Source organism: Sorangium sp. So ce1335 (assembly GCF_051521615.1).
GTDB lineage: Bacteria > Myxococcota_A > Polyangia > Polyangiales > Polyangiaceae > Sorangium.
In genome coordinates this window covers 5270315-5327372 of the sequence record NZ_CP150363.1, presented here as the reverse complement: position 1 = coordinate 5327372, position 57058 = coordinate 5270315, and the positions used below count along the sequence as shown (strand labels likewise).

The following is a 57058-nucleotide window of genomic DNA, read 5'->3' as shown; positions in this document are numbered from 1 at the left end:
TCGAGGACACGACGGGCCGCGTCGAGGTCAAGGTGCGTGAGAAGCAGATCGAGGCCTATGGCGAGCTCCTGAACCGGGGCGAGCCGGTCCTGATCTCGGGGAAGGTCAGCTTCCCCATGGTGGACGAGGGCGCCGAGGAGGCCGAGTCCGCGCCGCGCGAGCCGACCCTCCTGCTCGACGAGGTGCAGCCGCTGTCCGACGCCATCCTCGCGCAGACCCGGAGCGTGGCGATCACGCTGAAGTCGCGCAGCGCCCGGCGCGAGCACATCGATCGGCTCGGGGCGCTCTTGCGGGCGAGCCCGGGGGTGTGCCCGGTGCAGCTCGTGATCCAGCTCGACGACGGGGCGGAGGCGGTGCTGGCGCTCGGGCGCGACCTCCGCGTCGAGCCGAACGACGCCATGCTCGGACGGCTGGAGAAGCTGTTCGGCGAGAAGGTGGCCGAGCTCAGGTAGCCGGCTCGCCCGCGCCCGCCTGCTCGGCGGCCCGGACGAGCGCCCCGAGCCTCGCCTCCGCGTCACCGCGATCGCCCTGGTGCTTGAGCAGGACGCCGAGCGTGTCGCGGGCGACGTCCGCGGTGATCGCGCGCCTGCCGAGCAGGAGCAGCGCGCGGGCCCAGTCGATCGTCTCGCTGATGGCGGGGGATTTGCGCAGATCCATGGCCCGCAGGGCGCCGACGAACGCCACGATCTGCGCGGCGAGGCGGGGCTCGATGCCGGGGAGCGCGATCTTCAGGATCGCGACCTCGCGCGACGGCGGCGGGTAGTCGAGGAACGCGTGCAGGCAGCGGCGGCGCAGCGCCTCGGTCATCTCGCGGGTCGCGTTCGTCGTGAGCAGGACGAGCGGCGGGTGCGCGGCGCGCACGGTGCCGAGCTCGGGGATCGTCACCTGCATCTCGGAGAGCACCTCGAGCAGGAACGCCTCGAACTCCGGGTCGGCGCGGTCGACCTCGTCGACGAGGAGGACGACCGCCGCGGGGCTCCGCAGCGCGGCGAGGAGCGGGCGCGCGATGAGGAAGTGCTCGCTGAAGAACGACGCCTCGCTGCCCGCGATGGCGCGCGCGGCGTCGGCGAGGCTCGCCGCGCCGGCGATCTCCTTCGCGACGGCGTCGCGGAGGAGCTGCGTGTAGAGCATCTGCTTCGCGTAGTCCCACTCGTACAGCGCCTTCGCCTCGTCGAGCCCCTCGTAGCACTGGAGCCGGATGAGCCCGCGGCCGAGCGCCTCGGCCGCCGCGCGGGCGAGGTCGGTCTTGCCGACGCCCGCCGGCCCCTCCAGCAAGAGCGGCCGGCCCATCCGGAGGGCGAGCCAGAGCGCGAGCGACGTCGCCGGGTCGGAGATGTAGCGGGCCGCCGCGAGGCGCGCGTCGAGCTCGTCCGCGGTGGCCGGGGTGTCGTCGCGGGCGCCGCGATCGCCGCGCGCGCCGCCGTCGTGATCCGGAGGGGGCGTCACGGCGGGACGGTAGCACGCCGCGCGCGGGCGGCGCGGCGCGGCGCCGGCGGCGCGGCGCGGCGCGGGCGGCGCGGCGGCGGTCGCGCGGCGTGGCCGGCGTGCGGGCGCCGGGCTAGAAATCGCGACGATGACGGAAGAGCACCATTCTCTCGTGCGCATCGACGCGACCGGCACGGCGCACCCCGTCGACCTCGGCGCGAGCAAGCGCCTGCGCGCGCGGCAGGGGGTGTTTCAGCTCCTGCCGTCGCCCGACCACCTCGTCGTGATGCGCCACGTGGGCAACGAGGCGCCGCGCGACGTGGGGACCGGCGCGGCGCTTCGGCTCGCGGGGCAGATCACCGGGCCGGGCGCGCTGTGCGACGTCGTGTCGCTCATCGGGCAGGCGGGGTGGCGCGGCGAGCTCGTCGTGATCGGCGGCGGGGCGAGCCGGTCGCTGTTCTTCGAGCCCGGCAACGCCGTCGCCGCGCGCTCGAGCCTCGAGGGCGACCGCATCGGCGAGGTGCTCTACCGGTACGGCGCGCTCTCCCGCGAGCAGGTCGACGCGACGCTCGCCGCCGCCGCGCCGGACGCGCGCTTCGGCGAGGTGGCGGTGAAGCTCGGCTTCGTGTCGCGGGAGCGGCTCTACCAGCTGCTCAGCGCGCAGGCGGAGGAGATCGCCTACCGGGTGCTCCTCGAGGGCGAGGGGATGTTCTACTTCCTCGCGGATTTCGACGAGGAGCAGCTCGCGAGCCGCCAGAACCTCCCCGTCCACGCGCTCCTGATGGAGGCGGTGCGCCGCATGGACGAGATGCGCTACTTCCGCGAGCGGATCCCGTCGGACCAGCACGTGCCCGCGCGCGTACCGGACCGCGGCCCGCCGCCGGCGGAGCTCCGCGCCGTGTACGACGCGGTCGACGGCCAGCGCTCGGTCGCGGACGTGGCGCGCGCGCTCGGGCAGGGCGAGTTCGAGACGACGCGGGCGCTCTTCCAGCTCGCGCAGTCCGGCCGGATCGCGGTGCGCGCGCCTGGGCCGACGGGCGCCGCCGCGAGCCTCGCGCTCTTCAACGAGGCGATCGCGTCGATCCACGCCGCCGTCGACGCGGCCCAGCGGGGCGACGAGGTGCGCTGGCAGCTCGCCGCGTTCGTCTCGGGCGCGGGGATCTACGACGCGCTGTTCCGCGGGGCGGGGCCGGCCCCGGACGGGACGTTCGACGCCGCGAGGATCGTCGAGAACGCGGCGCTCATCGCCGATCCGGCGCAGGCCGAGGCGATTCTCTCGCAGTGGCTGTACGAGTACGTCTCGTTCGCCATGTTCGTCGCGGAGCCGTGCCTGCGCCTCTCGCCCGAGGGCGTCCCGCTCTCGAAGCGCAGCGACAACCAGCCGCCGCTGTCGAGGCGCGTCGCCGAGCTCGTGGGCCCGCTCGCGCCGAAGTAGCCAGGCGCGCGGAACGGCGAGGAGCTCCGCGGCCAGCAGATCAGGCGCGCGGCTCGGCGAGGATCTCCGCTGCCATCAGATCGAGGCGCGGCGCGACGCGGTCGGGGCGGGGGAGATCGGCCTCGCCCCGGAGCGGGCACAGCTCGCAGCGGCGCCGATCGAGGAGCAGGCCCGCGCGCATGCCCGCGGCGCGCGCGGCCGCCACGTCGCTTGGCGCGTCGCCGACCATCCAGCTCGCCGCGACGTCGAGATCGAGATCGCGCGCGATCGACGTGAGCAGGCCCGGCTTCGGCTTCCTGCAGTCGCAGGGGCCGATCAGCGCCGGGTCGCCGCCCGGGCCGCCCTCGGGGTGGTGCGGGCACGCCGCGAGCGCCGCGATCGCGACGCCCGCCTCGCGCAGCCGGTCGACGAGCGCGCGGTTCGTGCGCTCGATCGCGGCCCAGGGGACCTGCCCCTTCGCCGCGCCCGGCTGGTTCGTCGCGATCGCGAGCAGGAACCCCGCGTCCGCGAGGCGCCGCAGGCCCTCGACCGCGCCGGGGAGCAGGCGGATCTGGTCCGGGTGGAACGCCGTCACGACGACGCCGAGCTCGGGATCGCGCACCACGTCGATGAGGGTGCCGTCGCGGTCGAGCACGATCCCGCGCCTCGCCACGCGAAGCTCAGCTCTCGGCCACGAGCTGGAGGAGCCGCTCGCAGATCAGGTGGTGGTAGACCTCGTGGAACCCCTCCACGTGCGGCGTCGACGTGTAGCCGGCCCGCGTCCTCGGCACGATCACGCTGGCGTCGGCCATCTGGCGCAGGGCGCCGCCGTCGTAGCCGACGAGCGCGACCACTTTCGCGCCGCTCCGCTTCGCGAAATCCGCGGCGGCTACGAGGTTCTGCGACCAGGGGCCGGCCCGGTCGGCGCCGGAGCCGCCGTGCACGCTCAGGCACACGAGGACGTCGCCCGCCACGAGGCGGCCGTCGAGCTGCTCGAGGAAGATGCGGTTGAAGCCGACGTCGTTGGTGAGCGCGCTGAGGAGGGCGGCGTTGTCGCAGAGCGAGGTGCACTTGAAGCGCCGCTTGCCCTCGACCCACGTGAACTTGGCGATGTCGCAGGCGAGGTGGCTCGCGTTGGCGGCCGAGCCGCCGTTGCCGCACGTGTAGATGGTGCGATCGTCCCGGTACGCCTCGAAGAGGATCTCGATGACCCGCGCCATGTCGTCGGCGTTCGTCGCGAGGGCGATCTCGGCCGTCTCGCGAAGGTACTTTTCCACGAAGTCGCGCGTGCGCTGCGGCATGCTCGATCTATAGCCAGATTCCCGCGCAGATGCCCAGCTGGAGGCGAGCCGCCGCGCCCGCTCACGACCGGTGCAGGTTCGCCACGATGCGCGCGCCGTCGAGATCGAAGCGGAATCGCAGCACGCGCAGGCCCCGCGCGGCGAGCGCGTCGAGCACCCGGCGCTTCTCCGCCGGGCGGACGTAGAACATGAAGAAGCCGCCGCCGCCGGCGCCCATCAGCTTGCCGCCGAGCGCGCCGGCGCCCCGCGCGAGCTCGTAGATCTCGTCGAGCACGTCGTCGGTCATCTTGGAGGCGAGCTTACGCTTCTGCGTCCAGTGGGCGTGGAGGAGCTCTCCGTAGTCGTCGAGCCGGCTGGTGACGAGGATGCGGTGCACGTCGCGGCCGATCTCCTTGATGCGGTGCATCCGCGCGACGACGTCGGGCTCGAGGTCCTGGAGCCGCCGCCCCTGCTCCGAGAGCACGACCCTGGCCGGCCGCTCGACGCCGCTCCACACGATGAGCAGGTTGCTCTCGAGCTCGTCGAGCACCTCGTCGCGGACCGGCACGGGCTCGACGTGGACCGAGCCGTCCGGCGAGAACGTGAACGCCGTGAGGTTGCCGTACGCGGCGATGTACTGGTCCTGCTTGCCGATCGGCTCGCCGAGGCGCTCGATCTCGATGGTGCACGCCTCGCGGGCGAGCTGCTCGGAGGAGACGAAGTCGCGCCGGTACGTGTGCAGGGCGTTGAGGAGCGCGACCGTGAACGAGCTCGACGAGCCCAGGCCCGAGTTCGCGGGCAGGTCCGCGACGCTCGTGAGCTCGATCGAGTGCTCGATTCCCGTCATCCGGAGCGCCTCCCGGAAGATGGGGTGCTCGATCCGGTCGACCGAGGGGACGATCTCCGTCTTGGAGTAGGCGAGGCGGATGTCGCGGTGGAAGCGCTTGTTGGCGGTGACGTAGATGTACTTGTCGATGGCGGCCGACACGAGGTAGCCGCCGAAGCGGTCGGAGTAGGCCGGCAGATCGGTCCCGCCGCCTCCGAGCGAGAAGCGGACCGGGGCGCGAGAGACGATCATCCCCGCTCCTCCCTCGAGCCCCCGAGGGCGGCCTCGAGGTCGCGGAGGCCCTGCTCGGAGCCGATCTCGTAGAAGCGCTCCGCGACCGCGAGCGCCCGCAGGCGGCCGCGCGACGCGAGGTCGCGCTGCACCGCATCGAAGCCGAGCGGCGCGCCCGCCGGCAGCGCCTCGACGACCTCGCGGCGGAGCGCTGTCGCGCCGTAATCGATGTGGTCGAGCGCAGGGGCGGGCGGTGCGCCCGGCGGGCGCTTCTCGTAACGCGCCACGAGGTCGCCCGAGACCGCTGTGTTCGAGGCGTCGAGCCGGCCCTCGTTCCGGTACACGGCCATCGTGCCGAGCGCGTCGGGGTGCGCGCACAGGTCCCTGAGCGGGGCCAGATAGTCGAAGGGGAGATACGAATCGCCGTAGGTCATGAGGAACACAGGGGCTAGATGAGGCAATGCGCGGCGCAGCGCGCCCGCCGTGCCCAGGAGAACGGGGCCGTCGTCGGCATAACGGAGCGGCAGCCCCGCGAACCTGTCGCCCATCGCCGCCCGGATGGCGTCGCCGAGGTGTCCCACACAGAGGACCACCTCGCCGAAGCCCAGCGCGGCGAGCCGATCGAGGAGCCACGCCCCGAACGGCCTGCCGGCCACGGGGAGGAGGAACTTCGGCGTGCGCTCCGTCCGCGGGTACATCCGGGTGCCGAGCCCGCCGGCGAGGATCACGGCTTGAGGAGGTGAGGCGTCGGCGCGCACGAGCGGGACGTACCACAGACGACGTCCGCATTTGGCGCGCCGCGCGCGCCGCGGGCGCCGCGGGCGCCGCGCCGGGCGGTCCGAAGAAATCGTCGCCACAAACTGTACGACCGTTCAGCTACTGAACTAAGGTCGGTGCCATGACGAACAAGGACCTCGCTCCGCATCTTCTCCGGACGCTGGCAGCCCTCCAGAGCGAGGGCAAGACGGTGACCCTCGACACGCTGACCTCGGCCCTCCAGGTGCGGCGGACCGACGTCCGCCGGGCGATCACCGCCCTGCACCGCGAGGGCTACCTCGACGCCCTCCGGATGCGGCTGACCCTCCGCGGGCTCGCCCTCGGCGCGGCGTTCGCGGCGGCGCCGCTCCGCCCGCTGCGCCGCGCGCCGCTCCGCGCCGTCAAGGCGGCTTGAGCACACAGGACCACCCCGGGACGGACGCGCCGGCGGCAAGTCAACCTCTGCCAGGCGCGCGGCTCGCCGACGCCGGGCGCGGCGCGTCCCGAAATGATTGTCGATGAGTTTCAGATCTTGCCAGCATTTCATTTGGTAGAGCGGCAAATTCACACCGGACGCCGTGGCCCCGGCGAGGCGTCGAGCGCGGGGGCGCGGGCGTCGACCGTCGCGTGAAATGTCCGGGATTCTCCGGGCAATGCGCGCCTTCGCGCGTCGAAGACGTTGACATTCCGGGGGATTCATGAGACGGCGGCTGCGTGATATCCGATGTCGAGATCGAGAATGAGATTCGCGCTTTGGTGGCCGAGTTCCTGGAGGGCATGAGGGCGCTGGCCCGCAAGGCCGTCATCCAGGACGCTGCGCGGTACCTGGAAGTCGACATCAAGGCCGCAGGGAGTTCGGCTGGGCCCGCCGCGACTCCCACCAAACCGGGCCGCAAGGCCGTGCGCGCGCCAGCGCCAGCGCCGACCCGCCCGGCCGCGCCGGCCCGCAGCGCGCCGTCGCGCAAGGCCCCGGCGCGCGCCGCAGCCTCGCGCAAGAAGGCGGCCCCGCCGCGGAAGGCCGGGAGCGCCGCCCGTCCGGCGGTCGCGCCGGCGAAGGGGCGTCGCGGCGCGGGCTCCGGCGCCGCGGGCTCCGGCGGCGCCGCGAGCGCCCAGGCGCCCGCCGTCACGGCCGGCGAGAAGGGGGCCGAGCAAGCCGCTGGCACGGTGACCCCGGTCAACCCGGAGAACGCGCCGGCGGGGATCCCCGGGGACGAGATCGCCGAGGCGCTGCTCGCCCACGTGGAGATCGAGCCGGGGCAGGGGATCGAGGATCTTGCGCTGGCGATGGGGACCCCCGCAGCGGACCTCCAGGAGCCGATCAAGAAGCTCCTCGAGGAAAACAAGATCACCGAGGAGCTGCGCCAGGGTCAGGCGTCGTACTACCCGACCTGAGCGACGCCGACGCTCCTGCCGCCATCCGGGCATGAGCGTTGCCTGATGTTGCGCTCGGCCGCCCGCTGCAGTGGACGGCGTGCGGCCAGCGCTGGAGCGTCGCACCGGGGGCGTGTAGCGTCCGGGGCGACGCGCCGGGCGGTGGCGTCCGGGCGACGCGCCGGGCGGTGGCGTCCGGGGCGACGCGCCGGGCGGTGGCGTCCGGGGCGACGCGCCGGGCGGACAGGGAGAGAGCGGCGCGCAGGCCGCCGCAACGCGGTGACAAGGAATCCATCCGCGATCCTGGCGAGACGCGCCTGGCCTGGAGCGCAGGACGGAGCGTCCCGAGGTCATGGCGCACAGGTGGCGTCCTGCGGACTCGACCCGGTACGAGGGCGCGGGTGGCGGGCGAGCCGCGCGACCTACATCCGAGCGGGCACAGGCATGTCCAGCGCGCAGGCCTTGCGGGCCGCGGACGCGGTCGTCGCGTACTCGACGCGGGGGCGGGGCCCCGGTAACCTGCCCTTCCAGGCTCTCCCCGGATGACTCCCGCGCACGAACAGATTCTCAACGTCCTGCTCGGCTATCTCTCGGCGATGAATGCAGAGGGAGTCCTGCTCCGGGCCATGCGGGAGGCGGAGATCCAGCCGGAGCAGTTCTCGCTCGACGATCTCCCCGACATCATCCCGAGCATCGAGCGCCGGGCCCGCCTCTATGTCGATCCGGGGCGGCTCGGGCGGCTGAGGTCGGAGATCTCGGCCATCGGCGGCGATCGGCCGTCGCGTCGCTCGAAGATCATGGCCATCCACAAGGAGGCCGACATCAGCGAGGCGCGCCTGAACGCGAAGGCCGTTTGCGACGCCGCCGGCGCGAAGAGCTTCACCTCCCACAAGGTCGCCACCATCGTGAGCGAACTCGCCCGGAACATCGTCCACTATACCCCCGGCGGGACGATCGAGATCGCCGTGCAGCGCGACAGCCCGGTCCGCTTCGTCATCGTCGCCGTGGACGAGGGCAGCGGCATCCAGAACCTGCAGGAGATCCTCGCCGGACGCTACAAGAGCAAGACCGGCATGGGCCGCGGCCTCATCGGCGTCAAGCGGCTGGCGGATCGCTTCCAGATCGACTCGGGACCGAAGGGCACGCGGGTGGAAATCGAGGTCTATCTGTGAAGATCGCCGTGGAGTACGCGATCTTGCCGAAGGATGGAGAGCGTGTCAGCGGCGACGCCGCCTTCGTGCGCGCCGCGGAGGGCGGGTGTCTCTTCGCTGTGATCGACGCGCTGGGCCACGGCGAGCACGCGGCGGCCGCGTCGAGCGTCGCGCTGGAGGCGCTCGCCGAGTCGCCGCCGGGCGAGGAGGTCCGCGCCGTCGTCGACCGCGTCCACGCCCGGATGCGCGGGACCCGCGGGGCCGCCGGGATGATCTGCCGCTTCCGCGACGGGCGGCTCCAGGGCTGCGGCATCGGCAACGTCGAGCTGATGTCCCACGGCACGCGCGTGCAGTGGCTCCAGAGCCCGGGCATCCTCGGCGCGTCGCTCGGAAAGGTCCGGATCTTCGACGCGCAGCTCGCGCCGGGCGACCGGCTCGCGGTCTTCTCCGATGGCATCTCGCCCCGCTTCGATCTCTCGCTCTTTCGTGGATTGAAGGCCGCGGAGACCTGCCGCGCCCTCATGAGCCGACACCGGCGCTCGCACGACGACTCAACCGTCTTGATCGCCGACATCGAACCTTAGGATGACCATGGAGCTCAAGCGCCTTCCCATCATCAACCTGTGGGACCGGATCCTGGTGCCCATCCAGGGGGACGTGACAGACGATCTCGCGGAGCAGCTCAACTCCGAGGTGCTGCGGGCCATCCACGAGAGCGGGGCGAAGGGGCTGGTCATCGATCTCACGGCCGTGTGGATCATGGATAGCCACCTGTGCGCCGTTCTCTCGAACCTCGCCTCCGCCGCGCGGCTCATGGGCACGCCGACCATCCTGTCCGGGCTGAGCCCCGAGATCGCGATGACGCTCCAGGCCATGGGCGTCGAGCTCGAGGCCGTGAGGACGGCGCTGACGCTGGAGCAGGCGCTCACGATGCTCGGGCTCGAGGTGCGCCGGGCCGAGGCGCGCGACGAGGACGACGAGGACGACGACGACGATCTGTTCGACGACGAGGACGACGAGGACGACGACGAGGACGGCTGGGAGGCGGACGACCGCGGCGACGCGCGTCGCGCGCTGCCGGCCGCGCGGCCCTCGCGAGCCGCCGCGAGCGCCGATCACCGGCAGGGCTCGAAGAGCCGCCTCCGGCGCCGCTGACCGCGCGGCGGGGGCGGCCGGCCCACCCCGCCGGGGCGCGCCGGGACACGGCGACCCCGACGAGCACACGAGCGCACGCGTCGGACGCGCTCGCGATCCGGCGACGGCCGGGTGACGGCGATGGTCCCGGTGGGCAAAGCCGTGGGTCCCTGGTATGCCTCTCGCCCGCTCTCCGGGCGCATCACCATGGACAAGCTGGATTGCCTCTCCGCTCCGCCGCCCAAGCAGCGGGGGATCTTCTGTAACCGGACGCTCAATCTCCGCTCGATCAAGGCGATCGGGTACGACATGGATTATACGCTGATCCACTACCGGGTGGAGGCGTGGGAGCGCCGGGCCTATGAGCACCTCCGGCATCTCCTGGAGAGCGAGGGCTGGCCGGTCGGGGATCTGACGTTCGAGCCGGACCTCGTGATACGAGGGCTCATCCTGGACACCGAGCTCGGCAACCTGCTCAAGGTGAACCGGTTCGGCTACGTGAAGCGGGCCTATCACGGCACGAAGCCGATCGACTTCGAGGCCCAGCGCGCGACCTACGCGCGGACGATCGTCGATCTCGCGGACGGGCGCTACGTGTTCCTGAACACGCTGTTCTCGCTCTCGGAAGGGTGCATGTACGCGAAGCTCGTCGACCTGCTCGACCAGCGCCGCCTGCCCGAGGTGCTCGGCTACAGTGATCTCTACCGCCGCGTGAAGGACCGCCTCGACGCGACGCACATGGAGGGGCAGCTCAAGGCCGAGATCATCGCGGATCCGGAGCGGTTCGTGCTGCTCGATCCGGAGACGCCGCTCACGCTGCTCGACCAGCGGGAGGCGGGCAAGAAGCTCGTCCTGATCACGAACTCGGAGTGGGTCTACACGCGCGCGATGATGAGCTACGCGTTCGACCGCTTCCTGCCGGACGGCAAGACGTGGCGCGACCTGTTCGACGTGGTGATCGTGTCCGCGCGCAAGCCCGAGTTCTTCTCGAGCCGGAGCCCGCTCTTCGAGGTGGTCACGGAGGACGGCCTCCTGCGTCCGGCCGGCAGGCTGCGCGAGGGCGGACACTACCTCGGCGGCAACGCGGGGCTCGTCGAGCACCACCTGCGGATCTCCGGGGACGAGATCCTCTATATCGGCGATCACATCTATGGAGACGTGCACGTGTCAAAGAGCGTGCTGCGGTGGCGCACGGCGCTGATCATCCGGGAGCTCGAGGACGAGATCCTCGCGATCGAGGAGGCGCGCGGGGCCGAGGCGCGCCTCGATCTCTGGATGCGCGAGAAGGAGGACATGGAGCGCGCCTACGCGCGGCTGCGCCTCGAGCTCCAGCGGATGCGCGCCGGCTACGGGCCGGTCGTCGGGGCGACGGAGCTCGAGATCCAGGCGAAGATGAACGAGCTCAAGCTGAGCCTCGCGGCGCTCGACGCGCGGATCGCCCCGCTCGCCAAGGCGTCGGCCGAGACGCTGAACCCGCGGTGGGGGCTGCTCCTGCGCACGGGGAACGACAAGAGCCACCTGGCCCGGCAGATCGAGCGGTCGGCGGACATCTACACGTCGCGCGTATCGAACTTCCTCCTGGCGACGCCCCACGTGCTGCTGCGCTCGCACCGCGGGAGCCTGCCGCACGACCCCATGGGCGCGCCGCCCGGCGCCGAGCGGCAGAACGGCGAGCCCGCCCCGGTCGACGACGCGACGCCCGTGGGGATGTAGGCAGCCGTCAGGCGGCGAGCTCCTGGGCGGCGCCGTCCAGGATGCAGGCAGCGGTCAGGCGGCGAGCTTCTGGGCGGCGCTGTCGAGGATGCAGGCAGCGGTCAGGCGGCGAGCTTCTGGGCGGCGCTGTCCAGGATGTCGAGGCACCCCGACAGGCTGTCGCAGAAGAGCAGCTCGCGCCGGAGGGCGGACGCGCCGGGGAGGCCGCGCAGGTAGCCGGTCAGGTGACGGCGGGTCACCCGCACGCCGTGCGGCTCGCCGCGCGCCTCGGTGTTCGCGATGAGGTGCGCGCGGCAGAGGGCGAGGCGCTCCTCGGCCGTCGGCCCCGGGAGCTGGGCGCCGTCGTCGAGCAGGGCGCGCGCCTCGCGGAAGATCCACGGGTGGTCGATCGCGGCGCGGCCGACCATCACGCCGGCGCAGCCCGTCTCGCCGAGCGCGCGGGCGGCGTCGTCGGCGGTCTTGATGTCGCCGTTCACGACGACGGGGATGGACACGACCTCGCGCGCGCGCGCCGCCCACGTCCAGTCCGCCGCGCCGCTGTGCCCCATCTGGGCGGTGCGGCAGTGGATCGTGAGCGCGGCGACGCCGGCGTCCTCGAGGCGGCGCGCGAGGTCGACGATCGGCATGTGGGACTCGGGCCCCCAGCCGATGCGCGTCTTCACCGTGACCGGGAGCGCGACCGTGCGCACCACGAGGCGGGCCATCGCCACCATCGCCTCCGGATCGCGCAACCAGCCCGCGCCCGCGCCGCGGCCGGCGATCTTCGGCACCCAGCAGCCGCAGTTGATGTCGAGGAACGCCGGCCCCGCCTGCTCGGCGACGCGCGCGGCCTCGGCGAGGCGCTCCGGGTTGGCGCCGTAGATCTGGATCGCCGTCGGCTGGTCGCCCTCGGCCAGGGCGAGCTTGCGCCGCGCGTTCTTGCACCCTCGCAGCAGGCCCTCGACGTTGACGAACTCCGTCACGCACAGCTCGGCGCCCAGATCCCGGCAGACGCGGCGGAAGACGGCGTCGGTCACGTCCTCCATCGGCGCGAGGATGACGGGGCGGCTTGCGAACAGCCGGCGGAAGCTTTCGGGAGACAGCGGCACGGTGGCGAGCTTTCAAGCATGGATCCGGCCGGTTGACCAGGGTGCCCGCCGCCGCCCGGCCCACGCCGCGAAAGCGGACGCAGGCGCCCGCCGAGCTCGATCCCGCGGCGCCGGCCCGCGGCGCCGGGAGCGCGCGCCGCGGCGGCGGGCCGGGAGCCGGACGCGTCGCAAGAGCCCGGGTCCTCCCGGTGTCCTGCGTCGCGCCGCCGCGCCGCGGCGTGGACTCGTGATCTCGCGAGGTGCTCGCGCGCGGCGCACGGACACGGCAGGTGGGGCGGCGAGTGGCCCTGTCGGTGGAGCAGCCGGGGTGGTGGGAGACGGCCGCCGGCGCGGCCCGGCACCGTGACCGAGGAAACCGGCCGGCGCAGAAGGCCGAAACCCTCGCTTGACGTGCGTCGTGGCTCTGGCGACCCTCGAGAGTGCCATGAAGCGTGCGCTGCTCAGAGACGCCCTCCGCGCTGAGCGCTCGGCGTCGTCGCGCATGCTCAGGGAGCGAGAGAAAAGCCCGGGTTTCGGGGGGCGCGGCGCGCTGACGGCCCACGACACCGAGAGCGTCCGCCGCGCGGTCCGCCGCGCCTTCCGCGTCGCGCTCTGGATCTGGCCCGCGTTCACGCTCGTCGACCTCTTCATGGCGACCGTGCTCTACCCCGCTGCGCCCGTATGGCGCTGCATCGTCCTGCGCGTGGTCGAGCAGGCAATCGCCATCGCTGTGTACCGGCTCTCGGGGCGGCCGACGGTGTCCGGGCGCGTCGTGCTCCTCGGGTACGACGCCGCGTTCCTCACCGCCGCGATCTTCATCTCGCTGATGGCGCTTGATTTCGGCGGCCTGACGAGCGCGTACATGCACGGGCTCTCCATCGTCGTGCTGCTCCGCACGGCGCTCGTGCCGGCGCCGTTCGGCAAGGCGCTCGTCGCCTCGGCGCCGATGTTCCTCGCGTTCCCCGCGACGATGGGCATCGCCGCCTTCTTCTCGCCGTCGATGCACGCGTCGTGGCTCGACCCGACGACGCTGCTCACGGCCGCGAGCCACTACATCTTCGTGCCGGCCTCGGGGGTGATCGGGGCCCTGTCGAGCCACGTGGTGTGGGCCGCGCAGCAGCAGGTCTATCAGGCGCGAAAGCTGGGCAGGTACCGGCTCGAGGCGCCGATCGGCAAAGGGGGGATGAGCGAGGTCTGGCTCGCCTGGGACGAGACGCTCCAGCGCGACGTCGCCCTCAAGCTCCTCAGGACGCGCGACGCGCCCGACCCGGCCGTGCTGAAGCGCTTCGAGCAGGAGGCCCACGCTGCCAGCAAGCTGAGCGATCCGCACACGATCCGGATCTTCGACTTCGGCGCGAGCGACGACGGCATCTACTACATCGCGATGGAGCGCCTGCGCGGGGCCGATCTCGCCGCGATCGTGCGCAGCTACGGCCCCATGCCCGTCGCGCGCGCCCTGCGCTTCGCCCTGCAGGCGTGCCGCTCGCTCATCGAGGCGCACGAGGCCGGGATCATCCACCGCGACATCAAGCCGCAGAACCTGTTCGTCACGCGCGTGGGCGACGATCACGACTTCCTCAAGCTGCTCGACTTCGGCGTCGCGCGGATGGTCGAGGGCGGCCGCGACACCGAGCTGACGAACAGCGGCATGCTCTGCGGGACGCCCGCGTACATGGCGCCCGAGGTGTGCCGCGGCGACCGCGCGGACGCGCGCAGCGACATCTATTCGCTCGGGGGCACGCTCTACTTCCTGCTCACCGGGGAGCTGCCGTTCGAGGGCTCGTCGTCGGGGCAGCTCTTCGCCGCGCACATGACGAAGGCGCCCGTCGCGCCGTCGGTGCGCCGCGGCCCTGTCGTCCCGCGCGCGGTCGACCGCCTCGTGCTGCGCTGCCTCGCGAAGGACCCGCGCCACCGCTTCCAGAGCGCGCGCACGCTGTTCGACGCGCTCATCCCGCTCCTCGACGAGTCCGCCTGGAGCCCGGCGGACGCGGAGCGCTTCTGGGCGGCGAGCCGCGCGGAGAAGCTCGGCCTCCCCGAGGCGCCCCCCGAGCGCATCTCCCCGACGCGGGGCGGCTCGACGCGCTCGGCCACGGCGCGATAACCCACGACACGAGAGCGCCGCGCGCGCATCGCCCCGTCGGCGAGCGTTGGTGAGTTCGTCTTCAACGCTGCGGCGTACAGGAAAAGTGCGTCGAAACGGATCGGAAACACAAGAGAAACTCCGCTGTTGGCTCCTCGCCTGTACTACCCGGAGGCCAGTGCAGAGCGTGCATTGATCGGACATGGCCGGTCCGGATCATCGTGATTCGCCGCGGCGGTGCCCGATCTGACGAGGAGGACAGATGTCGACGTTGATCACCGAGTGGAACCCCGACGATGACGTGTTCTGGGAGAAGACAGGGAAACGGATCGCCCGTCGGAATCTCATCTGGTCGATCATCGCCGAGAACATCGGCTTCTCCGTCTGGCTCCTCTGGAGCGTGGTGGCCACCCGGCTCCCCAAGGTCGGCTTCAACTACACGACGGACCAGCTCTTCCTGCTGGTCGCGATCCCGGGCCTCGTCGGCGCGCTGATCCGGTTCCCGTACACGTTCGCCGTCCCGAGGTTCGGCGGGCGCAACTGGACGATCGTCAGCGCGCTCCTGCTGCTCATCCCGACGATCTCGCTCTCGGTGCTCGTGACGAGGCCCGACACGCCGTTCTGGCTGATGGCGGTCGCGGCCGGGTCCGCGGGGCTCGGCGGCGGCAACTTCGCCTCCAGCATGGCGAACATCTCCTTCTTCTATCCGGACAAGAAGAAGGGCCTGGCGCTCGGGCTCAACGCCGCCGGCGGCAACATCGGCGTCAGCAACGTGCAGCTCCTCGTGCCCATCCTCATCGGGCCCGGCGCGGTCGCGGCGGCGATCGGAGGGTATCACACCGAGTCGGGCATCTACCTGCAGAACGCCGGGCTGATGTGGATCCCCTTCATCCTCATCTCTGCGGCCGGCGCTTACTTCTTCATGAACAACCTGGCGTCCGCGAAGTCGAACTTCAAGGACCAGATGGCCGCCACCAGGAACAAGCACACCTGGATCATCGCGTGGCTGTACATCGGGACGTTCGGCTCGTTCATCGGCTACTCGGCGGCCCTGCCGCTCCTGCTCAAGATGCAGTTCCCGAGCGTGACGCTCGAGCTCACGTTCTTGGGCGCGCTCATCGGCTCGGTGGCGCGCCCGTTCGGCGGCTACCTCGCGGACAAGATCGGCGGGGCGCGCATCACCTTCTGCAACTTCGTGGTGATGGGGCTCGCGTCGCTCGGGATCATCCACTTCCTGGACGCGAAGAGCTACGCCGGGGTCGTCACGATGTTCATGATCATGTTCATCACGACCGGCATCGGGAACGGCTCGACCTTCCGGATGGTCCCGGTCCTCTTCCGGCGCGACCACCTGCGCGCGGCGCAGGGCCGGGGCGAGGCGGCGCGCAACGAGGCCCTCAACACGGCGCGCCGGCAGAGCGCCGCCGTCCTCGGCCTCACCTCGGCGATCGGGGCGCTCGGCGGCTTCTTCATCCCGCGCAGCTTCGGCGCCTCGATCAAGGCGACGGGCGGGGCGACGACGGCGCTCATGTACTTCTTCGTTTTCTATCTCACGTGCATGGCGCTCACCTGGTGGTGCTACATGAGGACCCGCTTCCTCGTGAACCGCATCCCGAGCCTCGCCGAGGCCGACGCCTGATCCGCGCTGGCGCGCGGGAAAATCGTGATGCCATGACAGCGTGAAGCGCCGCGGCGAGGACCGAGCCGCGGCGCTTCCGCCCTTCGTTCTCTCATCGAGCGCCGCGCGGACACGTCACTGTGTCGTGCGGCGCTGAGCGCTCATCACCAGCCGCAGCCACCCCAGCCGACGCCGCAGCCGCCCCAGGGCCGGAAGCCGAAGCCGCCCCAGCCCCAGGGCCGGAAGCCGAAGCCGCCCCAGCCCCAGGGCCGGAAGCCGAAGCCGCCCCAGCCCCAGGGCCGGTGGAAGCCGCCCCAACCCCAGGGCCGGTGGAAGCCGAAGCCGCCCCAGCCCCAGCCCCAGCGGCGCGCCGCGTCCGGGTTCGCGCTCTCCTCCTCACCGGAGCCCGTCGAGCCGGGGTTTGCCGAGCCCGGGTCTGCTGCGCTCGGGTCCTCCGAGCTCACGTCCGTCGCCGGCTCCGCGCTCAGCGCCTGATCCGCCGAATCCATCTCTTCGGTCTGAGACGCCTGCTGCGTCTCGTCGACCGGGGTCCTCGTGTCGTCGGAAGCCGTCGCGTCGCCCACGCAACCGGCGACGGAGAGAGCCGTCGAGAGGGCGACGAGCGATGCGAACTTCGTCAATTGGCTCATGTTCCCATTCTCCTGTGCACATCAATCCATCTGGAATGGCGTCAACGCCCGTCGCGGCGACAGGCGTTGACACGCGGGGATCTGAGCTTCCCCGTCGCGGGATCATGTGTGGTGTTGTGGGAGTGGTGTCGATTCCCCCAGAAGGGACACCTGAGACACCATGGATGCTTTCGGCGACGGAGCCGCGCGCGGGATGGCGGCGCTGGGGTGCGGGGCTCGCAGCGCGGCGCGCGCTCGCGCGCTCTCCGCGAGGGCCGCCGGCGCGGCCCAGCGGCGCTCCGTCGGCCCGCGGCCTCACGGCGCGACATGCCCGCTGCTCACGGCCGGCGCGCCGGGCGTCAGGGCTCATGGGGCCGGGCTGGCCAGCGCGACGAGCGAGTCGGCCCGCGGCGCCATGGACAATCTGGCCTGATGAAAGCGCCTATCTCTGCGGGGCTGCCGTGATGGTCACCCGGATACGAGCGGCTCGATCACGGGGATGTCGCGGCGCGCTAACGTGCCTCGACGCCCGGGCGATCGCCGTGCGGGAGGCGGCGACGCGCGGCGAAGGACGCTTCATGGTGGCTCGTGAGGTCTGCCCGGATACTCCGGATCGAAAGGATGGGATCACCCGCCGACCGCGCTTGCCGTGCACATGCGCCTGGCCTTCGCGCAGCAGGTGATAGGGGCCGCCGGCGGCACGCCGGGCCCCGTCCAGGTCGGTTCAACAGCGCAGAGACCGGGGGGTCGGGCTGCGCGGGAGTACTTCGCAGGAGCGGAGGCCGTGGAGGGGCTCGTCGCGCTCGCGTCGCCCGTGGAGTCGCCCGTGGGCAGGCGGTCGCGCGCCGGGTCGGTCTCGGGCTACGCCGGTATTACCCGGGGGGCCCGGGCCGGCTCACGCCATGACCTCGCCCTCGTAGAACGTGATGTGCGCGGCCCGTAGCGCCTGCTCGCCGCCCATGCCGCGGTGGTGGCGCCGGAACACCTCGGACTTGGGGTACTCCTGGAACGCCTCCCGGCTCTCCCACTTCGAGACCGCCTTGAGGCTGCCGTCGTCCAGCCAGATCTCGAGGCCGAGAAAGCCTGAGAACTGCCGCATCTCCGGCGCTGCCCGCCGGAAGCTCTCCACCATGGCCCGAAGCGCCGGCGCGGAGGCGGTGATGGTGTTGACGACGATGAACATGGTGGATTTCTAGCGGTATGCCGGGCGACCGCAATGCGGGGCGCGCCCGCGTCGAGCCAGGCTCCGGGCGGGGGAGGGAGGAGGCGCGGCATGGATCGAGCGGCGGGGCGGCGCGCGCAGAAGGGGGCGCGGCGCGCCGACGCGACCAGAAGGGGGGAGCGCCCCCGCGAGCAGAAGGGTTGGCGCGCCAGCGCGCGCAAAAGGGGGTACGGCGCCCCGGCGCGCGCAGCGAGCCCCGCAGGGGCCCGCCGGCGGCCTGGAGCGCGCGTCAGGCCGCGAGCTTCGCCCGCACCGCCTCGCCCATGCCCCGGGTCGACAGCTTGCCGCCGAGGTCCGCCGTCCTGGCGCCGCCCGCGATGGCCTGGGCGACGGCGCGCTCGAGCGCGGCCGCCTCCTTCTCGAGGCGCAGCGAGTGCCGGAGCAGCATGGCGGCGCTCAGGATCGTCCCGATCGGGTTGGCGATCCCCTTGCCGGCGATGTCCGGCGCCGAGCCGTGGATCGGCTCGTACACGCCGCGTGTGCCGTCGCCCAGCGACGCGCTCGGCAGGACGCCCAGCGAGCCGGCCAGCACGGCGGCCTCGTCGGTCAGGATGTCGCCGAACATGTTCTCGGTGACGATGACGTCGAACGCCGACGCGGCCGTGATGAGCCGCATCGCGCACGAGTCGACGAGCTGGTGCTCGATGCGGATGTCCGGGTGGCGGCCCGCGACCTCGGTCGCGACCGTGCGCCAGAGCCGCGACGACTCGAGGACGTTCGCCTTGTCGACCGACGTCACGAGCCGCCGGCGCGGCGCGGCGAGCCGGAAGGCGAGCTCGACGACGCGCTCGATCTCCACGTCCGTGTACTCGAGCGTGTCGACGGCGCGCCGGCGCCCGTTCACCTCCTCGCGGAGGCGCGGCTTGCCGAAGTAGAGCCCGCCCGTGAGCTCCCGGACGACCATGATGTCGACGTCCGCGAGCCGCTCCGGCTTGAGCGGGGAGGCCTGGACGAGCTCGGGGAACAGCCGGATCGGCCGCAGGTTCGCGTACAGGCCGAGGCCCTGGCGCAGCGCGAGCAGCCCCTGCTCGGGGCGGACGCTCGCGTTCGGGTTGTCCCACTTGGGCCCGCCGACAGCGCCGAGGAGGACGGCGTCCGCCGCGCGGCACGCGTCGAGCGTCTCCTGCGTGAGCGCGGTGCCGGCCGCGTCGATCGCGCAGCCGCCGATCAGGTGCTCGGTGTACGTGAAGCTGTGGCCGAACTGGGCGGCGACGGCATCGAGGGTGACGCGGGCTTCGGCGACGATCTCGACGCCGATGCCGTCGCCGGGCAAAAGAACGATATTGGCCTTCATGCGACCTCGCTGGCAGGCAACGTGGATGTGTACTGCGCAGGCTCTCTCGCTGCGAGCGTGAGCCCATACTCGATCCCGTCCGCGAGCGCATGCCAGGACGCGTCGATGATGTTCGTGGAGGCGCCGACGGTGCTCCACTGACGGTGCGCGTCGCGGCTGTCGATGAGCACGCGCGTCGTGGCCGAGGTGCCGTCGCGCCCGTCGAGGATGCGGACCTTGTAATCGACGAGCTGGATGTCGCGCACGGCCGGGTACACCGGCGCGAGCGCCTTGCGGAGCGCGCCGTCGAGCGCGTTGACGGGGCCGGAGCCCTCGGCCGCCGTGATCACCACCTCGCCGGCGATGTCGATCTTGATCATCGCCTCGGCGAAGGTGCCGACGCCCTCGCGCTGGCCCGCGATGACCTTGAAGTCGAGCAGCCGGAAGGGCGGCTTGTAGCCGGGCGAGCTCCGGTGGAGCAAGAGCGCCACCGACGCCTCGGCCGCCTCGAACGACGAGCCGCGCGCCTCGCGCTCCTTGATCTGCTCGAGCACCTCGACCTCGGCGCCGGTCGGCACCTCGAGCCCGAACTCCTCGGCCTTGCTGAGGAGGTTGCCGCGCCCCGACAGCTCGCTGACGACGGTCCGCATCTCGTTGCCGACGAGCGCGGGGTCGATGTGCTGGTAGGACGCGGGCTCGCGCCGCATCGCCGCGACGTGGACGCCGCCCTTGTGCGCGAAGGCGCTCCGCCCGACGTAGGCCATGTGATCGTCGGGGGCCAGGTTCGCCACCTCGGCGACGTAGTGCGAGAGCTCCGTGATGCCGCGGAGCGCGCCCTCCGGCAGGGCCCGCAGGCCGAGCTTCAGCTCGAGGTTCGGGATGATCGCGCAGAGGTTCGCGTTCCCGCACCGCTCGCCGTAGCCGTTGATCGTGCCCTGGACGTGGCGGGCGCCGGCGCGGACGGCGGCGATCGAGTTGGCGACCGCGCACTCGCCGTCGTTGTGGGCGTGGACGCCGAGCGGGTGGCCGAGCTGCGCCTTCATCTCGGCGACCACCGCCTCGACCTGCCACGGCATCGAGCCGCCGTTCGTGTCGCAGAGCGTGAGCACCTCGGCCCCGCCGCGCACCGCGGCGCGCAGCGTCTCGGTCGCGTACGCGCCGTCGAGCGCGTACCCGTCGAAGAAGTGCTCGGCGTCGTAGATGACGCGGCGGCCGTGCGCGCGCAGGAAGGCGATCGTCTCCTCGATCATCCGGAGGTTCTCGTCGAGCGTCGTGCGCAGCACCGCCGTCACGTGCTGGGTCGAGCTCTTGCCGAAGATCGTGCAGACCTCCGTCCCGGCGGCGAGCAGCGCGCGCAGGCCGGGGTCGTCCTCCGGCGCGAGCGAGGCCCGGCGCGTCGAGCCGAACGCGGCGATCTTCGCGTGCTTCCACTCGATGTCCCTCGCCCGCTCGAAGAACTGCGCGTCCTTCGGGTTCGAGCCGGGCCAGCCGCCCTCGATGAACGTCAGGCCGAACGCGTCGAGGTGGCGCGCGATCTGGAGCTTGTCCTCGCACGCGAGCGAGATGCCCTCGCGCTGGGTGCCGTCCCGGAGGGTGGTGTCGTAGATGTCGACGCGGTCGGCGGGGCGGGCGTCCCCCTCCGCGCCGTTGAGAAGCGGATTCATAAGGTTCGACTTCCTTGTGCGGCGAGGGCAGGCCGCCGAGCTCGTCGGCCCCGGGCGGGGGCCTCCTCTGCCCGGCGCACCGGCCTACCTCGCGGTCTCGACGGCGGCGCCGTGGCCGCCCTGGTTGCTCTCTGACGCCGCCGTGTCGTCCTTGGGCTCGACGCCGTAGGTCGCGAGGAGCCGGTTCAGGGCGGCGAGGTACGCCTTCGCGCTGGCCACGAGGATGTCCGTGTCCGCGCCGTGGCCGTGGAAGACGCGCGCGGAGGCGTCGTGCTGCGGGTGCCGCTTGCTCGACGTCACGTCCGCCCGGACGCGGACGCTCACCTCGCCGAGCGCGTCGATGCCCTCGGTCACCGCGTGCACCGAGAACTCGAGGAGGCTGCTCGGCACGCGGACGATCTCGTCGATCGCCCGGTAGGCGGCGTCCACGGGCCCGGTGCCGATCGCGGCGCGCACGCGCAGCGACCCGTCGGGCGCGCGGAGGCGGACGGTGGCCGTGGGCATCCCCGTGGTGCCGCAGGCGACCTGGAGCGCGTCGAGCGTGTAGAGCTCGGCGACCTGCGCCCGCGTCGTCGAGACGATCGCCTCGATGTCCGGGTCGGTGACGTGCTTCTTCTTGTCGGCGAGCGCCTTGAAGCTGGCGAACGCCGCCTCGAGCTGCGCCTCGTCGAGGTTGTAGCCGAGCTCCTCCAGCCGGTTGCGGAGCGCGTGCCGGCCCGAGTGCTTGCCGAGGACGAGCCGCGTCTGCGTGACGCCGACCATCTCGGGCCGCATGATCTCGTACGTCTCCTGGTGCTTCAGCATCCCGTCCTGGTGGATGCCCGACTCGTGCGCGAAGGCGTTGGCGCCGACGATCGCCTTGTTGGGCTGGACGTTGAAGCCCGTGGCCGCGCTGACCATGCGGCTCACGGTGGCGATCTGGGTCGTGTCGATCCCGGTGCGCAGCCCGAAGATCGCCCGGCGCGTCGCGAGCGCCATGACGACCTCCTCGAGCGCCGTGTTGCCCGCGCGCTCGCCGATGCCGTTGATCGTCACCTCGGCCTGGCGGGCGCCCGCGCGGATGCCCTCCAGCGCGTTGGCCGTCGCGAGCCCGAGGTCGTTGTGGCAGTGGACCGAGATGATGGCGCGGTCGATCCCCGGGACGTTCTTGCGGATGCCGGCGATGAGCGCCCCGAACTCGCTCGGGATCGTGTAGCCGACCGTGTCCGGGATGTTGAGCGTCGTGGCCCCGGCGGCGATCGCGGCCTCGAGCACCTGGTAGAGGAACTCGGGCTCGCTCCGGCCGGCGTCCTCGGGGCTGAACTCGACGTCCGCGCACAGGTCGCGCGCGTAGGCGACCATGGCCCGGACGCGATCGAGCACCTCGGCGCGCGTCATCCGGAGCTTGTGCTTGAGGTGGATGTCGCTCGTCGCGAGGAAGGTGTGGATCCGCGGGTGCGCGGCCCGCGAGACGCCCTCCCACGCCTTGTCGATGTCGACCTTCGTGGCGCGGGCGAGCGCGCAGATGATCGGCGGGGTCGCGGCGGGGCGGCCGGCGGTGGTGGCCGCGCCGACGCGCTCGGCGATCGTCTGGACGGCGAGCAGATCGTCGGGGGAAGCGGCGGGGAAGCCCGTCTCGATGACGTCGACGCCGAGCTTCGCCAGCGCGAGCGCGATCTCGAGCTTCTCCGAGGACGTCATCGTCGCGCCGGGCGACTGCTCGCCGTCGCGCAGCGTGGTGTCGAAGATGCGGACGTAATCGGACGGGGGCATCGCTTGATTCGAAATCATCTCAGGCATGGTGTTCTCCGCCGCCTCCCACGAGTGGAGAGGCTCAATCGCCGGGCTTGATGGTGACCGGATCGATGAACGGCATCATCTTGCGCAGGTTGGCGCCGACGACCTCGAGCTTCTGCTCCCGCTCGCTGGCCCGCGTCGCCTCGAACTTCGGCCTGCCCGCCTCGTTCTCCGCGATCCACTTGCGGGCGAACTCGCCGCTCTGGATGTCGGCGAGGATGCGCTTCATCTCCTCGCGCGTCTTGTCGGTGATGACGCGCGGGCCGGACACGTAGTCGCCGTACTCGGCGGTGTCGCTGATCGAGTACCGCATGTAGTTGAGGCCGCCGCGGTACATGAGGTCGACGATGAGCTTGAGCTCGTGCAGACACTCGAAGTACGCGATCTCCGGCTGGTAGCCGGCGTTCACGAGCGTCTCGAACCCGGCCTTCACGAGCTCGCTGGCGCCGCCGCAGAGCACCGCCTGCTCGCCGAACAGGTCGGTCTCGGTCTCCTCGGCGAACGTCGTGCAGAGCACGCCCGCGCGCGTCGCGCCGATGCCCTTCGCGTACGCGAGCGCCTGCGCCTCGGCCTTGCCGCTCGCGTCCTGGTGGACGGCGAGGAGCGCCGGGACGCCGCCGCCGGCCTCGTACGTCTCGCGCACGCGGTGCCCGGGGCCCTTCGGCGCGATCATCGAGACGTCGACCGACGGGGGCGGCGTGATCGTGTTGAAGCGGATGTTGAACCCGTGCGCGAACATCAGCGTCTTGCCCGGGCCGAGGTGCGGCGCGATGTGCTCGTTGTAGATGCGCGCCTGCGACGTGTCGGGGGCGAGGATCATGATGACGTCCGCGGCCTTCGCGGCCTCGGACACGGTGGCCACCTGGAGGCCCGCCGCCTGCGCCTTGGGCCGGCTCTTGCTGCCCTCGGGCAGGGCGACGATCACCGTGGCGCCGCTGTCGCGCAGGTTGAGCGCGTGGGCGTGCCCCTGGGAGCCATAGCCTACGATCGCGATCTTCTTGCTCTGGATGAGCGACAGATCCGCGTCGTTATCATAAAAAATTTTCGCCATCTCAGTCTCCTTCAACAGGGATCCGCACCTCGCGGCTCCCTTCCTTCACGTCAGTCACGTAAGCTCAAGGGGCGCTGCTGTCGGCCGCGCGCGCAGGCAGGATCGTGTCGAGCCTGGCCTCGGCCTCCTCGGCGCCGCGGGTCATCACGATCATCCCCGTCCGCACCATCTCGATGATCCCGAACGGGCGGAGCACCTCGAGCAGGCCCTCGATCTTGTCGCCGGTCCCGGTGATCTCGATGGTGAGCGCCTCGGGGGCGACGTCGACGGTGCGCGCGCGGAACACCTCGCAGAGCTGGAGCACCTGCGCCCGGGTCGTCGCGTCGGCCCTCACCTTGATGAGCGCGAGGTCGCGCGCGACCGAGGCGGTGTGGGTGACGTCCCGGACCCAGAGGGTGTTGACCAGCTTGTACAGGTTCGCCTCCAGGCGGCGCGCCCCGTCCTCGTCCGCCTCGAGGACGAGGGTGAGGCGCGAGATCCCGGCGATGTGCGTGCGGCCGACGCTGAGCGACTCGATGTTGTAGGCGCGACGCCGGAAGAGGGACGCGACTCGGTTGAGCACGCCGGGGCGGTCTTCGACGTAGGCGATGAACGTGCGCAGGATGGGTCGATCCATGGATGCCTCTTGAAAGTCCCTCGTGATACTTGTGCGCCCGGCTCCGGCCGCGACGCGATCGGCCGCGCCCCGCCCGTCCGACGCGTTCGCCGGACGGGCGCTCAGGGCGCGCGCCTCTACGGGTGCGTTCACGGATCCTCCCCGGTCTCCACGATCGGGCTCGGGCGGCGGATCATGTCGTTCAGGTCGGCGCCCGCGGGGACCATCGGATAGACGCTGTCCTCCTGCTCGACGCGGAAGTCCACGACCACGGTGCCGGGCGTCGCGCGCGCGCGCTCCACCGCGCCCGCGATCTCCTCGCGCTTCGTGACGCGGATGCCCGTCAGCCCGTGGGCCTCGGCGAGCTTCACGAAGTCCGGGCTGCGCATCGGGGTCGCCGAGTAGCGCCGGTTGTAGAAGAACTCCTGCCACTGGCGCACCATGCCGAGGTAGCCGTTGTTGATGATGGCCACGTGGACCTTGATGCCCTCCTGCGCGCAGGTGGAGAGCTCGCACGCGGTCATCTGGAAGCCGCCGTCGCCCACGACCACCCAGACCTCGTCGTTCGGCTTCGCGAAGCGCGCGCCGATCGCCGCCGGCAGGGCGAAGCCCATCGTGCCGAGCCCGCCGGAGGTGATGAGCTTCCGCGGGTGATCGTGCTTGTAGTACTGCGCTTCCCACATCTGGTGCTGGCCGACGTCGGTTACCACAAGCGCCTTGCCGTCGGTGAGCCGCCAGAGGTCGTGCATCACGTGCGCGGCGTACAGTTTGTCGTTGTACGGCAATTGTTGAATGTCACGGACCGCCGAGTCGCCCTTCAGGTAGCTGATGCGCTCGATCCAGGTGCTCCGGTTGCGCTGCTTGCAGCCGGGGATCAGCGACAGGAGCGTGTCCCGGACGTCGCCGACGAGGCCGACGTCGACCTTGACATTCTTGTTGATCTCGGAGCGGTCGATCTCGACGTGGATCTTCTTCGCCTTCACCGCGTAGGTCTTGAGGTTGCCCGTCACGCGGTCGTCGAAGCGCATCCCGAGGGCGATGAGGAGGTCGGCCTCCTGGATGGCGTTGTTCACCCACGCCTCGCCGTGCATGCCCATCATGCCGAGGCTGAGCGGGTGGGTCGCCGGGAAGCCGCCGAGGCCGAGGAGCGTGGACGCGACGGGGATGCCCGTCTTCTCCACGAAGGCGAGCAGCTCGCGCGTCGCCTCCGCCCGGACGATGCCCTGGCCGGCGAGGATGAGCGGCCGCTCGGCCTCGTCGATGAGCTCGATCGCCTTCTCGATGTCGGTCTGGACCGCGTGGTGCGAGGGGCGGTAACCGGGCAGGCGGACCTCGCCCTTCGGCGGCTCGAAGTCGATCGACGCCTGCTGGGCGTCCTTCGTGATGTCGACGAGCACGGGGCCCGGGCGGCCGGAGCGCGCGATGTAGAACGCCTCGCGGATGGTGGGGGCGATGTCCTGGACCTCGGTGACGAGGTAGTTGTGCTTCGTGATGGGCAGGGTGACGCCCGTGATGTCGGTCTCCTGGAAGGCGTCGGTGCCGAGCAGCTTGGAGGAGACCTGGCCGGTGATACAGACGATGGGCGATGAGTCGAGCATCGCCGTCGCGATCCCGGTGACGAGGTTCGTCGCGCCCGGGCCCGAGGTGGCCACGCAGACGCCGACCTTGCCGGAAGCGCGGGCGTAGCCGTCCGCCATGTGCGCCGCGCCCTGCTCGTGCCGGACGAGGACGTGGCGGATCGGGTAGCCGAGGATCGTGTCGTAGGCGGGCATGATCGCGCCGCCCGGGTAGCCGAAGACCACGTCCACGCCTTCGCGGACGAGGACTTCCCAGATGATCTGTGCGCCGGTTCGTTTCATGTTCCTGACTCCATCGAGTCGCGCTGGTGAAGCTTTTGAAGCCTGCGAGGCTGCTGAAGCGGGTGATTGTGGCGCCTCGGGGCGCCTTGGCCGGTGGGTTTCGCCGTGTCTCCGAGGATCGAGCGGGCTAGGCGATCGCGCGCTGCAGGTCCTCCCGCGGGCCGTCGCCGCTGCTCTCCTCGCGGCGGATCGCCTCGAGCACCCGGCGCGCGTCGTCGAGGGAGACGACGCGCGAGGAGGCCTGCAGGTCCGCTCCGGCGTGCGCGGAGGGCGGGTCGGAGTGGAACTCGAAGGAGGCCTCGGCCGCGGCGCTGCCCGGGTGCGCGCCCTTCAGGTGCGTCGAGGAGCGCTGGGGCGCGCGGACAGCGCCCCCGCTGGCGCGCGCGCGGATCTCGTGGACGAGCGCCTCGAACTCCTCGCGCACGGCGCTGGAGGCGACGGGCGCCCCGCACCCCGCGGCGACGAGCTCCGCCAGCTCCGCGATGCGCTGGTCGACGGCCTCGCTGGACGCGTCCTCGCGATTCTTCCTCGAATGTTCCTTGCTCACCTGATCCTCCTTGACGACGGCTGCTCTTCGTGAACCCACAGGCCGAAAAAACGAAAGCCCCCGGACCTTTTCGGTGCGGGGGCCTATCTCCATGCTGCCTTGCTCAGAGTGGCGGCCCGCAACCGTTCCCGACGCGAATCAGCCCGACGACGACTAGGCTGACGAGCGCAGGAATGGCTAGGCCGGCTAGGAGCACGACGGACACGCCACCCTCGACGGCGAGCGAACGCATCGACGAGGACGCCGACGAAGCGCGGTGCACCAGCTCCACAGCGGAGGTCCCTTCGCCGGAGGCGCGGGCGCTGGAGGTGCACATCGACTTCTGCATAGCGTGGTTGCCGTTACCCTACAGAGCTGCTGCGTCGCGTCAAGCTGTTTCTTTACAGATCGCGTGTTTCTGCGGTATTTCGTGCGGTTTTTTTGTGGAAGACATCGCCGCTGAGCGCGTGCGACGTCCTGTACGAACCGCGCCGATCGCGCGAGCGGCGCGCGCGTTTCTCGAGCGCGGCTGGCCGCGTCGGCGTCGCGATCGACGTGCACGAAAGGCGCTGAACGACGCGCGTGCCGGCGTCGCGATCGACGTGCACGGAAGCGCTGGACGACGCGCGCAACGGCGCAATCGATGTGCACGGAAGCGCTGGCCGGCGCGCGTGCCGGCTCGATCGGCGTGTAGCGGAGGGCATCGATCGACGCGCACGGAAGGCGCCGATCGAGCTCGACTCCGGGCGGATCGCGCGATGCGCGCGGCGTGAAGAGCGCGGACGCAATCGGCGCGGCGCGGATCCGGAGCGCCGGGGGCGATGTGCGCAAGCGCCGGACGTCAGCTCATGCGCGCCCGACGTGCGGAGTGCTGCCATCAACCGACTGCGACAGGGCGAGCGGCACCACCATGGACCTGCCATGCAAGCGCATCGCGTGGCGCAGGCGCGCCCTGCCGTCCGTCGGATCCTCTCGCTCGGCTGCCGCCGCCGGCGCCGCGCGGCCGCTCTCGCCGCGCTCGGGCTCCTCGCGCTCGGCACCGCTTCGATCGGCGCCGCCGCCGCGCCAACGCGCGCCGGCGCTGCGCGCCCGGCGGCGCCAGCACGCGCAGCCGCAGCGGCGTCCGCGGCGCTCGCGCACGCCCAGCCCGCGCGGCCGGCACCGGTCGCGAGACCGCCGACGTCGCCGCCCCGCGGGAGCGCGCGGCGCGACGTCGCGCCGCCCCGGGCGCCGACGTCCGCGGCCGCCAACCTCAGCACGTTCGTCGAGCTCCGGAACGACTACGTCTCGCGCGGGAGGAAAGGCTTCTTCAACGCGGCGGTGATCCGCGGAGACTACGCCTTCAACAGGAGCTTCTCCCTGCGGGCGGACGTGCCGCTCGCCTACGCGGGCGGGACCAATGGCGAGCGCCACATGGGGCTCGGCGACGTGCTGATCCGGCCGCTCGTCCGCGCCGTCGGGACGCCGCGCTTCGCGCTGCTCGTCGGCTCGGATCTCGTCCTCGACTCGGCGACGGACCGCGCGCTGGGATCCGGGAAGAACCAGGTCGCGCCGCTCGTCCTCGGGTACGTCCGCGTGGCGCGGCCGGCGCGGCTCGGTCTGCAGCTCCAGCACGCGGTGTCGTTCGGCGGCGATCCGCGGCGGGACGCCGTCCAGGCGTCGGTGGTGCGGCCCTTCGCGATCGTGGAGCTGCCGCGCGGGTTCTGGATCGGGCCGGACCAGAGCTTCCACTTCAACCACCTCGGCGCGCCCCGCGTCGTGTCGACGAGCGTGCTGGAGGTCGGCGCTGAGCTCAACGACCGCGTGCAGGTGTACGTCGATCCCGGCATCCAGGTGACCAGCCGCGGGGCGGTCGACTGGCTGGTGACCGGGGCCGTGCGCTGGGCGTTCCCGCAGCGGGCGCGCAGCCGCGCGGTCGCCGCCGCGCCCGCGCCGCGCGCGGCGGGATCCGAGGGCGAGTAGGCCGCGGCGGCGCGCCCGGAGGGGCGCCGGCGTCCGCCGTGTCGGCGGACGCGCTCAGCGCCGCCGCGCGCGGCGGCGCGATGGGCCGCACGCCCGCGGGCGCAATGGGGAGCGCGCGCCCGCCGGCGCGACGGACGCCCGGCGTGGCCCGAGGCGGCCGCCAGGGATGTCGGGGACGCGATCGTCGGCTCCGGCGAGGCGAATCCTTGACCTGGGTCGCCGTCCTGAGCCTGATCCTCCTTATCGCATCATGCTTTCACGAGATCCGCTGCTCCTGCTCTCCGCGACGCGGCTGGCCGCGCTGATCCGCGCCCGGGCGGTGACGTCGGCCGAGGTCGTGGAGACCCATATCCGACACATCGAGCGCGTGAACCCGACGCTCAACGCGGTGGTGGCGGACCGGTTCGACGCCGCCCGCGCCGAGGCGCGCGCCGCCGACGCGCTGCTCGATCGCGGCGAGGCCGCGGGCGCGCCGCCTTTCCTCGGCGTTCCGTGCTCCATCAAGGAGAGCTTCGCCGTCGCCGGCATGCCGAACTCCGCGGGGCTCGTCGCCCGCGCCGGCGTGCGCGCGGCGGAGGACGCGGTGACGGTCGCGCGCCTGCGCGCCGCCGGCTTCATCCCGCTCGGCGTCACGAACGTGTCGGAGCTGTGCATGTGGATGGAGACGAACAACCGGCTCTACGGCCGCACGAACAACCCCTATGACCCGGCGCGCACCGCGGGCGGCAGCTCGGGCGGCGAGGCCGCGGTGGTCGGCGCCGGCGGCGCGCCGATCGGGCTCGGCTCGGACATCGGCGGATCGATCCGGATGCCGGCGTTCTTCAACGGCGTCTTCGGCCACAAGCCGACCGGCGGGCTCGTGCCGACGTCGGGGCAGTTCCCGCTGCCGGGCGAGCGCGGGCTCCGCTTCATGACGACCGGGCCGATCGCGCGGCGCGCCGAGGATCTCATGCCGGTGCTCCGCATCCTCGCGGGCCCCGACGCGCGCGATCCGAGCTGCGCGCCGCTGCGCCTCGGCGATCCGGCCGAGGTCGACCTCGCGGGGCTGACGGTGCTCTCGGTCGAGCACGACGGCATCCGCCCGGTGAGCGCCGATCTCCAGGCCGCGCAGCGCAAGGCGGCGGAGGCGCTCGCCGCGAAGGGGGCGAAGGTCCGCGAGGCGCGCATCGATCTGCTCGCGCGGGCGCTCGACATCTGGACGGCGATGCTGGGGGCGGCCGGGGGCCCCGGGGGCGTCACGTTCCGGCGGATGCTCGGGGATGGCCGGCCGGTCAGCCTGACGCGCGAGCTCGCCCGGTGGTCGATCCGCCGCTCGCCGCACACGCTGCCCGCGCTCGGGCTGACGCTGCTGGAGGACCTCGGCACGCGGCTGCCGTTGCGCATCGCGCGCGCCGTGGAGCTCGGCAAGGCGCTCCGGGCCGAGCTCGTGTCGCGCATCGGCGAGCGGGGCGTGATGCTCTACCCGACGTACCCGAGGCCAGCGCCGCGGCACTACGCGCCGCTCCTGCCGCCCTTCCAGTGGACGTACACCGCGGTGCTCAACGTCATGGAGATGCCGGCGACGCAGGTCCCGCTGGGGCTCAACGCCGAGGGGCTGCCGCTCGGCGTCCAGGTCGCATCGATCCACGGCAACGACCACGTGACGATCGCGGTGGCGCAGCACCTGGAGCGCTCGTTCGGCGGCTGGGTCCCGCCGACGCTGTCGTGGTGCCGACGGTGACGTTCCCGCCCGCGGTCGTGGTATCAAGGCGCCCCCCATGAGCAGCAGCGACCGCACGTACGATGTGATCGTCTTCGGCGCGACCGGCTACACCGGTCGCCTCGTCGCCGAGTATCTCGCCACGAAGGGCAAGGACGCCGCGGCCGGCGAGGCCGAGGCGCGGCCCATCCGCTGGGCGATCGCCGGCCGGAACGCGGGGCGCCTCGCGGAGGTGAAGGCGGCGATGGAGGCGATCGATCCGGCCTGCTCCGCCGTGGGCGTCGTCGAGGCGACCTCGGAGGACGCGGCGTCGCTCGAGCGCATGGCCAGCCAGGCGCGCGCGGTCATCACCACGGTCGGCCCGTACGCGACGCGCGGCGAGCCGCTCGTCGAGGCGTGCATCCGCGCGGGCACCGACTACGCGGACCTCACCGGCGAGCCCGAGTTCGTCGATCGCCTCCTCGAGCGCCACCACGAGGCAGCCCGCGCCCGCGGCGTGCGGATCGTCAACTGCTGCGGCTTCGACAGCATCCCGCACGACCTCGGCGTGCTCTTCACGGTGACGAAGCTCCCGGCGGGCGATCCGATCGCGGTGGAGGGCATCGTGCGCGCGCAAGGCAGCTTCTCGGGCGGGACCTGGCAGTCGCTGATCGACATCATGGCGCAGACGCGCCGCTCGCGGCGCGACGCGGGAAAGGACGCGGGGGCAGCGCAGGAGCACGGGGCGCGGCACGTGCGCGCGCTCAAGGCGCGCATCCGCTACGAGAAGGGGCTGCGCGCCTGGGTCTGCCCGATGCCGAGCATCGACCCGCAGATCGTGCTGCGGAGCGCGCGGGAGCTCGACGTCTACGGCCCCGACTTCCAGTACGGACACTACGTGCAGGTGAAGTCCGGGCTGCAGCTCGTGATCGGGTTTGCGGGCTTCGGCGCCGTCGCGGCGCTCGCCAAGGTGGGGCCGACGCGGGAGCTGCTCCGCAAGGTGCGCAGCCCGGGGGAGGGGCCGAGCCCGGAGGAGCGGGCGCGGAGCTGGTTCCAGGTGACCTTCGAGGGGAAGAGCGCGTCGCGCAGGGTGGTGACGCGGGTGAGCGGCGGCGATCCGGGCTACTCGGAGACGGCGAAGATGGTGGCCGAGGCGGCGCTCTGCATGGCGTTCGACCGCGAGCGCCTGCCGGCGCGCGCCGGGGTCCTCACGCCGGCCGTCGCGATGGGCGAGCGGCTGATCGAGCGGCTGCAGGCGGCGGGGATCCGGTTCGAGCTGCTCGAGGGGTGAGATGACCGGGCCGGTGGGCTACGCTGCCTCGACGTGACCGGCGCGGACGAGAAACGGCTCGGCGGGGAGGCCGCGGCGGCCCTGTCGCCCGGTCGAGCGGCGGGCCAGCCGGTCCCGGGCGACGGCGGCCTGTCGAGCACCCTGGTGGCCGGGCAGGGGAGCGCGGGGTGGGCCACCCGCGATCCGCGCGCGCAGGAGCCCGCCCCGGAGCGGACCGCGACGTCGCGGCGGGGACCCGCCGACGAAGCCTCCGTGCTGCCGCTGTCCGCCGGCAGCACGATCGGCCATTACGAGCTCATCCGCGAGCTCGGCCGCGGGGGCATGGGCACCGTCTTCCTGGCGCGCGACGTGCGGCTGGGGCGCCTCGTCGGCATCAAGGTGGTCACCAGCCTGAGCGGCGTCCGGCTGCAGCGCTTCCTCGTCGAGGCCCGCGCGACCGCGATCTGCAAGCACGAGAACATCGTGACCATCCACGATGTGAACGAGCACGACGGATACCCGTACATGGTGCTCGAGTACATCGAGGGGCAGAGCCTGCGCGCGTGGATGGAGCAGCGCAAGCCGCCCGGCGCCGGTGAAGCCGGTGAGCGCGTGGGGACAGCGCCGGTGTCCCCGAGCGCGGCCGTCGAGATGATGGTGCCGGTGGTGCGCGCCCTCTCGTGCGCCCACAAGCTCGGCATCGTGCACCGCGATCTGAAGCCCGAGAACATCATGCTGGAGGCGTCCGGCGCCATCAAGGTGCTCGATTTCGGCATCGCCAAGCTGCTCGACACCGACGTCGGCGGCGCCGTCGAGCGCCCGCCCATCTCGCTCAGGACGACGCTGACGCGCGACGGCGCGCTGATGGGCACGATCCCGTACATGTCCCCGGAGCAGTGGATCGGGGAGGGGATCGATCACGCGAGCGACATCTGGGCGGTGGGCATCATGCTTCACGAGCTCGTGACCGGCGCGCACCCGCTCGCGCCCGTGTCGGTGCACAGCCTCATGCAGGTCGCCGCGCTCGATCAGCCCATGCCCGAGCTCGACGAGGCGCGCCCCGACCTGGGCCCGCTCGCCGGGATCATCGATCGCTGCCTGCGCAAGCGGAAGGCCGAGCGCACCGCCTCGGCGCAGCAGCTCCTCGCCGAGCTCTTGCCGCTCTTGCCCGGGCGGCACGAGATCGTCCTCGGGGCCGACGAGAGCCCGTTCGCCGGCCTGTCGGCGTTCCAGGAGGCCGACGCGGACCGCTTCTTCGGCCGCGCGGAGGACGTCGCCAGCATGGTGACGCGCCTCAGGAGCCAGCCGCTCCTCGCGATCGTCGGCGCGTCGGGCGTCGGGAAATCGTCGCTCGTGCGGGCGGGGATCGTCCCGGCGCTCAAGCGCTCCGGCGCGGGGTGGGAGTCGCTCATCCTCCGGCCGGGGCGCGAGCCCATGGCGGCGCTCGCCGATCTGCTGAGCCATCCGTCGCTGATGTCGAGGGGGGGCTCGGAGCGCCCCGAGCCGCTCGACAGCGAGGCCGCGCGCGGGCGCCTGCTCGACCGGCTGCGCGCCGAGCCGGGCTACCTCGGCGCCGAGCTGCGCGCGTGGTCGGCGCGCAGGCAGCGCCGCGTCGCGCTCTTCGTCGACCAGTTCGAGGAGCTCTACACGCTCTCGTGCGACGCCGGAGAGCGCGCCGCGTTCCTCTCGTGCCTCGGCGGCGTCGCGGACGACGCGTCCTCGCCGCTGCGCGTGATCCTGTCGCTCCGGTCGGACTTCATCGAGCGGGTGGCCGAGGACAGGCACTTCATGGCGGCGGTGACCCGCGGGCTCGTCGTCTTGCCGCCGATCGGCCGCGCGGGGCTGCGCGAGGCGCTGACCCGGCCCGTCCAGGCGGCGCGGTACGAGATCGAGGACCCGGCGCTCGTCGAGGACATCCTGGACGTGCTCGAGACGACGCGCGGCGCGCTGCCGCTCCTGCAGTTCATGGCGGCGCGGTGGTGGGATCTGCGCGATCGCGGGCGCCGGCTGCTGACGCGGGAGAGCTACGAGGCCATCGGCGGCGTGGCCGGCACGCTCGCGAGCCACGCCGACACGGTGCTGGCGGGGATGAGCGGCCGCCAGGCGAAGCTCTGCCGCGCCGTGTTCGAGCGCCTCGTCACGCCCGAGCGCACGAGGGCCATCGCGAGCCTGAGGGAGCTGCGCGAGCTGCCGGGCGATCCGGACGAGCTGGAGGGCGTCGTCCAGGTCCTCGCGGACGCGCGGCTCCTGGCGGTCGAGCGGGGGCGCGACGACGCCGGCAGCACGGTGGAGATCGTGCACGAGTCGCTCATCGAGCGCTGGCCGACCTTGCAGCGCTGGCTCGACGAGAACCAGAAGGACGCGGCGTTCCTCGACAAGCTGCGCGTGGCGGCGCGCCAGTGGGAGTCGAGCGGCCAGGCCGACGACACGGTCTGGCGCGGCAAGCTCGCCGAGGAGGCCCGCCGCTTCCGCGAGAGTTATGTGTATCAGGGGCAGTTGCCCGCGCGCGAGCAGCGCTATCTGGACGCCGTGCTCCGGCTGGCGAGCCAGGCGCAACGCAGGAAGCGCACGCTGATCGTCGGGGCCATGGCGGGCCTCGCGCTGCTGGTCGCCGGGGCGACGCTCGGGATCATCAAGGTGATCCGCCAGAACCGGGTGATCACCGCGCAGCTCGAGGAGATCCGTCAGACCGAGTACAACCTCGAGCTGGCGCTCGCCAGCGAGAGGGCGGCGCGCGAGGCGGCCGAGCGGGCCCGAAGGGACGCTGAGGACGGGCGGTTGCGCGACGAGCGCCTGGAGGGGGACGGGCCGGCAGCCTCGTCTGATACGATGGCCCCGTGCATCGCGAGACCTGGATCTTCGGCTACGGGTCGCTGATCTGGCGGCCTGCCTTTCGCTTCGAGCAGATGGCGCCCGGGTACATCCTGGGGTGGGCGCGCCGGTTCTGGCAGGGTTCCATCGATCACCGGGGCGTCCCCGGCGCTCCGGGGCGGGTGGTCACGCTCATCCCGGAGCCTGGCGCGCGCTGCTGGGGGATGGGCTACCGCGTCGCCGGGGCCGATCTCGACGACGTGCTCCGCATGCTGGATCACCGCGAGAAGGGTGGATATCTCCGCTGCGACATGCCGCTCACCCTCGCGGATGACATGGAGTCTTGCGCGACCCGGACCGCCGTCGTGTACATGGCCACGCCGGACAACCCGGACTACCTAGGACCGGCGCCGCTCCCCGTGATCGCCGCGCAGGTGCTCGCGTCCCACGGTCCGAGCGGCTCCAACGTCGAATACGTCCTGCGGCTCGCCGAGGCCCTCGCGGCCATGAACGCGGACGACGAGCACGTGTCCGAGCTCGCGCGCCTCCTCCGCGCTCAGGATCGAGGCGCCAGCCCCCGATCGAGCGCTCCCGACCGGGGCCCCCACCTCGCCGAGGCGCTCAGCCCCCCTCGCTGACAGCTCCCCGCGCGCACCCCCTCGGGGCCGGGCAGCCCGGCGCCGCTTCCCCGGGCAGCCCTGGTCGCCCCTGCTCAGTTCACGTCGCTGCTGCTGCCGCCCCCACCGCCGTCCGCCGCCCCGCCGTCCGCCACCGCGTGATCCGCGACCCCGTTGGTCCCGTCCGCGCCCGCGACCGGCGGCGTCGACCCGCCGCTCTCCGCGACCTCCTGGGCCTCCGCCGCGAACGCCTCGACCGCGACGACCCGCTCGTCCTGCCCCACGTGCATGATCCGCACGCCCTGCGCGTTGCGCCCCGTCTCGCGGATCTCGCTCGCCTTGGTGCGGATCATCTGCCCGCGGTCGGTCACGATCAGCACCTCGTCGCTCGGGCTCACCATGGCCACCCCGACGACCGGCCCGTTCCGCTCGCTCGCGTCGATCAGGATCACGCCCTTGCCGCCGCGGCTCTGGAGCCGGAACTCCTCGAGCGCCGTCTGCTTGCCGTACCCGCGCTCGCACACGGTGAGCACCCGGTCGCGCCCGTCGCCGCTCACGCCGAGGCCCACCACCACGTCGCCCTCGTCGAGCTCGATGCCCTTCACGCCCATCGTGGCGCGGCCCGTCGGGCGCACCTGGTCCTCGGGGAAGCGGATGCTCATCCCGCTCCGCGTCGCGATCACGAGCTCGCGCTTGCCGTCGGTCAGCGCCGCCGTGAAGAGCTGATCGCCCTCCTCGATCCGGACGCCGATGATCCCCTTGTCCCGGTAGTTCTCGTACTCGTTCAGGGCCGTCTTCTTGATCTGCCCGCGGCGGGTCAGCGTCACCACGTACGTCTCGCCGTCGAAGCTCGGCACCGGCGTGATCGCCGCGATCTTCTCCCCCGGCTCCATCCCGACGAAGTTCACGATCGCCCGGCCCTTCGCGTTCCGCGGCGCCTGCGGGATCTCGTAGACCTTCTTGACGAAGACCTTGCCCTTGTCGCTGAAGAAGAAGACGTACGAGTGCGTCGACGCGACGAAGAGCTGGCTCACCCAGTCCTCCTCGCGCGCCTCCATCCCCACCATCCCCTTGCCGCCGCGGCGCTGCGCCCGGTAGGTCGAGGTCGGCGTCCGCTTCAGGTAGCCGGCGTGCGAGATGGTCACGACCATGTCCTCTTCCTGGATCAGGTCCTCCATCTGGATCTCGGCCTCGGCCGGCACGATCTCGGTGCGCCGCTTGTCGCCGAAGCGCGCCTTGATCTCCTCGAGCTCCATCACGATCACGTTCATGAGAAGCCCCATGTCCGCGAGGATCGCCCGGAGCCGCTCGATCTGCGTCGACAGCTCGCCGTACTCCTTCGCGAGCTTCTCGCGCTCGAGGCCGGTCAGGCGCGAGAGCCGCATCTCGAGGATCGCCTTGGCCTGCCGCTCCGACAGGAAGTAATCGCCGCGCCCGTCGGCCTCGACGCACTCGGGCTCGGGCCTGCCGGCGCGCCGGAGGAACTCGCCGAGCCCGCGCAGCGGCAGCTTCTGCAGGTTCTCGCGCGCCTCGTCCGTGTCGCTCGAGGCCCGGATCGTCGCGACGATGCGATCGATGTCGCTCGTCGCCATCCCGAGCCCCTCGACGAGCTCGCGCTGCGACTCGGCCTGCCGGAGCTCGTAGCGACAGCGCCGCGTCACGACCTCGCGCCGGTGCTCGATGAAGTGCGAGAGCGTGTCCTTCAGGCTCAGCACGGCCGGGCGCCCGTTCGCGATCGACAGGTTGATCACGCCGAACGTCGCCTGGAGGTCCGTCAGCCGGTAGAGCTGGTTCAGGACCACCTGCGGGAAGATGTCCTTCTTCAGCTCGACGACGATCCGCATCCCCTCGCGGTCGCTCTCGTCGCGCACCTCGCTGATGCCCTCGATGCGCTTCTCCTTCATGCACTCGGCGATCTTCGCGACCAGCCGGGCCTTGTTCACCTGGTAGGGGATCTCGGTGAAGACGAGCTGCTCGCGGTCGCCCTTCATCGTCTTCTCGACCTGGCTGCGCCCGCGCATCGTGATCGAGCCGCGGCCGGTCGTGTACGCCTGCACGATGCCGCTCTTGCCGTAGATGAGGCCGCCGGTCGGGAAATCGGGGCCCGGGACGAGGTGGAGCAGCTCCTCCAGCGTGACGTCGGGGTTGCGGATGATGGCGATCGTCGCGTCGATGATCTCGCCGAGGTTGTGCGGCGGGATGTTCGTCGCCATGCCGACGGCGATGCCGCCGGAGCCGTTCACGAGGAGCTGCGGGAACTTGGCCGGAAGGACGCTCGGCTCGAGCTCCGAGTCGTCGTAGTTCGGGACGAAGTCGACCGTATCCTTGTCGAGGTCGGCGAGCAGCTCGACGGCCATGCGCGACAGGCGCGACTCCGTGTACCGCATGGCCGCCGGCGAGTCGCCGTCGACCGAGCCGTAGTTGCCCTGCCCGTCGATGAGCGGGTAGCGCAGGCTGAAGGTCTGCCCCATGCGGACGAGCGCGTCGTAGACCGCGAGATCGCCGTGGGGGTGGTACTTGCCGAGGACGTCTCCGACGACGCGCGCGCACTTCTTGTGCGCGCCGCCGGGGCCGATCTTCTGCTCGTTCATCGAGTAGAGGATCCGGCGGTGCACCGGCTTCAGGCCGTCGCGCACGTCCGGGATCGCGCGGCCGATGATCACGCTCATCGCGTAGTCGAGGTAGCTCGTCCGGAGCTCGTCCTGGATGCTGACCGGAACCTTCTGCTGGATGTTCGACGTCTCTTCCATGGGATCTGCACCCGAGGCGCGGGGGCGGGCGCGGCGCGCACGGCCCCGTCGTAGAGGCCCGTCCCAGCGCGGCTCGAGTGTCGAGCGGGTCGGCGGAGGCGCCGCTGGCCTCTATCGACCGTCGATGGACGACGATCGATGAGGTCGAGCTCGGCCTCCGCCGCGCGCCCTTGACCCGCGCTGTTCAGGGGATGCGACGGATGCGTTCAGGTACTCCAAGGGGCAGGCCGGCGCAAAGGGTTTGCCGGCCCCGGAGCGTCTCTCTGGGTCTCTTCCGGGGGGCGCGCCGGCGGGGGCGACGCGCGGGCGGATCGATGTCGCGCCGGAGGCTCAGCGCGGGGCGCACGCGGCGCGGGTCGTCGCGCCGGGGCGGACCTCGCCGCTGCAGGCGGCGGAGAGCACCGGTGCTCCCGCGGCGTCGAGGACCTCGACGGCGGCCTCGTACGCGCCCGGGGCGAGCGTCGACAGGAGCGCTCGGTCGCCGCAGGGCACCGGGCCGACGTGGAGCGCCTCCGTCCCGGGCTGGTCCCCCTCGGGCCCGGGCGGGTCGCCCCCGGGCAGCGGCACGGTCGCCCTGTAGGTGGCGGCTCCCGCGCCGCAGGCGAGGTCCTCGCCGGCGAGGAGCGCGGCGAGGTCGAGCTCCAGCGCGCCCGTCGCGGACAGCGGGTCGCAGGTCGCCGTCACCGTGACACCCGCGCTCGCCGCGGCGAAGCAGCTCGACCCGAACAGAAGATCGCCCGCGGCGTCCTTCGCCTCCAGGCGGAAGAGGTAGGCGCGCCCCGGGTCGACGCCGAGGTCGTAAACGACGGGCTCCGCGGGCGGGCAGCCGACCCCGAGCGCCGGCGCCAGCGCGCCGTCCTGGGGGACGACATCGAACGAGGCGATCGCGCCGCCGTCGTCATCGCCGTCGCAGCCCAGCGCGCCGAGCGCGCTCGCCGGGTCGATCACGATGGCCGCGCTCGCCGGCTCGGCGGGCCCGGTGAGCGGCGCGCAGCCCTGGACCACGACGTTGACGCCCGTGGCGGCGACGAGCTTGTCGGCGTCCTCCGCGGCGTCGGGGCCGGGGCACGCCCACGTCCAGCGCGGCGCGACCGGGGCCCCGTCGACGAGCATGTGGCGGCTCCCGGACGTCTCGTCGCCGACGGGCGTGAGCTCCTCGGCGTACTGCTCGTAGCCGTCGATCCTCGCCGTGTACTCGTGCCCGGCGACGACGAAGGTGAACGACACCCGCGACGAGCAGGGGATCGGCGGGGACGAGGCGAGGGTGAACGGCCCGCCGGGAGCGCTCTCGTCCGTGAGCGTCGCGACGTAGCTGCGGATCGCCCCCGGCTCGTTCGAGCACCGCACGTCGCCGAGGAAGGCGAGCGGGTCGATGGTGAGCGAGGTCTGGATCGGCTGATCGTCGTCGGCGGCGCCGCCGCTGCCCTCCTGGCAGGCCGCGAGCGCGAGCGCGGCGAGCGTCAGCGCGCGGCGGCCGATCAGGGCGCGCGCGAGCGGGGAGGCGCCGCGGCGACCCGCGCCGAACCAGGTTTCCAAAGCAGCACGAGCTCGGCCCATCGGCAGGGGGCACTAGTCCAAGCCGGGGAACGGCGCCACCTGAAACGCGGCGCCGCGGGCGCGCGGATGCCGGAAGCGCGCAGGCGGCCGTCCGCGCGCCGGGCGGCGGGCCCCGCGAGCGGACGTGCTGTCGGACGCTGCTGGATCTCATGTGAGGCGGCGCTGCGGCCGGGGAGAGGGGGCCGGGCGCTGCAAGGCTTGATGCAAGCGTTGAAACGGGCGACTCGGGGGGCGAGAGGGGCGTTTCAACGCTTGAGATGGCCGGCTCGGAGACCGAGGAGGCCATCTCAAGCCTTGAGAACGCCGGCTCGGGTCCCGGGGCGGGCGCCGCAAGCGTTGAAACGGGCGACTCGGGGGGCGAGTTGGCCGTTTCAAGCGTTGAAGCGGGCGCCCCGAGCGGCGGCAGGCGCCCGTGTCAGCTTGCGGCGGGCGCCGCGCGCAGAAGGACCGGCTTCGGAGGGCAGGAACGCGCGTGCTGGTCGTGGCGGATGGGGCAGCGGAGAGGTTTCACCGCCAAGACGCCACAATGCACAGGTTCACTCTTGTTTGCGCCCTGGCGCCTTTGCGCCTTGGCGTTGAAATCGCTCACCGGATCCCTGGCGGGACTCTTGCTGCATGGAACTAGCCGCCACTGCCGTTCGCGTCGTCGTTGCCGCCTGAGCCGCCTGAGCCGCCGCCACTGCCGTTCGCGTCGTCGTTGCCGCCTGAGCCGCTGTTGGCGTCTGAGCCGCCCCTGCCGCCCGCGCCGCCGTTGCCGCCCGCACCGCCGCCGCTGCCGGTATCCGTGCCGCTGCCGCCTCCGGTTGTGTCGACCAGCGACGCGCAGGCCGCGAGCGTCTGCACCTTGGCGGTGATCACGGCACAGGGGCTGAGCGCGCCATCCGCACCGCTCGCGAGCTCGACCGAGCACGCCGCGATGGAAGCCACGTTGTTCCTCGCGCACTCGCGCGTCGCGTCCACGGCGTCGATGCACGCCTGGACCTCCGCGCCCGTCGGCTCCGCCGCCGCCTGGTCGCCGCCGCCGCCGCCTACCTGGAGGCCGTGCAGGCACTGGTCCCAGTAGAACTCGGTGCAGGTATTCACCCGCTCGTCGGCGCTGGCCGTCCCGACCCACTCCGGGCACACGGCGGCGGCCTCGCACCGGGCCGTCTCGATCCGCCGGCAGGCGTCGACCCCCACGGCGTCGCTGCCGCAGCTCTGCGTTGTGAGGATCACGGCCCCGAGGCCGAGCAACCCGGCCGCGGCCCAGGGCGCGGCGCTCCGCCTCGCGGCGGAGAGGACGGCGAGCGCAGTGGAACCCACACCGCGGAGCTACCACGCGGCCGGCCGGGGCGTCGAGTTTTCAACCGCCCACACGCCCGCGGGGAGGGCGACGGGGGCGACCGCGCAGATCACACCGCGCCCGGCCGGCGAGGCGCGTCCGCGACGGGCACAGCAGGACAGGCACAACCGAGCCGAGCCGCGGCCGTGCCCGCGCGCTCGCGCCGGCGGCGCGCCGCCGCGCCGCCAGCTGCACGCGGCTCCGCCAGCTGCACGCGGCGCCGCGCTCCGAGGCGCCGCGCTGGGCTTGCGGCGGAGCGCCGTGCCGCGTCCCGGCGCGGGCGCGCAGGCGCGAACGGCGATCGGCCCGGGCCGTGTCCGATCTATGCTCCTGGGGCCTCGATCACCCGATGGATCCGCCGAGCCTCGCACAGCTCAAGCCCGACGCGATCTTCCACGGGCGGTATCGCGTCGTCCGTTCCATCAAGGCGGGCGGCATGGGGGCTGTGTACGAGGTCGTGGACGAGGTCACCGACCGCCGCCGCGCGCTCAAGGTGATGCTCCCGGGGGCCATCCAGGACCCGGACATGCGCGCCCGCTTCGCCAAGGAGGCGAAGATCACCGGCGCGATCGAGAGCGATCACATCGTCCCGGTCTCCGATGCCGGCATCGACGCCGACTCCGGGATGCCCTTCCTCGTGATGGACCTCCTCCACGGCGAGGAGCTCGCGACGCTCGCGGCGCGCCGGGGCCCGCTGCCGGCGGGGGAGGTGGTGCTCTACCTGTCCCAGGTCGCGCGCGCGCTCGACAAGATGCACGCGGCGGCGATCGTCCACCGGGACCTCAAGCCAGCGAACCTCTTCCTGACGCGGCGAGACGACGGCTCCCCGTGCGTCAAGGTCCTCGACTTCGGCCTCGCCAAGGTCGCGGCGCAGGGCAGCATGGCGGACCGCACGGCGCTCGTCGGAACGCCGCTCTACATGGCGCCCGAGCAGATCCGCGGCGACGGCGCCGTCGGGCCGAAGGCCGATATCCATGCGCTCGCGCACGTCGCCTTCACGCTGCTCGTTGGCAGCCCGTACTGGCTGACCGAGGCCAACGTCATGCCGTCGATCTTCGCGCTCCTGCAGCGGATGGCGGCGGGCCTGCCCGAGCCGCCGAGCGTCCGCGCCGCGCGGCGCCGCAACATCCGGCTGCCGCCGGCCTTCGACGCCTGGTTCCAGCAGGCGACCGCGATGGACCCCAGGGACCGCTTCGAGCGCGCGACAACGGCCGTCACCCTGCTGGCAGAGGCCCTCGGCGCGCCGGCCCCGTCGACCCCGCCGCCGGCGCCCGTGCCCCCGACGAACCCCCCGCCGTCGTCCCGCCGCGGCGTCGAGCTCGACGACCGGCGCGCGGCCGCCCCGCCCGAGCCCGCGCCGAAGCCCTCGGACCCCGGGCCGAAGGCCGGCGACACGCGCCATCGCGAGGGCGACGCGCGCCATCGCGAGGGCGACACGCGCCATCGCGACGAGGACCTCGCCGAGGTCGTCCACGAGGAGCGGCTCCGGGCGTTCCTGAAGAAGGAGGTCCAGCGCGCCAGGGAGCAGCGGACCAGGCGGCTCTCCTTGCTGCTGCTCCGCGTCGAGGGCCTCCAGGACATCGAGGAGAAGCACGGGCGGGCAGGGGTCGACCGCATCCTCGGCGACCTCGCGCGCGTCGTCCGGATCTACGTGCCGGAGGGCGGGCTGCTCGGGCGCTACCGCCGCGACATGCTCGCGATCGTCCGCCCCGGGATCGGCCGGACGCGCTCGTCGGCGTTCGCGAAGGTGCTCGGCGAGAAGGTGCGCCAGCACCGCTTCCGGCACATCGTCCCGTCGATGCCGTTCCGGATGGTCATCCGCATCGGCGTCGCGCACCTCGAGGAGGGCGACGTGTCAGGGCACGACCTGCTCGAGCGCGCGACACGGGAGCTCCTCGAGCGGGGAGAGTGAGCTCCCGGCGGGGGCCGGCGCCGATCCGCGCTCGCCCCCCTCGCTCGCGCTCCCCGCTCCCGCTCGTCGCGCCCCCGGCCTCGATTTCTTTGACGTTTTCCGCGAAGCGGCGATCCTCCCGCGCATGGCCTCTGCCATGATCCTGGCGGCGGGGCTCGGGACCCGGCTCCGCCCGCTCACGGACGAGCTGCCGAAGCCGCTCCTGTGGCTCGGCGATCGCCCGCTCGTCGCGCACATCGCCGAGCAGCTCGCCGCGGGCGGCGTGCGGCGCGCCGCCCTGAACAAGTCCCACCTCGCGGAGCGGTTCTCGCGCGACCTCGTCGCGGCGTTCCCGGTCCCGGTCGACGTCCTCCACGAGCCGGAGCCCTTCGGCACCGCCGGCGGCCTCGCGAACGCGGCGGGCGCGCTCGGCGACGGCGATGTGATCCTCTGGAACGGCGACATCCTGATCGACCTCGACGTCCGGGCGCTCTGCGCGGCGCACGCCGAGCGCGGCGCGGCCGCCACGCTCGCCGTCTCGCCGCGGCCGGCCGGGGAGGGGACGGTGGGCGTCGGCGCGCGCGGCGAGGTGGTCCGGCTGCGCGGCGAGCGCTTCGGCGAGGAGGTCGCCGGCGGCGACTTCGTCGGCGTGCACGTGGTCGGCGAGGCGGTCCGGCGGCGGCTGCCGCCGCGCGGCTGCATGGTGGGGGACGTGTACCTGCCGTGGCTGCGCGAGGGGCGCGCGCTCGCGACGTTCGCGGCGCCCGCCGTGTGGCACGACATCGGCACGCTCGGCGCCTACCTCGCCGCGAGCGCGCGCTGGCTCTCGCAGCGCGGCCTGCGAAGCTACGTTGGCCCGGGCGCGTCCGTCGCCGAGGGCGTCGACGTGACCGGCTGCGTCGTGGGCGCGGGCGCGCGGGTCGAGGGGGCCGGGGCGCTGCGCGGGTGCGTCGTGTGGCCGGGGGCGCGGGTGAACGTCGGCGCGGACGTCGAGGCGCCCGTCGAGCGCGCCGTGGTGACGACGCAGGGGCGCGTCGTTCGCGCGGCCGGGTGAGCGCTGCTTCGCCAGGGCGGACGGTGAGGCGCGGCGCGCCGCGCGACCGGCGCCGGACGGCCGCCCCTGCTGGAGCGGCGCCGGGCGCCGGATGAACATCCGGAGTGCCGGGGCACTGGGCATCGGCCGGACTTCGCTCCATGTAGCCGCGAAACGACCCAAGAAAGGCACGGTGCACCTGTATGCGCTCGACGTCCTTCATGCCCCTGCGACACCTGCTCCTGCGGCTGCCCCTGCTCCTGTCTGCGCTCGCCGCAGGCGCGTGCGTCGAAGAACGATCGCCGTCGGATCTCCCGCCGCCGTCGCCGCCTTCGCAGCCGATGCCGACGCCTACCGGCGGGCAGAACAGCGGCGACAGCGCCGGCGACCAAGGGGCCGGCGCGCAGGGGAGCGGCGGGGGGCGCGCCGGCGAGGAAGGGCCTGGCGGCCAGGCCTCCGGCGGTCAGGGCGGCGCTGACGGTCAGGGCACCGGAGGCGACATCGGCACCGGCGGCGGGCTGGGTGCCGGCGGTCAGGGCACCGGAGGCGACATCGGCGCCGGCGGCGGGCTGGGTGCCGGCGGTCAGGGCACCGGAGGCGACATCGGCGCCGGCGGCGACATCGGCGCCGGCGGCGGCATCGGCCCGGGCGGCAACCCTGGCGCCGGAGGCGACATCGGCGCCGGCGGCGGCATCGGCCCGGGCGGCAACCCTGGCGCCGGAGGCGACCTCGGCGCTGGCGGATAACGCCGGGCGCTCGCAGGATCGACCGCGCGCGGCCGGGTCGTCGACGCGCGCGAGCAGGAGCCGGATCCGGACACGCCCGGGCCCTGCGGCGGGGACGGCGCGAACGTCACCGCGCTCGTGCGTCAGGGCGATTCACGTACTCGGTCGCAAACCTGCGGATCTCGTCCTTCTTCGGGTGCGCGGACAGCTCGGGATAGACATCCCAGAGCACGTCCTTGATGAAGACGCCGTACTCGGGAGTACCCGGCTCGATGGATGGACGATGTCGCTTCAGGTGCTCGCGGAGGATCGCCTCCCCCTCGCTCAGCGCCGGCTGGCCCGGCGATCCGCCGGGAGCAGGCGGCTCCCTGCTGCACGCCGCCACCACGGCCAGCGAACCCATCGCCAGGAGGGGCCACTTCATCATGACGTCGCCCGCCGCGCCTCACTTCCCGAGGTCGGCGAGCGCGGCCCTGGCGGCGTTGTGCCCCGCCGCGCCGATGACCGACCCGGCCGGGTGCGTGCCGGCGCTGCACGAGTAGAGCCCCGCGAGCCCGAACCGGTACGGCACGCGATCGGCGAAGCCGAAGCCGTTGTCGATGTGGTGGATGTGCCCCCGCGTGATCCCGAAGTGCCGCTCGATGTCCGGCGGCGCCAGCGTGAACGTGTCCAGCACGAGATCCGACATCCCCGGCGCGAAGCGGTCGCAGATCGACAGGAGGTGCTTCACGTACCGCGGCGCGGCCTCGGCCCACGTCTCGCCGCCCGCGAGCGCGTAGGGCACCCACTGCACGAAGAGCGCGGCGTTGTGGTGGCCCTCCGCGTCGCGCAGGCTCGGATCGATCGGCGTGTGGAAGTACCACTCGATCGCGGGGAACTCGGGGAGGCGCCCGCTCATCGCGTCGCGGTGGGCCTGCCGCAGCGTGTCCATCACGACGTCCTCGTCCGGCAGGAGGTGGATCGTCGGCCCGAACTGCCCGCGATCCTCCGGCAGGCACGTGAACCTGGGCAGGCCGGTCAGCGCCATGTTGACCTTGAGCGTCGAGCCGTCCCTCGCGAGCGCGTCGAGCCGCGACGACAGCGCCGCCCCGATCGCCGCCTCGCCCGCCAGCGCGCGGGTGCGGAACGGATCGGCGTTCGACACGACGACCTTCGCGGCGATGCGCGTCCCGTCCTCGAGCAGCACGCCGGAGACGGCGCCCCCGGACGACTCGATCTGCGCGACGCGGGCGCCGGTGACGATCGTCGCGCCCTCGGCCCGCGCCTTCTCGGCGAAGAGGCGGCTGACCGTGCCCATCCCGCCCTCGACGATCATCCACGTCCCGTCCGCGCCGGGGAGGCGGCACATGTTGTGGACGAGGAAGTTCATCCCGGTCCCGGGCGTGTCGAAGCCGCCCGCGAGCCCGGAGAAGGCGTCGGTCACGGCGTACATCGCCGCGAGGAGATCGCTCTTCCAGCCGAACCGCGCGAGGTACTCGGCGATCGTGCCCCGGCAGAGCGCCACGAACGTCTGCCGGAGGGCGGGGCGCACGTACCGCTCCGCGGTCTCCTCGATGGAGAGCGGCTCCTCGAGCCATGTCGGGGCGATGTCGTCCCGGAGCGCGGCGAGCTCGGCCTGGAGCGCGCTGTTCGCCTCCCAGTCCTCCTGGGAGAAGAACTCGAGGAACTGCCGCTTCATGGCGGCCTGATCCGAGCCGAAGAGCAGGTAGCGCCGGTCGGTCGTCGGGACGAAGTAGTGCGGATCGCGCCGCCGGAGGGGCAGGTCGACGCCGACCTCGCGGAGCAGCTCGGGCGGGGCGAGCCCGAGCAGGTAGGCCCCGCTCGACACGCCGAGCCCCGGCGCCTTCGCGAAGGGGCGCTCGGTCTTCACCGCGCCGCCGACGGCGTCCTTCTCCTCGAGCACCACCACGTCGAGCCCGCGGCGGGCGAGGAGGACGGCGGCGACGAGGCCGTTGTGGCCGGCGCCGACGATGACGATGTCGGCCCGGGCCGGAGCTTCACTGCGTTTCACGGGGCACCTCCAACGTTGTGCGCGTCCTCAGCCGCGGCCCGGCGCGCCGGCGCCCGGGCCACGCGCGAGGTGTTGCACGGATGGCGCGGCGTGGAGAGGCTTTTCGCGCCCAGGAAGCCTGACGAGCGCGCCGCGACGGCCCGAGATCCGCCGCGTCCGGGGCAGTTTCCAGCCTGTCCGCCGCCCCAGCGCGCGGGCCGCGCGCGCCGTTGCTCGCCCGGTCGCGGCGGCGATCACCGCTCCGTGGACGGCGCCGGCGCCTGCGCCTCCCACGCGGCGGCGATCTCCTCGGCGATCGCGCGCACCGTCAGGGGCGCCGAGCCCTCGGCCTTGTTGTTCACCAGCACGAAGCTCCCCATGCCCAGCGCCGCTGCCTCGCACACGATCCGCGCGACCTCCGCGCGCATGGCGGGGTCGGGCTCGACCACCCGGTCGAACGGGTGGAACCGCCGCTGCTCCGCCTCGTAGCGGCGCCCGGGCTTGAGCAGGAGCCGCACGAGCGCGAACGGGGCGTTCGAGACGGGCACCACGGCCGCCTGCGCCCCGGGCGTCGGCATGGTGCGAAAGTAGCTGTAGGTATGGGCGACGCCGCGCGCGCGGAGGATCTCGCCGTACTCGCCGGTGAGGTACGCGCGCTCCCGGATCTCGACGGCATAGGTGAGCTCGCGCGGCAGCGCGCCGAGGAAGGCGTCGAGGCGCTCGAAGAACGCGCGCGGCGGGAGCCGGTGGGACGCGCCGACAGGGGGCAGCTCCAGCAGAACAGGCCCCGCGTGGTCCCGGAACGTCGACAGGAGCGGCGCGGCGACGCGCGAGAGGAAGAGCGGCACGGACAGGAAGTCCGGGTTCGGCTCGACGTTCGCGCGGTCCGAGCCCTGCGCTCCGCCGTCGCCCTCCTCGCGCGGCGTCGGCCCTCGCTGCCGCGTCTGGGAGACGACGGCGTGCAGCGTCTTCGTCACGCACCGGAAGCCGTCCGGGAGCTGCGCTCCATAGCGGCGGAAGTCGCTGTCGGGGATGGGGGCGTAGAAGCTCCTGTCGATGCCGACCGTCGTGAGCAGCGGGTGCCGGGCGTACTCGGCCAGGCCGTCGCGCGCGAGCTCCTCCGTGCTCTGCCGCCGGGCGTAGACGAGGCCCTGCCAGCCCGGGAAGCTCCACGAGCTCGTGCCGAGGAGCACCCCGCGCGGCAGCCGCGCCGCGACGCGGGCGGCGTCTTCGTAGACCGCCGCCATCGCGTCGGGCTGGCCCGGCGCGGGCGCCTCCGCGGCGGCGGGGGCCGGCGCTGGATCGAACAGCGAGAGCTGCATGGGGGAGGCGCCACGGCGCCCAGGCGAGCGGCTCACCCGCGCGATTGTACGTCCTCTGGCCCTGTCCGGCGGCACTGTCATCGCCGCCCGCGCACCTGGACGGATCGCGGCGCATTGCGCGCACTGCCCGGGCATTTCCACCAGGAATATCCCGCAGCTCCCGGGGTAGAAGCACCTGACGTGCTGCGCCGCTTCGCCCTCGTCCTGCGCACCCTGATCTCGACGGCCGGCAAGGACGCCGTCGCTCGCGCAATGCCGCTCTACATGGCGCTCGGCCTCGTCGTGGCGGTCGTCTTCGGGGGCAACGGGATGCACCCCTCGCAGCTCACCGGCCTCGCGGGCGCGTCGCTCCCGTTCCGGATGGCGCTGTGGGCGGTGTGGCTGCTCGTCGCGATGCCCGCCGCGCGCGCGCTGCTCCGCGCGCCGGCGACCTTCTTCCTCCGCGCGCTGCCCGTCCCGCGCGCCCAGCTCCTCGCCGCGCACGCGCTGCTCCTCGCGGTCGCCGAGCTCCCCTGGGTGGCGCTCTGGGCGATCGGCGTCGGCGCGATCGACGGCTGGGCCGCCGGGGCGCTCGCCGGCTGCGCCGCCGGCGCCTCGGCCGTCGCGGCGCACGGGATGCTCCTCGCCCGGCCGCGCGGCGCGCGCGAGCTCGCGGCCCTCGCGCTGCTCGCAGGCGCGATCGTGCTCGGGGCGCCCTCGCTGCCCCTGCTCGCCTGCGCGGCGCCGGCGCTCGCCGTCGGGCTGCGCGCGGCCGTCGTGCGCGCGCCGGAGATCCCTGCCGGCGGCGAGCCCTCGCTCATCCCGTCCGGCGCGCCCGTCCTCGGCGGCGCGCTCGCCTCGCTCGCGCTCGCCTACCTGGCGGCGGTCGTGCGCGGGCATCGCGCGGTGCTCGTGCGCGGCCTCGCGCTCGCGGCGCTCGGCGCCTTCGTCGGATCGGCCTGGGCCCGGAGCAGCGGGCCGCTCGCGGACGAGCCGCTCGCGGCGGCGTCGCTCGTCGCGCTCGCGCCGTTCTCGCTCTTCGTCGGCGCCGGCCTCGCCGGTCCGGTGCTCCGCGAGGAGCGGCGGATCGCGTGGCTGCTCGACGCCTGCGGCGCGGCGGCGCCGCTCAGGGCCGGCGCCGCCGCCGCCGCGGTCGCCGCGCCGGCCGTCGCGCTCGCGCTCGCGCACGGGGCGGTGGTCGGCGCGACGAGCCGCGCGGCGCCCGTCGCGGCGCTGCGCCTGCTCGGCGGCGCGGCGCTCGCGGGGCTGCTCCTGTCGGGCGTCGCGCTCGGCTGCGTCCGCTGGTCCGAGCGGCAGGACGGCCGTGACAGCAGCCGGGTGCTGCTCTCGGTGTTCGTCGCCGTCGCGGCGGCGACCGCGACCGCGTGGACGCTGGGCGAGCTCGCGCTCGCGGCGTGGGCTCCCGCGGCCGCGCTGCTCGCGGGCGGGCGCTGGCTCTCGGGGCGCCGCGCGCGCGGCGCAGCGGCAAGGGGGAGGGTGGGGTGGTGATGCTGGAAGCGACGGGGATCCACAAGCGGCTCGCGGGGAGGGACGTGCTCTCGGGCGTCGACCTCCGCTGCGGGCCCTCGGACGTGGCGGTCGTGATGGGCGACAACGGCGCGGGCAAGTCGACGTTGCTGCGGATCGTCGCCGGGCTGCTGGAGCCCGATCGCGGTGCCGTCATGCTCGCCGGCGATCCGATCCACGGCGGCGGGGCCGCGGCGCGGCGGCGCCTCGGCTTCGCGCCCGACGCGACAGAGCCGCTGCCCGATCTCCAGGTCTCCGAGCTCTGCGCCCTCGTGCGCGCGTTGAAGCAGGCGCCGCCGCTCGATCACGCGTGGATCGAGCGGATCGGCGCGGGCGCCTTCTACCGGCAGCGGCTCTCCGGGCTGTCGTTCGGCCAGCGCAAGCGCGCGCTGCTGCTGGCCGCGCTCGTGGGCGACCCGTGGCTCCTCGTGCTCGACGAGCCAACGAACGGCCTCGACGCCGAGGGCGCGCGTGCGGTGGTCGAGCTCATCGCGCAGCGCCGCGCCGAGGGCAAGGCGACGCTCCTCACGACGAACGACCCGGCGCTCGCCGCGGCGCTCGGGGCGCCGCCGTACCGGCTCCGCGCCGGCCGGCTCGTCGCGGGCGGGGCGGTTCCCGGTGCAGCCGACGTCGTCCTGGCAGGGGGAGCGCCGGAGGGAGATCGCGAACGATGAGGCGGCGCGCTGCGCGCGGCCGCCGCTCGGCGAGCGGCTAGCGCCCGCAGACAGCTCGCTTCACGTCGTCGCTCGCCTTCTCTCCGCCCAGCACCAGGGACGCGAGCCGCTGCGCCTCCTTCGCCCCGGAGCAGTCGTCAGGCTCGTTCGGCGCCCTGTTCAGCAGGGCATCGATCTCCCGGGAGGAGCCCTTCGCGTGCTTCTTGAGGCAGAGGATGGGCCTGTCCTCGTGAACGTAGTACCTGAACTGCGTTGTGCTGCTGATCGTCTCCGGCCGGTCCGGGGTGCTGTTCGGGGCCCAGAACCAGCCGCCCGTGTCGTACAGAATGAAGACGACCTTGCCTTGATCATAATAGAAGCGGTGGACCGACTCGTTGTGTCCCGGCCCGCCGAACTGCACCTCTGCGATCGAGACCGCGCCGTCCTTCCGGTGGAGCCGGACCTCGCCGCCGCCCTCGCCCCCCGCGCACTCCAGGCGGAACGCGCTCTTCTCCAGGCTCTTGTCGGCCTGTATCTCCTGGTATCTCTTGCGGATCCTGTCGATGCGCGGATCTGCCGACGCGGCCTCGGCGGCGCCGGGGCTCGCGGCGTCGCCCGGCGCGCTCGGGGCCTCCGCTCGAGACGGCGTGGGGGCCGCCGACATCGTGGCCGTCGCGGCGGGCCGAGCTCCGCCGTCGCCGGCGGAGCCCGCGGGCGCCGTCGGGGAGGACGAGCCAGGTGCGAGATCGCCGCGCCCGCAACCGAGGACGAGCAGCGGGAGCGCGAGGGCGATCGCCGATCGCGTCTTGATGAGGACAGTCATGCTCTGCTCCGGGTCGGATCCTCGTCGGGGCTCGCAGGCAGCGGCAGCAGCCGCAGCACCCGCGTCTCGCGCTGCGCGCGGCCCTCGAGATCGAGCGATGTGGGGACCAGGTAACGCGCGAGCTCCTCGACGCCTTCCGTGGGGCAGTAGGCGCGCCCCGGGTCCCCGACGAGCACGGCCGCAGCGTCGCTGGCCTGGCGGCGCAGCCACGGGAGCACGCGGTCGACCATCGCGCGCTCGTAGCAGACGTCGCCCGCCACGATGACGTCCCACGCGCCGCTGGCGGCGCTCGCGGTGAGGTCGCCCGTGATCACGTCGACGGCGACGCCGTTCAGCGCCGCGTTCAGCCGGAGCGCCGCGGCCGCGAACGGATCGATGTCCGCGGCGACCACGCGCGCCGCGCCGGCGCGGGCCGCGGCGATCGCGACGACGCCGCCGCCGGCGGCGAGGTCGAGCACGCGCTTGCCGGAGACCGCGGCGGGGTTGTCGAGCAGGTACCGCGCGAGCGCCTGCCCGCCAGCCCACGCGAAGGCCCAGTAGGGCGGCGGCACGCCCGCGCGCTCGAGCGCCGCCTCGGTCGCGTGCCACAGCGGCGTGACCTCTGTGGCGAGGTGGAGCCGCACCTCGGGCACGAACGGCGGACGCGCGACCGCCGTCTCGCGCTCCACGAACGTCGCGGCGCGCTCGTCCGGGGAGAGCGCCCCCGCCGGCGGAAGGGACGACGCCGTCCGCGCGGGCCCCCGCGTCACAGCGCCTCGAAGATCCGCAGCGGATCGGCCACGCGCGCGTCGCCGCCCACGGCTACCGCGCCGCGACCCGCGCTTCCGCCGCGCGCAGCGTCGTCTCGAGGAGCGAGGCGATCGTCATCGGGCCGACGCCGCCGGGCACCGGCGTGATCCACGCGGCGCGCTCCCTGGCGCCGTCGAAGTCGACGTCGCCCACCAGCTTTCCCGCCTCGTTGCGGTTCAGGCCGACGTCGATCACCGTGGCCCCTTCCTTGATCCACGCGCCGCGGACGAGCCCCGGCCTGCCCGCGGCCACGACGAGGATGTCGGCCTCGCGGCAGAGCGTCTCCAGATCCGGCGTGCGGGAATGGGCGATCGACACCGTCGCGTGCTGCGCGAGGAGGAGCGCCGCCGTCGGCCTGCCGACGAGGTTGCTCCGCCCGACGACCAGCGCGCGGGCCCCGGCGATCTGGACGCCCGCCTCGGCGAGCAGGCGCATGCACCCCCGCGGCGTGCACGGCGCGAGCGCGCCCGGCCGGCCCATCGCGAGCAGCCCCGCGTTCACCGGGTGGAGCCCGTCGACGTCCTTCGCGGGATCGATCGCGTCGAGCACGCGCTGCTCCCGGATGTGCCCCGGCAGCGGGAGCTGGACGAGGATCCCGTCGACGGCGTCGTCCGCGTTCAGCTCGGCGACGCGCGCGAGCAGCTCGTCCTCGGTCGTCGTGGCCGGGAGCGTGAGGAGCCGTCCCCGGATGCCGACCTCGTTCGACGCCTTCTCCTTGTTGCGCGTGTGCGTCACGCTGGCCGGATCCTCGCTGACGAGCACCACGTCGAGGCCAGGGGGCCGGCCGTGGGCGGCCGTGAAGCGGGCCACCCCGTCCCGCACCTCGCCGCGGACCTTCTGTGCGATCGCCTTGCCGTCCAGGATCTTCGCTGCCACGGCCGCGGAGCTTAGACCACCCGCCGCCATCCCGGGAGCGCGGCGTGCGGAACGCGACCGCCGGCACGTCGCCCGCGCGATGTTCAGGTTGACCCTTACGTCCAGCGTCTCTAGCCATGAGCGGTGGACGCGCTGCACACCGACCTCTACCAGCTCACGATGGCGGCGGGGTATTTCCACCGCGGCATGACCTCGCGCGTCGCGACGTGCGAGCTCTTCGTGCGGCGGCTGCCAAGGCACCGCCGCTTCCTCGTCGCGATGGGGCTCGACCGGGTCGTGCGCTACCTCGAGGGGCTGCGCTTCACCGACGAGCAGATCGCCTACCTCGGCGCGATCCCCGCGCTCGCCGACGCGATGACGCCGGCGTTCGCGGACTACCTGCGGAGCTTCCGCTTCCACGGCGACGTCTGGGCCGTCCCCGAGGGGACGGTGTTCTTCCCGAACGAGCCCGTCCTGCGGGTCACGGCGCCGCTCATCGAGGCGCAGCTCATCGAGACGTTCGCCCTGTCGGCGATCAACCACGCGACGGCGATCGCGTCGAAGGCGGCGCGCGTCGTCCTCGCCGCCGGCGACGCGGGCGTCATGGAGTTCGGCACCCGCAGGACCCACCCGGAGGCGGCGGTCGACGCGGCGCGGGCCGCGTACGCGGTCGGCTGCGTCGGCACCTCCAACGTCGAGGCCGGGATGCGCTTCGGCATCCCGGTGCTCGGCACGGCCGCGCACATGTGGACGATGGCCCACCCGACCGAGGAGGCCGCGTTCGAGAGCTACGTCTCCGTCTTCCCGAGCGCGGCGATCCTGCTCATCGACACGTACGACACGCTCGTCGGCGCCGCGCGCGCGGCGGCGATCGCGCGCGACAAGCTGAAGGGCGTGCGCCTCGACTCCGGCGACCTCGGCGCGCTCAGCGTGGCCGTGCGCAGGATCCTCGACGCCGCGGGGTGCGCCTCGGCGAAGATCGTCGCCTCGGGCGATCTCAACGAGCACCGCATCGCCGAGCTCCGGCGCGCCGGCGCGCCCATCGACCTCTACGGCGTCGGGACGGACCTCGTGACCTCGATCGACGCCCCCTCGCTGGGCGGCGTCTACAAGCTCGTCGAGATCGGCGGCGGCGATGGGAGGAGCGCCGCGGGCGAGCGCACGCCGATCGCGAAGTTCTCGGAGGGGAAGGCGACCCTCCCGGGCGCGCACCAGGTGCACCGCTTCCGCGACAAGGCCGGCAAGCTCGCGCGCGACGTCATCGCGCTCGACGGCGAGCCCCTGGGCGCCGGGGCCGAGCCGCTGCTCGCGCCCGTGATGAAGCGCGGCGCCCGCGTCGCGCCGCCCGAGGGCCTCGACGCGGTCCGGGCGCGCGTGCGTGAGCAGCTCGGCGCGCTGCCGGAGGCGCTGCGGCGCATCGACGACGACCCCGCGCCGGGCGCGCCGTTCGCCGTCGAGGTGTCGCCCGAGCTCGGCGCGCTCGTGGAGACGGTGCGCGCCCGCGTCGTCTCCGGCGCCAGCTGACGGGCGAGGCGCCGCCGCGCGCGCGGTCGTGACGCGACATTCACGCGAGAGGAGAGAGGACATGGCGAGTGGCAACGGGACCGGGCGGTCGTCGCCTCCGAGGGTGTTCGTCGACGTCGACGTGCAGCGGGACTTCTGCGAGGAGACGGGCGCGCTGTACGTGAAGGGCTCGCCGAACGCGCTGTTCCGGAGGCTGACGGAGCACGCCGTCGCGCGCGGGATCCCGATCGTCGGCTCGGTCGACTCGCACGCGTGGGACGCGTGGGAGTTCGGGTCGAACGACACGCCGGCCCCCGAGGGCGAAAAGCCGGGCTTCCCGGATCACTGCGTGAAGGGGACGCCGGGCTGGCTGAAGGTCGAGGGGACGCTGCCGCCGCGCTTCCGCTTCATCCCCAACGTCCCGGACGCGCCCATCGACGCCGCGGTGCGCGAGCTCGCGACAGGGAAGACCCACGGCGTCTACTTCGAGAAGGAGGTCTACAGCCTCTTCGCGAACCCCCTCGCCGAGCGCTTCCTGCGCGAGCTCGCGGCGGCGCTCGGCGGCGCGCCGGAGTTCGTCGTGTACGGCGTGGCGACCGACTACTGCGTCCGCGCCGCCGCCCTCGGCCTCGCCCAGCGCGGCTACCGCACGACGCTCCTGACCGACGCCGTCGCCGGCATCACCGAGGCCGGCGTCGCCGCCGCGCTCGCCGAGACGAAGGCCGCCGGCGTCACCCTCACCACGTCGTCGGCCGTGCTCGGCTGACGGGGCCGCGGGGCGGCGCGCCTCCGGGGAGGCGCCCCCGCGGCCGCGCCGTCAGCCGCCCGCGGGCGAGCCCGAGCCCGTCGGGTCCGGGTCGCTCGGGTCGCCCTGGGCGCGCAGCGACGCGCACAGGTCGACGAGCGGCTGCGGCTTGTCGAAGTGCCACCCCTGCGCGTAGTGGATGCCCATCGACGTGAGCAGATCGGCGATCTCCTGGTTCTCCACCTGCTCGGCCACGGTCTTGATGCCGAGCGTGTCGCCGATGCGGTGCACCGACTCGACGATCGCGCGGTGGAGCGAGTTGTCCTGCAGATCGCGCACGAACATGCCGTCGATCTTCACGTAGTCGACGGGCAGGCTCTCCAGGTAGCCGTACGACGCGTGCCCGCTGCCGAAGTCGTCGATGGCGAAGCGGCACCCCATGGCGCCGAGCTCCTGCATGAACCAGAGCACCTCGCCGAGGTTGGCGAGCGCCGCCGTCTCGGTGATCTCGAAGCAGATCTTGCTCGGCGGCACCTGCGCGCGGTGGAGCTGCTCGACGAGGAAGTCGAGGAGGCCCTCGCGCAGGAGCGACACGCCCGACAGGTTGATCGAGCACGTGTCGAGGCGCCGCAGCGCGTGCTGCGGCAGCGCGCCGATGAGCCGGAACGCCTGCCGCGCGACGTAGCGATCGATGACGTGGATCAGGCCGCTCTGCTCCGCCGCCTGGATGATGCCGACCGGCGAGTAGAACCGGCCGTCCTCGCCGAGCTGCCGCACGAGCACCTCGAAGTGCGCGCCGCGCGGGGTGTGCGCCGCGCCCGGCTTGACGAGCGGGTGGATGCCCTGGGAGTAGAGCCTGAGCCGCCCCTCGGCGAGGTGGCGCTGCAGGCTCGCGACCCACTGCATCGAGCGCCGGCTCGTCGTCATCTGCTGGTCGTCGAGGTAGACCTGCAGCCGCCCGCGCCCGTTCTCCTTCGCGATCCGGCAGGCGTGATCCGCGGCGCCGAGCACGTCGACCGCGCGCTCGAAGTGCGGGGTCAGCACCACGAGCCCGATGCTCGCGCCGATCGAGAACGTCTTCTCGGCCCACCCGAACCGGAACTCGAGGAGGCAGATCTGCAGGTCGCGCGCGATCCGCTCCGCCTCGCGCTCGCTCTTGTCCGCGAGCAGGAGGACGAACTCGTCGCCGCCGATCCGCCCTGCAGCGTCCTTCGGTCCGACGATCTCGTGCACGCGCGTCGCGACCCACTGGAGCAGGTCGTCGCCCGCCTCGTGCCCGCACGTCGCGTTGACGAGCCGGAAGCGATCCAGGTCGATGTAGCAGAGCGCGTACGGCGTCCCGTTCTTCCGGCAGTCGTTCAGCGCCTCCTCGATGCGATCGATGATCGCGTACCGATCGAGGAGGCGCGTCAGCGCGTCGTAGCGAGGCTTGGCCGGGTGGATCGGCAGGGGCCCCGGCATGCCGAGCTCGCGGAAGAGGATGATCTGCCCGGGCGGCTGCGGCGGCTTCGAGTCGCGCTGGCCCTCGCGCCCGGGCCGCCCCGCGAGCGTGTTGCCGACGAGCGTGTTGATCGTGTGGAGGATCGGGATCACGGATCCGTCGCGGCGCTCGAGCAGCGCCGTGTACCGCCCCGCCTGCGGCCTGCCCGCGGCGCCCGCGTCCGGCGGGGCGAGCGGCGCGCCCGGCGTGCGCAGCGCGCCCTCGTCGATGATCACCGGAGAGAGCGGCACCACCGGCTCGCGCCGTGGCGTGAGCGCGGGCGGCGCGGCCTTCGCGGGCGCGCCCTCGTCGAACAGCTCGGTCATCTCTCCGACGTCGATGTCCGGCTCTCCGCTCGTCGTCCCCGCCGCCGGGATCAGCCGGAGCACGCGATCGAGCAGCGCGCCGCGCGCCTCGACGATCGACCAGCCGGTCAGCCGCTCCGCCGCCCCGTTGAAGCGCACGACGCGCCGCTCGGCGTCGATCTCGATCACGCCGACGTCGATCTCGGACAGCCACGCCGCGAGCTGTTTGTCCGGCGAGCCACGGTGCGCGTCCGAGCGATCGAACGTGGCGTGCAGGCTCGACTCCGGCCGGTCTTCGATCTTTGCCACCACCCCGTTATGGTAGTTGTATTCCCGGAGAAGCGGACTTCTTAAGCGCCGACGGCGAGGAAACTCACGGCCGCTGCCTCGCTGGGGTAGGCTCGTGGCCATGGGTGGTCACGAGGAGAACACGCACCTCCACAGGGCGCCGCGCGCCCGCGCCGCCGCGCTTTCCCCGACATCGCAGCGGTTTCTCGCCCTCGGCCCGAGCTCTCCGGGCCATGAGGCGGGGGAGGTAGAGAATGGTGCGACGCGTCACGACGGCGCGCCGCGAGCGCCGGGCGACGGCGCGGCGCGGTCCGCCCGCGCGAGGGGTTGAGGCGCGATGGGCTTCGTCCTGTTCGGGCTCACGGGCGGCCTCGGCTCCGGCAAGAGCACGGTGGCCGCGCGCTTTCGGTCGCAGGGGCTCCCGGTCATCGACGCCGACGCGCTCGCGCGCGAGGTGGTGGCGAAGGGGACCGAGGGGCTGGCGGAGGTGGCGCGCGCCTTCGGCCCGGAGGTGTTGCTGCCG

Annotated in this window: 48 protein-coding genes (2 of these 48 cut by a window edge); 23 read left to right on the top strand and 25 right to left on the bottom strand. The window is 73.0% G+C overall.

Features of this window, described 5'->3' with window-relative positions:
- Window positions 1-452 carry the 3' end of a DNA polymerase III subunit alpha gene (gene dnaE / locus WMF24_RS19595; RefSeq protein WP_437737956.1) on the top strand. 3187 nt of this gene lie to the left of the window's left edge, so only the last 452 of its 3639 coding nucleotides appear in the window; its start codon lies off the left edge, out of view; its stop codon occupies window positions 450-452.
- Here the strand turns inward: dnaE and WMF24_RS19590 are convergent.
- Entirely contained in the window at window positions 445-1446 is a 1002-nt protein-coding gene (locus tag WMF24_RS19590; protein WP_437737955.1) for an AAA family ATPase, read from the bottom strand. The genes dnaE and WMF24_RS19590 overlap by 8 nt on opposite strands.
- A 127-nt stretch (window positions 1447-1573) precedes the next feature.
- On the opposite strand from WMF24_RS19590, the gene WMF24_RS19585 reads away from it, so the two are divergent.
- Entirely contained in the window at window positions 1574-2860 is a 1287-nt protein-coding gene (locus tag WMF24_RS19585) for a DUF4388 domain-containing protein (protein WP_437737954.1), read from the top strand.
- Between the two features lie 40 nt (window positions 2861-2900).
- On the opposite strand, the gene WMF24_RS19580 is transcribed toward WMF24_RS19585, so the two are convergent.
- From WMF24_RS19580 to WMF24_RS19565, 4 genes are all read right to left on the bottom strand, one after another.
- Window positions 2901-3512: an HAD-IIIA family hydrolase gene (locus WMF24_RS19580; RefSeq protein ID WP_437737953.1), complete on the bottom strand. Its 612-nt coding sequence runs from the start codon at window positions 3510-3512 to the stop codon at window positions 2901-2903.
- A gap of 7 nt (window positions 3513-3519) precedes the next feature.
- On the bottom strand, window positions 3520-4140 hold the full coding sequence (locus WMF24_RS19575) for a D-sedoheptulose-7-phosphate isomerase (RefSeq protein WP_437737952.1): 621 nt from the start codon (window positions 4138-4140) through the stop codon (window positions 3520-3522).
- Window positions 4141-4201: 61 nt separating this feature from the next.
- The gene (locus WMF24_RS19570) at window positions 4202-5197 is read right to left on the bottom strand and encodes a GHMP family kinase ATP-binding protein (RefSeq protein ID WP_437737951.1); all 996 of its coding nucleotides are present in this window, start codon (window positions 5195-5197) and stop codon (window positions 4202-4204) included.
- A complete protein-coding gene (locus WMF24_RS19565) occupies window positions 5194-5934 on the bottom strand; it encodes an NTP transferase domain-containing protein (protein ID WP_437737950.1) in 741 nt (246 codons plus the stop codon). The genes WMF24_RS19570 and WMF24_RS19565 overlap by 4 nt, the downstream gene beginning before the upstream one ends.
- 140 nt (window positions 5935-6074) lie before the next feature.
- Between WMF24_RS19565 and WMF24_RS19560 the strand changes: the two genes are divergently transcribed.
- The 6 genes from WMF24_RS19560 to WMF24_RS19535 all read left to right on the top strand — a co-directional run bounded on the left by WMF24_RS19560 (window position 6075) and on the right by WMF24_RS19535 (window position 11301).
- Window positions 6075-6347, top strand: a complete 273-nt coding sequence (locus tag WMF24_RS19560) for a hypothetical protein (protein ID WP_437737949.1) — start codon at window positions 6075-6077, stop codon at window positions 6345-6347.
- A 341-nt stretch (window positions 6348-6688) separates the two neighbouring features.
- Window positions 6689-7324, top strand: a complete 636-nt coding sequence (locus tag WMF24_RS19555; protein WP_437737948.1) for a hypothetical protein — start codon at window positions 6689-6691, stop codon at window positions 7322-7324.
- 575 nt (window positions 7325-7899) lie between these two features.
- A complete protein-coding gene (locus WMF24_RS19550) occupies window positions 7900-8475 on the top strand; it encodes an ATP-binding protein (protein WP_437737947.1) in 576 nt (191 codons plus the stop codon).
- Window positions 8472-9038: a SpoIIE family protein phosphatase gene (locus WMF24_RS19545; protein ID WP_437737946.1), complete on the top strand. Its 567-nt coding sequence runs from the start codon at window positions 8472-8474 to the stop codon at window positions 9036-9038. Before WMF24_RS19550 ends, WMF24_RS19545 begins: the two co-directional genes overlap by 4 nt.
- 7 nt (window positions 9039-9045) lie before the next feature.
- The gene (locus WMF24_RS19540) at window positions 9046-9609 is read left to right on the top strand and encodes an STAS domain-containing protein (protein ID WP_437737945.1); all 564 of its coding nucleotides are present in this window, start codon (window positions 9046-9048) and stop codon (window positions 9607-9609) included.
- Between the two features lie 186 nt (window positions 9610-9795).
- Entirely contained in the window at window positions 9796-11301 is a 1506-nt protein-coding gene (locus WMF24_RS19535) for an HAD-IG family 5'-nucleotidase (RefSeq protein WP_437737944.1), read from the top strand.
- A gap of 101 nt (window positions 11302-11402) precedes the next feature.
- On the opposite strand, the gene dusB is transcribed toward WMF24_RS19535, so the two are convergent.
- Complete coding sequence (dusB, locus tag WMF24_RS19530) at window positions 11403-12389, bottom strand: tRNA dihydrouridine synthase DusB (protein WP_437737943.1); 987 nt, start codon at window positions 12387-12389, stop codon at window positions 11403-11405.
- Between the two features lie 424 nt (window positions 12390-12813).
- Between dusB and WMF24_RS19525 the strand changes: the two genes are divergently transcribed.
- Both WMF24_RS19525 and WMF24_RS19520 read left to right on the top strand, forming a co-directional pair.
- Window positions 12814-14469 (top strand): serine/threonine-protein kinase, encoded by a 1656-nt coding sequence (locus tag WMF24_RS19525; RefSeq protein WP_437737942.1) that lies wholly within the window; start codon window positions 12814-12816, stop codon window positions 14467-14469.
- 241 nt (window positions 14470-14710) lie between these two features.
- Window positions 14711-16087: an MFS transporter gene (locus WMF24_RS19520; RefSeq protein WP_437737941.1), complete on the top strand. Its 1377-nt coding sequence runs from the start codon at window positions 14711-14713 to the stop codon at window positions 16085-16087.
- A gap of 143 nt (window positions 16088-16230) precedes the next feature.
- Here WMF24_RS19520 and WMF24_RS19515 read toward each other — a convergent pair whose 3' ends face one another.
- The 9 genes from WMF24_RS19515 to WMF24_RS19475 form a co-directional block, all read right to left on the bottom strand.
- Window positions 16231-16716, bottom strand: a complete 486-nt coding sequence (locus WMF24_RS19515; RefSeq protein WP_437737940.1) for a hypothetical protein — start codon at window positions 16714-16716, stop codon at window positions 16231-16233.
- A gap of 874 nt (window positions 16717-17590) precedes the next feature.
- Window positions 17591-17878, bottom strand: a complete 288-nt coding sequence (locus WMF24_RS19510; RefSeq protein WP_437737939.1) for an antibiotic biosynthesis monooxygenase family protein — start codon at window positions 17876-17878, stop codon at window positions 17591-17593.
- Window positions 17879-18146: 268 nt separating this feature from the next.
- Window positions 18147-19211 carry a 3-isopropylmalate dehydrogenase gene (gene leuB, locus WMF24_RS19505; protein WP_437737938.1) on the bottom strand — a complete coding sequence of 355 codons (1065 nt, stop codon included), beginning with the start codon at window positions 19209-19211 and terminating at the stop codon, window positions 18147-18149.
- Window positions 19208-20854, bottom strand: a complete 1647-nt coding sequence (cimA, locus tag WMF24_RS19500; RefSeq protein WP_437737937.1) for a citramalate synthase — start codon at window positions 20852-20854, stop codon at window positions 19208-19210. The genes leuB and cimA overlap by 4 nt, the downstream gene beginning before the upstream one ends.
- 84 nt (window positions 20855-20938) lie before the next feature.
- Window positions 20939-22633, bottom strand: a complete 1695-nt coding sequence (locus tag WMF24_RS19495; RefSeq protein WP_437737936.1) for a 2-isopropylmalate synthase — start codon at window positions 22631-22633, stop codon at window positions 20939-20941.
- A gap of 34 nt (window positions 22634-22667) precedes the next feature.
- Window positions 22668-23681 (bottom strand): ketol-acid reductoisomerase, encoded by a 1014-nt coding sequence (gene ilvC, locus WMF24_RS19490; RefSeq protein ID WP_437737935.1) that lies wholly within the window; start codon window positions 23679-23681, stop codon window positions 22668-22670.
- Between the two features lie 64 nt (window positions 23682-23745).
- On the bottom strand, window positions 23746-24297 hold the full coding sequence (gene ilvN / locus WMF24_RS19485; protein ID WP_437737934.1) for an acetolactate synthase small subunit: 552 nt from the start codon (window positions 24295-24297) through the stop codon (window positions 23746-23748).
- A gap of 128 nt (window positions 24298-24425) precedes the next feature.
- On the bottom strand, window positions 24426-26135 hold the full coding sequence (ilvB, locus tag WMF24_RS19480) for a biosynthetic-type acetolactate synthase large subunit (protein WP_437737933.1): 1710 nt from the start codon (window positions 26133-26135) through the stop codon (window positions 24426-24428).
- A gap of 127 nt (window positions 26136-26262) precedes the next feature.
- Entirely contained in the window at window positions 26263-26682 is a 420-nt protein-coding gene (locus tag WMF24_RS19475; RefSeq protein ID WP_437737932.1) for a hypothetical protein, read from the bottom strand.
- Window positions 26683-27582: 900 nt separating this feature from the next.
- On the opposite strand from WMF24_RS19475, the gene WMF24_RS19470 reads away from it, so the two are divergent.
- The 5 genes from WMF24_RS19470 (at window position 27583) to WMF24_RS19450 (ending at window position 35020) form a co-directional block, all read left to right on the top strand.
- Entirely contained in the window at window positions 27583-28623 is a 1041-nt protein-coding gene (locus tag WMF24_RS19470) for a hypothetical protein (protein ID WP_437737931.1), read from the top strand.
- Between the two features lie 250 nt (window positions 28624-28873).
- Complete coding sequence (locus tag WMF24_RS19465; protein WP_437737930.1) at window positions 28874-30343, top strand: amidase; 1470 nt, start codon at window positions 28874-28876, stop codon at window positions 30341-30343.
- A 37-nt stretch (window positions 30344-30380) separates the two neighbouring features.
- On the top strand, window positions 30381-31592 hold the full coding sequence (locus WMF24_RS19460; RefSeq protein ID WP_437737929.1) for a saccharopine dehydrogenase family protein: 1212 nt from the start codon (window positions 30381-30383) through the stop codon (window positions 31590-31592).
- A gap of 33 nt (window positions 31593-31625) precedes the next feature.
- The gene (locus WMF24_RS19455) at window positions 31626-34448 is read left to right on the top strand and encodes an nSTAND1 domain-containing NTPase (protein ID WP_437737928.1); all 2823 of its coding nucleotides are present in this window, start codon (window positions 31626-31628) and stop codon (window positions 34446-34448) included.
- Window positions 34409-35020 (top strand): gamma-glutamylcyclotransferase, encoded by a 612-nt coding sequence (locus tag WMF24_RS19450; RefSeq protein ID WP_437737927.1) that lies wholly within the window; start codon window positions 34409-34411, stop codon window positions 35018-35020. Before WMF24_RS19455 ends, WMF24_RS19450 begins: the two co-directional genes overlap by 40 nt.
- A 74-nt stretch (window positions 35021-35094) precedes the next feature.
- Here the strand turns inward: WMF24_RS19450 and gyrA are convergent, their stop codons facing one another.
- The 3 genes from gyrA to WMF24_RS19435 form a co-directional block, all read right to left on the bottom strand.
- Window positions 35095-37749: a DNA gyrase subunit A gene (gyrA, locus tag WMF24_RS19445; RefSeq protein WP_437737926.1), complete on the bottom strand. Its 2655-nt coding sequence runs from the start codon at window positions 37747-37749 to the stop codon at window positions 35095-35097.
- A 330-nt stretch (window positions 37750-38079) separates the two neighbouring features.
- A complete protein-coding gene (locus tag WMF24_RS19440) occupies window positions 38080-39285 on the bottom strand; it encodes a hypothetical protein (protein ID WP_437737925.1) in 1206 nt (401 codons plus the stop codon).
- A 642-nt stretch (window positions 39286-39927) separates the two neighbouring features.
- Window positions 39928-40608, bottom strand: coding sequence for a hypothetical protein (locus tag WMF24_RS19435; protein ID WP_437737924.1), 681 nt, complete (start codon window positions 40606-40608; stop codon window positions 39928-39930).
- A 368-nt stretch (window positions 40609-40976) separates the two neighbouring features.
- Between WMF24_RS19435 and WMF24_RS19430 the strand changes: the two genes are divergently transcribed.
- The 3 genes from WMF24_RS19430 (at window position 40977) to WMF24_RS19420 (ending at window position 44297) form a co-directional block, all read left to right on the top strand.
- Window positions 40977-42539: a protein kinase domain-containing protein gene (locus WMF24_RS19430; protein WP_437737923.1), complete on the top strand. Its 1563-nt coding sequence runs from the start codon at window positions 40977-40979 to the stop codon at window positions 42537-42539.
- Window positions 42540-42663: 124 nt separating this feature from the next.
- A complete protein-coding gene (locus WMF24_RS19425; RefSeq protein WP_437737922.1) occupies window positions 42664-43572 on the top strand; it encodes a sugar phosphate nucleotidyltransferase in 909 nt (302 codons plus the stop codon).
- Between the two features lie 200 nt (window positions 43573-43772).
- The gene (locus tag WMF24_RS19420; RefSeq protein ID WP_437737921.1) at window positions 43773-44297 is read left to right on the top strand and encodes a hypothetical protein; all 525 of its coding nucleotides are present in this window, start codon (window positions 43773-43775) and stop codon (window positions 44295-44297) included.
- 106 nt (window positions 44298-44403) lie between these two features.
- Here WMF24_RS19420 and WMF24_RS19415 read toward each other — a convergent pair whose 3' ends face one another.
- The 3 genes from WMF24_RS19415 to WMF24_RS19405 all read right to left on the bottom strand — a co-directional run bounded on the left by WMF24_RS19415 (window position 44404) and on the right by WMF24_RS19405 (window position 47588).
- A complete protein-coding gene (locus tag WMF24_RS19415; protein ID WP_437737920.1) occupies window positions 44404-44703 on the bottom strand; it encodes a hypothetical protein in 300 nt (99 codons plus the stop codon).
- An 18-nt stretch (window positions 44704-44721) separates the two neighbouring features.
- Complete coding sequence (locus tag WMF24_RS19410; protein ID WP_437737919.1) at window positions 44722-46287, bottom strand: phytoene desaturase family protein; 1566 nt, start codon at window positions 46285-46287, stop codon at window positions 44722-44724.
- 233 nt (window positions 46288-46520) lie between these two features.
- Window positions 46521-47588 (bottom strand): DUF72 domain-containing protein, encoded by a 1068-nt coding sequence (locus tag WMF24_RS19405; protein ID WP_437737918.1) that lies wholly within the window; start codon window positions 47586-47588, stop codon window positions 46521-46523.
- 180 nt (window positions 47589-47768) lie between these two features.
- Between WMF24_RS19405 and WMF24_RS19400 the strand changes: the two genes are divergently transcribed.
- Both WMF24_RS19400 and WMF24_RS19395 read left to right on the top strand, forming a co-directional pair.
- Window positions 47769-49076: a hypothetical protein gene (locus WMF24_RS19400; RefSeq protein WP_437737917.1), complete on the top strand. Its 1308-nt coding sequence runs from the start codon at window positions 47769-47771 to the stop codon at window positions 49074-49076.
- Window positions 49076-49768 (top strand): ATP-binding cassette domain-containing protein, encoded by a 693-nt coding sequence (locus WMF24_RS19395; RefSeq protein WP_437738822.1) that lies wholly within the window; start codon window positions 49076-49078, stop codon window positions 49766-49768. Before WMF24_RS19400 ends, WMF24_RS19395 begins: the two co-directional genes overlap by 1 nt.
- Before the next feature lie 37 nt (window positions 49769-49805).
- Here WMF24_RS19395 and WMF24_RS19390 read toward each other — a convergent pair whose 3' ends face one another.
- Genes WMF24_RS19390 through folD form a run of 3 tightly spaced genes read right to left on the bottom strand, consistent with a single transcriptional unit; the run spans window position 49806 to window position 52235 of the window.
- On the bottom strand, window positions 49806-50570 hold the full coding sequence (locus WMF24_RS19390) for a hypothetical protein (RefSeq protein ID WP_437737916.1): 765 nt from the start codon (window positions 50568-50570) through the stop codon (window positions 49806-49808).
- Window positions 50567-51319, bottom strand: a complete 753-nt coding sequence (locus tag WMF24_RS19385; protein ID WP_437737915.1) for a class I SAM-dependent methyltransferase — start codon at window positions 51317-51319, stop codon at window positions 50567-50569. Before WMF24_RS19385 ends, WMF24_RS19390 begins: the two co-directional genes overlap by 4 nt.
- A 52-nt stretch (window positions 51320-51371) precedes the next feature.
- Entirely contained in the window at window positions 51372-52235 is an 864-nt protein-coding gene (gene folD / locus WMF24_RS19380; protein ID WP_437737914.1) for a bifunctional methylenetetrahydrofolate dehydrogenase/methenyltetrahydrofolate cyclohydrolase FolD, read from the bottom strand.
- 123 nt (window positions 52236-52358) lie between these two features.
- On the opposite strand from folD, the gene WMF24_RS19375 reads away from it, so the two are divergent.
- Window positions 52359-53738, top strand: a complete 1380-nt coding sequence (locus WMF24_RS19375; RefSeq protein WP_437737913.1) for a nicotinate phosphoribosyltransferase — start codon at window positions 52359-52361, stop codon at window positions 53736-53738.
- 61 nt (window positions 53739-53799) lie between these two features.
- Window positions 53800-54483: a cysteine hydrolase family protein gene (locus tag WMF24_RS19370; RefSeq protein WP_437737912.1), complete on the top strand. Its 684-nt coding sequence runs from the start codon at window positions 53800-53802 to the stop codon at window positions 54481-54483.
- 51 nt (window positions 54484-54534) lie between these two features.
- Here the strand turns inward: WMF24_RS19370 and WMF24_RS19365 are convergent, their stop codons facing one another.
- Complete coding sequence (locus WMF24_RS19365; protein WP_437737911.1) at window positions 54535-56556, bottom strand: EAL domain-containing protein; 2022 nt, start codon at window positions 56554-56556, stop codon at window positions 54535-54537.
- Window positions 56557-56872: 316 nt separating this feature from the next.
- On the opposite strand from WMF24_RS19365, the gene coaE reads away from it, so the two are divergent.
- A protein-coding gene (gene coaE / locus WMF24_RS19360; RefSeq protein ID WP_437737910.1) for a dephospho-CoA kinase crosses the window boundary here: on the top strand, window positions 56873-57058 show its 5' end (the start). The gene runs 465 nt beyond the window's last position; 186 of the gene's 651 nt are visible here — the first part of the coding sequence; its start codon is at window positions 56873-56875; its stop codon lies off the right edge, out of view.

Coding starts and splice junctions, on each gene's coding strand:
- WMF24_RS19585 (WP_437737954.1), top strand. CDS start 1,574: ATGACGGAAGAGCACCATTCTCTCGTGCGCATCGACGCGACCGGCACG.
- WMF24_RS19395 (WP_437738822.1), top strand. CDS start 49,076: ATGCTGGAAGCGACGGGGATCCACAAGCGGCTCGCGGGGAGGGACGTG.
- WMF24_RS19520 (WP_437737941.1), top strand. CDS start 14,711: ATGTCGACGTTGATCACCGAGTGGAACCCCGACGATGACGTGTTCTGG.
- WMF24_RS19370 (WP_437737912.1), top strand. CDS start 53,800: ATGGCGAGTGGCAACGGGACCGGGCGGTCGTCGCCTCCGAGGGTGTTC.
- ilvC (WP_437737935.1), bottom strand. CDS start 23,681: ATGGCGAAAATTTTTTATGATAACGACGCGGATCTGTCGCTCATCCAG.
- WMF24_RS19515 (WP_437737940.1), bottom strand. CDS start 16,716: ATGAGCCAATTGACGAAGTTCGCATCGCTCGTCGCCCTCTCGACGGCT.
- WMF24_RS19470 (WP_437737931.1), top strand. CDS start 27,583: ATGCAAGCGCATCGCGTGGCGCAGGCGCGCCCTGCCGTCCGTCGGATC.
- WMF24_RS19430 (WP_437737923.1), top strand. CDS start 40,977: ATGGATCCGCCGAGCCTCGCACAGCTCAAGCCCGACGCGATCTTCCAC.
- WMF24_RS19425 (WP_437737922.1), top strand. CDS start 42,664: ATGGCCTCTGCCATGATCCTGGCGGCGGGGCTCGGGACCCGGCTCCGC.
- WMF24_RS19575 (WP_437737952.1), bottom strand. CDS start 4,140: ATGCCGCAGCGCACGCGCGACTTCGTGGAAAAGTACCTTCGCGAGACG.
- WMF24_RS19525 (WP_437737942.1), top strand. CDS start 12,814: ATGAAGCGTGCGCTGCTCAGAGACGCCCTCCGCGCTGAGCGCTCGGCG.
- WMF24_RS19535 (WP_437737944.1), top strand. CDS start 9,796: ATGGACAAGCTGGATTGCCTCTCCGCTCCGCCGCCCAAGCAGCGGGGG.
- WMF24_RS19415 (WP_437737920.1), bottom strand. CDS start 44,703: ATGATGAAGTGGCCCCTCCTGGCGATGGGTTCGCTGGCCGTGGTGGCG.
- WMF24_RS19405 (WP_437737918.1), bottom strand. CDS start 47,588: ATGCAGCTCTCGCTGTTCGATCCAGCGCCGGCCCCCGCCGCCGCGGAG.
- cimA (WP_437737937.1), bottom strand. CDS start 20,854: ATGAATCCGCTTCTCAACGGCGCGGAGGGGGACGCCCGCCCCGCCGAC.
- WMF24_RS19560 (WP_437737949.1), top strand. CDS start 6,075: ATGACGAACAAGGACCTCGCTCCGCATCTTCTCCGGACGCTGGCAGCC.
- gyrA (WP_437737926.1), bottom strand. CDS start 37,749: ATGGAAGAGACGTCGAACATCCAGCAGAAGGTTCCGGTCAGCATCCAG.
- WMF24_RS19495 (WP_437737936.1), bottom strand. CDS start 22,633: ATGCCTGAGATGATTTCGAATCAAGCGATGCCCCCGTCCGATTACGTC.
- leuB (WP_437737938.1), bottom strand. CDS start 19,211: ATGAAGGCCAATATCGTTCTTTTGCCCGGCGACGGCATCGGCGTCGAG.
- WMF24_RS19420 (WP_437737921.1), top strand. CDS start 43,773: ATGCCCCTGCGACACCTGCTCCTGCGGCTGCCCCTGCTCCTGTCTGCG.
- WMF24_RS19465 (WP_437737930.1), top strand. CDS start 28,874: ATGCTTTCACGAGATCCGCTGCTCCTGCTCTCCGCGACGCGGCTGGCC.
- WMF24_RS19510 (WP_437737939.1), bottom strand. CDS start 17,878: ATGTTCATCGTCGTCAACACCATCACCGCCTCCGCGCCGGCGCTTCGG.
- WMF24_RS19390 (WP_437737916.1), bottom strand. CDS start 50,570: ATGACTGTCCTCATCAAGACGCGATCGGCGATCGCCCTCGCGCTCCCG.
- WMF24_RS19550 (WP_437737947.1), top strand. CDS start 7,900: ATGAATGCAGAGGGAGTCCTGCTCCGGGCCATGCGGGAGGCGGAGATC.
- WMF24_RS19460 (WP_437737929.1), top strand. CDS start 30,381: ATGAGCAGCAGCGACCGCACGTACGATGTGATCGTCTTCGGCGCGACC.
- WMF24_RS19570 (WP_437737951.1), bottom strand. CDS start 5,197: ATGATCGTCTCTCGCGCCCCGGTCCGCTTCTCGCTCGGAGGCGGCGGG.
- ilvB (WP_437737933.1), bottom strand. CDS start 26,135: ATGAAACGAACCGGCGCACAGATCATCTGGGAAGTCCTCGTCCGCGAA.
- WMF24_RS19540 (WP_437737945.1), top strand. CDS start 9,046: ATGGAGCTCAAGCGCCTTCCCATCATCAACCTGTGGGACCGGATCCTG.
- ilvN (WP_437737934.1), bottom strand. CDS start 24,297: ATGGATCGACCCATCCTGCGCACGTTCATCGCCTACGTCGAAGACCGC.